A 49,796-nucleotide genomic window follows, 5' to 3' on the forward strand; every position below is an offset into this window, starting at 1 on the left:
ACGCCGCTCTGGTAGGTGCCAACCTTGGTTGGCACGTCTGTCAGGCAACGTCGGCCCAGATGGGGCGAAGGCGTTTCAGAGGTTGTGCCAACCAAGGTTGGCACCTACCGACTGCGCGGTGCGCGCCTCAGCGCAGCGGCGAGGCGAGCACCGTGATCTCTTCACGGTCGTGGTACAGCTGCTTGGCCCGTACCACCAGCGGCTTGCCTGCCTGTTCCTGGAACAGGTCCAGGCACAACCGCGTCTCGTCCCAGCGCTTCTTCATCGGCAGCTTCAGGTTGAAGATCGCGTGCCGGCACCAGCCTTCGCGGAACCAGGTGGCCATGCGTTCGGCCACGCGGCGCGGCTGTTCGACCATGTCGCAGACCATCCAGTCCAACGGCTGGTCCGGGTGCCAGTGGAAGCCGTCGGCGCGCAGGTGTTCGACCAGCCCGGTATCCAGCACGTGCTGGCGCAACGGGCCATTGTCGATGCTGAGCACATGCACGTGCTGGCGGGTCAGCACCCAGGTCCAGCCGCCGGGCGCGGCGCCCAGGTCGGCCGCGCGCATGCCCGGTTTCACCAGGGCCTCGCGCTCTTCCGGTGCCAGCAGGGTCAGCAGTGCCTCGTCCAGCTTCAGCGCCGAACGCGACGGGGCTTCCGGCAGCAGCTTCAGGCGCGGAATGCCCAACGCCCACGGCGCGCTGTCGGCCGGGTCGGCCACGCAGACGAACGCGTGGGTGCCATCGACGAAGACCACATGCAGGCGCGGCAGGCGGTTGTTCGGCTTGTCGGTCAGCTTGCCGGCCTTGCGCAGCGCCGGGCGCAACGCATTGCCGAACGCGCGGGCCAGGCCGGACAGCGGCTTGCCGGCATCCGAATCGGGGTGTTCCACCCACAGATCGCCGAAGCGCGGCGCATCGGCCAGCACCTCCAGCATCGGGGTGATGCGGTCGCTCGGGTCCAGCTGCGGCAGCTCGGCCAGTACCACCAGCTTCTGCCGCGCGAAGATCAGTTCGCGCCACGGCAGGCGCGGGGCCAGCGCGGCGGCTTCGTCGCACATGAACAGCACGTAGCCGTCATTGCGCTGGGTGCGTGCATAGCCGGCGAAACCGGCCTGGCCGGCGCGGTGCTGCAGCTCGCCGGCCAGCTCCGGCTCGAAGCCCTGCCGGCACAGGCAGAGCAGGCCGATTCCGGTCTCAGTAACGGGTGCCATCGGCTTCCCCATAGGCACGCAGCACGCTGCGCGCGGCATCGCGGTTCAGGCCCTGCACCACTTCAATGCCGCGCTTGTTCAGCTCGCCCACCCAGTCGGCCGGCAGCGGGCCTTCGTCGAACGGGGTCAGTTCTTCCACGTCGGCCGAGCTGGCACCGATCAACAGGCGGTCGATGCCGGCCCACACGGTGGCGCCGTAGCACTGGCAGCACGGCTGCGAGCTGGTGGCCAGGGTGACCGGCGACAGCACCGCGTTCAGGCGCGGGGTCTGCAGGCGCTGCTGGGCCAGCATGTAGGCCATGTTTTCGGCGTGCGCCAGCGAGGTGGCGTGCGGCACGACGCGGTTCACGCCGGCGGCGATCACCTTGTCATCGGGGCCGAACACGACGGCGCCGAACGGGCCGCCACTGGCGTGTTCGACATTCAGCCGCGACAGCTCGATCGCCAGTGCGACCTTGGCCTCGTCGCCCGGATAGCGACGATCCAGGTCGATCTGGTCGTGGATCCAGGCGGGAAGGGTCAGGTGGACTTGCGCGTACAGCATCGCGGGGGTGCCTCGTAGGGTGGAAAGGTGGGGCAGGAACAACAGCCGGCGCGCAGTGTAGCCGCAGCGGCATGCAGCGGGGGTGTCGGCGCGGGATCAGGCGTCGGTTTCGGCGTCCGTGTCGGTGCGGACCACCACGTACTGCTTGCGGAACTCCAGCCCGGCCTGCGGCCAGCGCGCAGCGTAGGCGCGCAGCAGGGGCAGGGCGGCGGGGAAATCATGGCCGTTCACCCGGCAGTCGGCCTCGCACTGGCCGTCGGCATCGCGCGAGGCGAACAGGCGGATGCCGAGGAACTGGCGGGTCTTCAGCAGATCGTTGAACGCCTCCAGGCTCTGGGTGAACAGGCAGCAGGGGCAGGAGCCGTGGTCGTCCTCGCTGCAGGCGGCGGTTTCATCGCGGGGTTCACTGCGGTAGTGGGCCAGCGGCCCCAGCACCACCGCGCGCGCCAGCGCCGTGCCGGTTTCCTCGGCCGGGTAGCGCAGGGTCAGCATCTGCAGCTCCGGCGCATCGTCGGCGCCGATGGCCGCCTGCAGGGTGGCCAGGTCGACCCGCACCCAGTTTTCGAAGCCGGACAGCACTGCATCCTGCTCGCTGTCGCCGGCGGCGTGCTGGTACTCGAACAGGCCGTCAGCGAACAGTTCCGGATGGCGTGCCTCGATCACCGTGGAGGTCTGCCAGCCGCCATTGTCGCGGGCGTTCGACGCAACGCCGTGCGCGACCAGGCGCAGGCCGCTGTCCAGCACCAGCTCGGTGCCGTCGACGGTGCAGGCAATGTCGCGGCCGTGCAGGACCTGCATCAGCAGCGGAAGAAACGGGTTGGCGGTAGCGGTCATGTCAGGCCTGTCAGTGAAAGGGGGCAGCGGTCACAGCGCTTCGCGTTCGTCGCGGTAGCGCTGCGCCTGTGACTGCTGCTGCGGGTCATCGCCATGGTCGCGCAGCCAGGTGTCCAGCTCGCGGCGGTAATCAGCGCGGAAGCGCTCGTTGCCGGGGCTGAAATGCAGCCTGCGTGCGGCCACCTCCACCCGCTCGCGTGCACGGGCGCGTGACTGGGCGATGCCATGCGGCGATTCGTTGGTGAGGATCACGATGCTGCGCGGGAAGCCCGGCGCGTACTTCACCACGAAGGGCTCGCCCTGCGCGGGAATGCGGATCGTGTTTTCCAGCGGCCACAGCGAGATCGTGTTGGTATGGAACACCACGTCCACATCCTGGCCATCGGCGGTGTGCACCACCGCCTCGTAACGCCAGATATAGCGGTCGTTGAGGGTGGAACTGGTTTCCTCGGCCTTGACGATCACCGCCTCGCCACGCTCGCCGATCCCGTTCACCCAGGCCGCGTTGACGAACGAACCCAGGAAGACATTCAGCATCGCCAGCGGAAGCATGGCGATCAGGTACAGCGGGGTGCGCCGCCACCACGACAGCAGCCCGGCCAGCGCCATCAGCACCGGCAATGCCAGCAACGGGTGCTGGGACAGGAACCAGAGCAGGGCGGAGGGGGCGGCGGTCATTGTCGCGGGCGTGCGGGCGCCGTCCTGGCGCCCGCGCGGTTCCTCAGGCCGACCAGGTGTCGCGCAGGGTCACGCTGCGGTTGAACACCGGCTTGGCTTCGGTGTGGTCGCGGCGGTCGGCGACGAAGTAGCCGGTGCGCTCGAACTGGAACGACTGTTCCGGCGTGGCGCTGGCCGCGGCCGGTTCAACATAGCCGGTGACGGTGCGGCGCGATTCCGGGTTCAGGTAATCGCGGTAGGTCTTGCCTTCCGATTCGTCGTCCGGGTTCGGCACCGAGAACAGTCGGTCGTACAGGCGGATTTCCGCAGGCACGCCATGCACGGCGCTGACCCAGTGGATGGTGCCCTTCACCTTGCGGTTGGCGCCTTCCATGCCCGGGCGCGATTCCGGATCCAGCCAGCCGCGCAGTTCGGTGATGGTGCCGTCGGCATCCTTGATCACTTCATCGCAGCGGATGATGCCGGCGCCGCGCAGGCGCACTTCGCCGCCCGGCACCAGGCGCTTCCAGCCCTTGGGCGGCACTTCGGCGAAGTCCTCGCGGTCGATCCAGATTTCGCGTGCGAACGGCACCTGGCGGCTGCCGAAGCTTTCGTCCTTTGGGTGGTTGCTGAAGGTCAGCTGCTCTTCGTGGCCTTCGGCCAGGTTGGTCAGCACCAGCTTCACCGGGTCGATCACCGCCATGCGGCGTGCCGCGGCGCTGTCCAGGTCTTCGCGCAGCGCGCCTTCCAGCACGCTGAAATCGATCATCGAATTCTGCTTGCTGATGCCCACGCGCTCGGCGAACAGGCGCATCGCGGCCGGGGTGTAGCCACGGCGGCGCAGGCCCTGCAGGGTCGGCATGCGCGGGTCTTCCCAGCCGTCCACCAGCTGTTCGGTCACCAGCGCCATCAGCTTGCGCTTGCTCATCACCGTGTAGTTGATGTTCAGGCGCGAGAACTCGATCTGGCGCGGCTTGGCTGCTTCGCGCGGCAGGCCGGCATCGACCAGCGGCTGGGTCAGCGCATCGTCATGGGCGAAATCGACGTTGTCCACGCACCAGTCGTACAGCGGGCGATGGTCTTCGAATTCCAGCGTGCACAGCGAGTGGGTGATGCCCTCGATGGAATCGCCCAGCGCATGGGCGAAGTCGTACATCGGGTAGATCGGCCACGCGTTGCCGGTGTTCTGGTGCTCGACGTGCTTGATGCGGTACAGGGCCGGATCGCGCAGGTTGATGTTGCCGCTGGCCATGTCGATCTTCGCGCGCACGGTGCGCGCGCCGTCCGGGAATTCACCGGCACGCATGCGGCGGAACAGGTCGAGGTTTTCCTCCACGCTGCGGTCGCGCCACGGCGACGGGCGGCCCGGCTCGGTCAGGGTGCCGCGGTAGGCGCGCACTTCCTCGGCCGACAGATCGCAGACATAGGCCTTGCCCTGTCCGATCAGCTTCTCGGCGGCCAGGTAATAGGTCTGGAAGTAGTCCGAGGCATGGCGCAGCTCGTTCCACTCGAAGCCCAGCCAGCGCACGTCGTCCTGGATGGCGGCCACGTACTCGGGGTCTTCCTTGGCCGGGTTGGTGTCGTCGAAGCGCAGGTTGCACACGCCGCTGAACTCACCGGCCAGGCCGAAGTTCAGGCAGATCGACTTGGCGTGGCCGATGTGCAGGTAGCCGTTCGGCTCGGGCGGGAAGCGGGTCTTGATCGCCTGGTGCTTGCCGCTGGCCAGGTCCTCGCGCACGATCTGGCGGATGAAATCGCGCTTCTCGTGGCTGTCGGCGGGGGTCTCGGGGCTGGCGGGGGTGTGCTCGGACATGAGTCTGGGGCGAAAAAGGGCAGAAAGACCAACAGTCTAGCGCGTACCGGCCAGGGCTGCCGGGGTTTGCCGCCATGCCCGGCGGGCGCAGCGGCGCGATTCAGGCCCCGGGCGTATGCTGGAACCCTGCCCCGAGGAGCTGCCCCATGCACATCGTGTACAAGGCCGACAACCTGTTCGACGCCCACCTGGTGAAGCACGCGCTGGAAGACGCAGGCATTCCCGCCTTCGTGTTCGGCGAATCGCTGCTGGGCGGCATGGGCGAGCTGCCGCTGTTCGGCGTGCTGCGGGTCGGCATTCCCGATGCGGCGCGGCCGCAGGCCGAAGACATCGTGGCCGGGCTGGACTTGGGCCAGGGCCCGGCCGACCCCATTTCCGATGCAGACGATTGGGCCGGACAACCGGCGTAGGAGCGCATCATGTTGGGAATTGGACAGGGCATCCTCGGCATCGGGGCCTTCAAGCAGCGTCTTCCGCGTGCGGAAGAGGCGCTGCCGGGGCGCGACCAGCCGTTGCCGCTGCACAGCAACCAGCACTTCGTGAACAGCCATCCGCTGAAGGACCGCTTCGCCGGCCTGCAGCAGATCCGTTTCGCGCTGGGCTGTTTCTGGGGCGCCGAGCGCAAGTTCTGGAGCGAGCCGGGCGTGTACAGCACCTCGGTGGGCTATGCCGGTGGCATCACCCCGAACCCGACCTACAAAGAGGTCTGTTCGGGCCTGACCGGCCACACCGAAGTGGTGCAGGTGGTGTTCGATCCGGCGGTGGTCAGCCTGGAGCGGCTGCTGCAGCTGTTCTGGGAAAGCCATGACCCGACCCAGGGCATGCGCCAGGGCAACGACACCGGCACCCAGTACCGTTCGGCCATCCATGCCACGAGCGAGGCGCAGTACGCGGCCGCGCTGGCCAGCCGCGAGGCCTACCAGGCACAGCTGGATGCGGCCGGTTACGGGCCGATCACCACCGAGATCGTGTACCCGGCGCCGGAGTACTACTACGCCGAGGATTACCACCAGCAGTACCTGGCGAAGAACCCGAACGGCTACTGCGGGATTGGCGGCACCGGCGTGAGCTGCCCGATCGGGCTGGATGTGGAGGCGCCGCGCTGACGCGCGGAGGTCCGCCTGTAGAGCCGACCGGTAGAGCCGACCGGTAGAGCCGACCGGTAGAGCCGACTGTTAGTCGGCTGAAAGCAAAAGCGGCTCTGGGTTGCTGAGGATCTGGCGGGACGGGGGCGGCTGGCAGGACACGCCGCAAGTACGTCCCTGTAGGCTCGTAGGCGCCATCCATGGCGCCTGCGGTCCTGCCAGCCGCCCCCGTCCCACCTTCGACAGTTTCCCGGTGACGGTGGGCAAGAGCAGTGGGCTGGTGACGAACTGATGGAAAAGAAAAAGGACGCGGCCTTCGCCGCGTCCTTTTTCTTTGATCGTGCATTGCCCCGTAGAGTCGAGCTTGCTCGACTGCGAGCAAGCGCAGCGCGCGACCCGCGTTTGCTCTTCTTTCTTTCTTCCGTGGCGGGCGGCCACCGGGAACTGTCAGAGGGCGGGCGGGTTGGGTTCGCGGGAGTGTCCGCCGCATGGGCCCGAGGCATGCCTCGGGCGGGTTGGGCAGGACGCCCAACCCCGGTCTTGCCGTGTGTGCAGGACAGCGCACACGAGCAAGCGGCGGCCAAGCCCCCAAGGTGAAATGACCCCCTGAAGTTGGACAGGTGGGGGATCAGGCGGCCAGCGCGGCCTGCTCCCGGTACTGTACGGGGCTCAAGCCCTTTAGTTTCAAGCGGATACGATTCTCGTTGTAGTACCGGATGTACTCCACCAGCCCAGCTTCCAGGCTATCGATGCTGTCAAAGGTGTTCAGGTAGAAAAATTCCGACTTCAGGGTCCCGAAGAAGCTTTCCATGGCCGCGTTGTCCAGGCACTTGCCACGCCGGGACATGCTCTGTTTCAGCGAGTGCTTTTCGAGCTTGTGGCGGTAGTTTTCGTGCTGGTAGTGCCAGCCTTGGTCGGAGTGGATCATCGGACGATCTTCCGGTGAAAGCCTCCTGATCGCTTGGTCCAGCATTTCACCCACCAGGTCAAACACGGGCCGGCGCTTCATCTGGTATGCCACGATTTCGCCGTTGTAGAGGTCCATGATCGGCGAAAGATAGAGCTTCATGCCCTGCACCTTGAACTCGGTTACATCGGTCACCCACTTGCGATTGGGCATCTCAGCCTCAAACTGGCGGCCCAGGTCGTTGGGAACCACGACATTGGCCGCTCCCTTGAACGCGCGATAGCGCTTGATGCGTACCCGCGAGCGCAGGCCCAGTTCGGTCATCAGCCGCTGCACCCGCTTGTGGTTGATGGCTTCGCCCTGATTGGCCAGCTCCAACGTTATGCGGCGGTAGCCGTAGCGCCCTTGGTGCTTGTCGTAGATCGAGCGGATGCGCTCACGCAGTTCCTCCTCGCCCCCGTCGGGATGGGCCAAGGCATTGATCTGGTAATAGAACGTGCTGCGAGAGAGCTCAGCCGCCTCGAGCAACAGCGGCAGCGCGTAGGTCTGCCTCAATCCTTGGATGGCTTGCGCTTTGCGCGCTGCGCCGCCTGCTCTTCCCGGATCAAGGCATCGAGTTTTTTTAGGTAAGCGGTCTCCGCACGCAGGTAGGCCACTTCCTTGAGGAGCTCATCGCGGCTCATGTCCTCGGCGGGCTTGGACGAGCGGGTCTTTTTCATCGGCTTTTGAGGCGGTAATGGTGGCGGTGCCAACGCTTGGGCACCCCTCTCAGCATACAGGCGCCGCCACAGCCCCACTGCGCCGGCATCGCCAATCTGGAAGAAGGTGGTCGCCTCGCGCGCGGACATGCCGTCCTGACTCATCTTCTCCAGGACGGCCAGCTTGAACTGGAGATCGTAGGACCGGGGTTTGCGGTCAAACCCCGGTCGCCCATGCAGTCGGTAGGTCGCGGCCCACCGCCTGACTGTGGAAAACTCCAGGCCATGGCGGCGGGCAACCGCCTTGACCGATGTGGAGGTGTTACAGGCCTCCTTGGCGACCTGTAATTTGAAACAAACCTCATATCTATTCATGCAAACCTCGGGGTCGGATCAGGTGTCCAACTCCCGGGGGTCACTTCAAGGATGGGTTTACGGCGTCTCCCGCGAACCCAACCCGCCCGACCCAGCGCGGCTGTTGTTCCAGCAGTCAGTCGAGCAAGCTCGACTCTACCGAACCGAGCCCCCCGCCACGAGGGGCTCAGCCGTTGGCCGCAATCACAGTTCCGAACGGATGCGCTCGCGCAGCGCCTGCAGGTCCTTGGCGAAGGCGTCGATACCGGTGGCCAGCTTCTCGGTGGCCATCGGGTCCGCTGCCAGGTCGGCCGCGAACTTCGCCGCGTCGATCGGGGTCACCGCCACGCCGTCGGCCGCACCGGCCACCAGCTTGCGCGGCAGTTCGCCGTGGTCGGCGTCCAGCTTTTCCAGCAGGTCCGGCGAAATGGTCAGGCGGTCGCAGCCGGCCAGCGCTTCGATCTGCGCGGTGGAACGGAACGAGGCGCCCATCACCACCGTCGGCGAACCACGGCGCTTGAACTCGGCATACACGCCGCGCACGAACTTCACGCCCGGGTCTTCGTCGATGTTGGCCGGGGTCTGGCCGTTGGCCACGTACCAGTCCAGGATGCGGCCCACGAACGGCGAGATCAGGAACGCGCCGGCTTCGCTGCAGGCCAGCGCCTGGGTCGGGTTGAAGATCAGGGTCAGGTTGCAGTCGATGCCTTCGGCCTGCAGGATGCGCGCCGCTTCCACGCCTTCCCAGGTGGCGGCGATCTTGATCAGGATCTTTTCGCGCGGCACGCCGGCGTCGGCGTACATCTGGATGAACTGGCGGGCCTTGGCCACCGTGGCAGCGGTGTCGTGGGCCTGGTCGGCGTCCACTTCGGTGGACACGCGGCCCGGCACCAGGGTGCTCAGCAGGGCACCCACGCCGATGGTCAGGCGGTCGGCCACGGCATGCACCACGGCTTCGCGGTCGCCGCCCTGCTGGCGGCCCCAGGCCAGTTCGCGCTCGATCAGCTCGGCATAGACCGGCAGGTCCAGTGCCTTCTTCACCAGGGTCGGGTTGGTGGTGCAATCCACCGGCTGCAGGCGCTTGATCGCGTCGTAGTCACCGGTATCGGCAACGACTACCGACAGTTCGCGCAGCTGGGACAGTTTGGACGTGTTGCTCATTACGGCTCCTGGTGCAGGGAAATCGGATCGCGCGCGGTGCGCAGCGGGTTTCAGGGGCGGTCGTTGTGGACCGCGGTCACGCGCAGCCGCAGCTTGCGGCCGCCGGGGGCGTTCCAGTCGATGCTCTGGCCAACGGCCAGGCCCAGCAGGGCGCTGCCCACCGGGGCCAGCACGGACACCTTGCCTTCATCGACATTGGCTTCGCGGGGGAAGACCAGGGTCAGGACGTGCTTCTCGCCCGAGACCTCATCTTCGCACTCCACGCGCGAATGCATCATCACGATGCCTTCGGGAATCTGATCCGGCGCCAGCACGGTGGCCCGGTTGAGTTCCTGGGAAAGCGCGAGCGCGGCAGGCGTCTGGCTCAGCGCGGGGGAATCGAGCATGGCCTCCAGGCGGTCCATGTCGAAGCTGGAAACGGTGATCGACGGCGGCAGGCCGCTGGCGGTGTTCATGGTGGTGCTCCTTGGTTGAAAGCCATGCAAAAGGCGGCGCTTCGAGCGCCGCCTGGGGCTATTGTGGGGACAAATGTGGCCGGAATCGACTCCCGGCCGTGCCGCGGCAGGTTCGACGGGGTTCAGCCGTTCAGCAGCGGCTGCGCCACCACCGGCGCTTCGCCGGCCGGCACGCCCTGGTCGTCCAGGGTGAACAGCGCCTGCGGCAGCTGTTTGAACTGTTCGGCCAGGTCCATCAGGAAGCCATGCATGGCCGAGCTGCGCCGCCAGATCATGGCGATGCGGCGGCTGGGCCGGCCTTCGCCGACGAAATCGATCAGGCGGATGTTGCTCGAGCGCGGCACCGGCGGCTGCACCGACAGGCTGGGCAGCAGGGTGATGCCCACGTCGGCGGCGACCATCTGCCGCAGGGTTTCCAGGCTGGTGGCGCGGAATTCGGATTTCTCGTTGGCGCCGAACAGGCGGCACACTTCCAGTGCCTGGTCGCGCAGGCAATGGCCGTCTTCCAGCAGCAGCAGCTTCTGCGTGGCCAGTTCCTGCACATCCATGTGTTCGCGGCGGGCCAGCGGATGGCGGCCGGAAACGGCCAGCAGGAACGGCTCTTCAAACAGGAATTCGGCATGCAGCTGGTCGTCCACCACCGGCAGTGCCAGCAGCGCCGCGTCCAGCCTGCCGTCGCGCAGGCGCTCCAGCAGCACATCGCTCTTTTCTTCCACCAGCAGCAGTTCCAGTTCCGGGAAGCGGCTGCGGATGCGCGGAATGACGTGCGGCAGCAGGTACGGCCCCAGGGTGGGGAAAATGCCCAGGCGCACGGTGCCGGCTTCCGGGTCGCGGTTGCGCCGCGCTGCTTCCTTCAACTGCTCCACTTCGGACACGATCACCCGCGCCCGCGCGGCCGCTTCCTGGCCGGCGGGGGTCAGCATCACCTTGCGCGGCGCACGTTCCACCAGCGGCAGCCCCAGCTCTTCCTCCAGCTTGCGGATCTGGGTGGACAGCGTGGGCTGGCTGACGAAACAGGAGGCGGCGGCCCGGCCGAAATGCTTGTGATCGGCCAAGGCCACCAGGTACTTCAGATCGCGTAGGTTCATCCTTCAGACCCCAGGGAAAACGGACCGGCGGTCGGCTTGGTCGACCCAGCAGGCTAACGATGTTCCCGGTGGGCTGGGAACGGTGGATCAGGCCGCTTCGGCCACCGCACCACTGCCGGTGCTCACCGACGAGCGGATCAGGTGGTCGAAGGCGCTGAGTGCCGCGGTGGAACCGGCGCCCATGGCGATGATGATCTGCTTGTAGGGTACCGTGGTGCAATCACCGGCGGCGAACACACCCGGCACGTTGGTCTGGCCACGGTCGTCGATCACGATCTCGCCGCGCGGCGACAGCGCCACGCTGTCCTTCAGCCATTCGGTGTTGGGCAGCAGGCCGATCTGCACGAAGATGCCTTCCAGCTCGACGCGGTGGGAATCGCCACCCACGCGGTCCTTGTAGACCAAGCCGGTCACCTTGCTGCCATCGCCCAGCACTTCGGTGGTCTGTGCGCTGGTCAGTACAGTCACGTTGCCCAGGCTGCGCAGCTTCTTCTGCAGCACTTCGTCGGCACGCAGGCTGGAATCGAACTCCAGCAGCGTTACATGCGACACGATGCCGGCCAGATCGATGGCCGCTTCCACGCCGGAATTGCCGCCGCCGATCACCGCCACGCGCTTGCCCTTGAACAGCGGGCCATCGCAGTGCGGGCAGTAGGCCACGCCCTTGTTGCGGTACTGGTCTTCGCCCGGCACGTTCATCTGCCGCCAGCGCGCGCCGGTGGACAGGATGACCGAGCGCGACTTCAGCACCGCGCCATTTTCCAGCTGCACCTGCACCAGGCCGTCTTCACCGGCCGGCACCAGCGCGCTGGCGCGCTGCAGGTTCATGATGTCCACTTCGTACTCGCGCACGTGCTGTTCCAGCGCCGTGGCCAGCTTCGGGCCTTCGGTTTCCTTCACCGAAATGAAGTTCTCGATGGCCATGGTGTCCAGCACCTGGCCACCGAAGCGCTCGGCGGCGATGCCGGTACGGATGCCCTTGCGCGCGGCATAGATGGCCGCTGCGGCACCGGCCGGGCCACCGCCCACCACCAGGACGTCGAAGGCGTCCTTGGCGGCGATCTTCTCGGCATCGCGCTTGCCGGCGTTGGTGTCCAGCTTGGCCACGATCTGCTCCAGGGTCATCCGGCCCTGGTCGAACACTTCGCCGTTGAGATAGACGGTGGGCACGGACATGATCTCGCGCTTTTCCACTTCCTCCTGGAACAGCGCACCGTCGATGGCCACGTGCTGGATGCGCGGGTTCAGCACCGCAGCCAGGTTCAGCGCCTGCACCACGTCCGGGCAGTTCTGGCAGGACAGCGAGAAGTAGGTTTCGAACTTGTACTCGCCTTCCAGGTTCTGCACCTGCTCGATCAGCTCGGCGGTGGCCTTTGACGGATGACCGCCCACCTGCAGCAGCGCCAGCACCAGCGAGGTGAACTCGTGGCCCATCGGCAGGCCGGCAAAGGTCAGGTGGATATCCTGGCCCGGGGTACCCAGGTCGAACGAGGGCACGCGGCCCTGGCCATCGCGCAGCACCTGCAGCGAAATCTTGTCCGACAGGCTTTCCAGGGTCTGCAGCAGTTCCAGCATTTCCTGCGACTTGGCGCCATCGTCGGCGCGCGCGGTGATCTGGATCGGGCGGGTCACGCGTTCCAGATAGGTCTTCAGCTGCGACTGCAGGTTGGCGTCCAACATGGTTCTCTCCTGGTTTCAGGCAAAGCGTGGGCGTGGCACCGCTGTAGAAGGTAGCGGACCAGCAGGGGGTAGGGGTGAACCCAAGACAGCGACCGTGGAAGGGGCTGGCTGGCCAAGGCTGGCGTGCGTTGGCTGTCTTGGGTTCACCCCCACGCCGGCGTGGGGCCGGCACGGGGATGAAGGGCGCGCACTGGCGTGGGGCCAGCGCAGGCCGGTAGCGCTTTAGATCTTGCCGACCAGGTCCAGCGACGGGGTCAGGGTCTTCTCGCCTTCCTTCCACTTGGCCGGGCAGACCTGGTTCGGGTTGGCGGCGGTGAACTGGGCGGCCTTCAGCTTGCGCAGGGTCTCGGCCACGTCACGGGCGATCTCGTTGGAGTGGATCTCCTGGGTCTTGATCACGCCTTCCGGGTTGATGATGAAGGTGCCACGCAGGGCCAGGCCTTCTTCTTCAATGTGCACGCCGAAGGCGCGGGTCAGCTTGTGGGTCGGGTCGCCCACCAGCGGGAACTGGGCCTTGCCCACGGCCGGCGAGGTTTCGTGCCAGACCTTGTGCGAGAAGTGGGTGTCGGTGGTGACGATGTAGACCTCGGCGCCGGCCTTCTTGAATTCGGCGTAATGGTCAGCGGCGTCTTCAATCTCGGTCGGGCAGTTGAAGGTGAAGGCGGCCGGCATGAAGATCAGGACGGACCACTGGCCCTTCAGGCTGTTGTCGGAAACCTTGATGAACTCGCCGTTGTGGTAGGCATTGGCTTCGAACGACTGGATCGGAGTGTTGATCAGGGACATCGTTTTTCCTCTGGGTGAAGGGGAGTGGGTGAATCGACAGGAGCTAGGTTACCGATTCCGCATCGATAAGAACAATGCATTGATTTCATCTATTCAATAGATACTGTCTATTGAAATTCAGTGGGTAGCTTGCCAATTGGACGCCAACCGTCCTGCAACTCTATGTATGGAAAGGAAAATTTCCTGGACCGGCGGCGTGGGCCTGATAGCCCGCCCTTATGCCAGTCCCGCCAACCTGAACGAACCCCGCTTTTGTAGAGTCGAGCTTGCTCGACTGCTTTTGCCTTGTAGAGTCGAGCCATGCTCGACTGCTTTTGCCTTGTAGAGTCGAGCCATGCTCGACTGCATTGCCGAAGCAGTCGAGCAAGCTCGACTCTACAATTGCAGCATGTCCTTTGAATCCGAATCCTCGCTGCGCCAGATCGTGGCCGCGGCCACCGCCCGGCTTGGCGGCCTCGACGCCCGCCACGAGGCCGAACTGCTGCTGCTACACGTGCTGGAGCGCCCGCGAAGCTGGCTGTTCGCCCACGCCACCGAACCGCTGCCGGAAGCTGAACAGGCCGCCTTCGAGGCGCTGCTGGCCCGCCGCATGGCTGGCGAGCCGGTGGCCTACCTGACCGGACGCCGTGGCTTCTGGACCCTGGATCTGGACGTCGACGCCGCTACCCTGATCCCGCGACCGGAAACCGAGCTGCTGGTGGAGCTGGCGCTGGAGCGCCTGCCGCTGGACCGCGCCCTGCAGGTGGCCGACCTCGGCACCGGCAGCGGTGCGATTGCCCTGGCCCTGGCCAGCGAGCGCCCTCAGGCGCAGGTGCTGGCCACCGACGCCAGTACTGCTGCACTGGCCGTCGCCGCGCGCAATGCCACACGCCATGAACTGCGCAACGTGCGCTTCGCCGAGGGTGGGCGTGACTGGTATGCGCCGCTGCAGGGCGCGCGTTTCGACCTGATCGCCAGCAATCCGCCCTATATCGCCAGTGACGACCCGCACCTGCAGCAGGGCGACCTGCGCTTCGAACCGGCCACGGCACTGGCGTCGGGCGTGGATGGCCTGGACGACATCCGTGCCATCGTCGAAGGCGCCTGCGCGCACCTGCAGCCCGGTGGCTGGCTGCTGGTCGAACACGGCTGGGACCAGGGCGCGGCGATCCGCGCGCTGTTCGACGCCGCGGGCCTGGCCGAGGTAAGCACCGCGCAGGACCTTGAACAGCGCGACCGGGTCACCCTGGGGCGGCGACCGGCCTAGAATGGGGGTTCTCCTGCCAGCGGCAGGGCACCACCACGGAGCTGCAAGCATGCGTACGCTGTACCCCGCCATCACCCCCTACGACGTCGGCACCCTGAAGGTCGACGACCGCCACACGCTGTACTTCGAACAGTGCGGCAACCCGGACGGCAAGCCGGTGGTGATGCTGCACGGTGGCCCGGGTGGCGGCTGCAGCGACAAGATGCGCCAGTTCCACGACCCGGCCAAGTACCGCATCATCCTGTTCGACCAGCGCGGCGCTGGCCGTTCCACCCCGCACGCGGACCTGGTCGACAACACCACCTGGGATCTGGTGGCCGATATCGAAAAGCTGCGCGAGCACCTGAAGGTGGATCGCTGGCAGGTGTTCGGCGGCAGCTGGGGTTCGACCCTGGCGCTGGCCTATGCCGAAACCCACCCGCAGCGGGTGACCGAGCTGGTGCTGCGCGGCATCTTCATGCTGCGCCGCTGGGAACTGGAATGGTTCTACCAGGAAGGCGCCAACCGCCTGTTCCCCGATGCCTGGGAGCACTACCTGAAGCCGATTCCGGCGGTCGAGCGCCATGACCTGATCTCGGCGTTCCATCGCCGCCTGACCAGCGAAGACGAAACCACCCGGCTGGAAGCGGCCAAGGCGTGGGCGGTGTGGGAAGGCGCGACCAGCTTCCTGCACGTGGACGACGACTTCATCAACAGCCACGAAGATCCGCACTTCGCCCTGGCGTTCGCCCGCATCGAGAACCACTACTTCGTCAACGGCGGCTTCTTCGAGGTGGAAGACCAGCTGCTGCGCGACGCGCACCGCATTGCCGATATTCCCGGCGTGATCGTGCACGGCCGCTACGACGTGGTCTGCCCGCTGGCCAACGCCTGGGACCTGACCAAGGTGTGGCCGAAGGCGAAGCTGGAAATCACCCCGGCGTCGGGTCATTCGGCGTTCGAAGCGGAGAACGTGGACGCGCTGGTGCGCGCAACCGACAGCTTCGCGTAATGCCGAAGGGGTCAGATCCCTTTCCCACGGAAAGGGCTCTGACCCCGTTCCGACCGTGTAGCACCGGTAGCGCCGGGCCACGCCCGGCGGCATTCCGTTCCGCCGACGCGATGCGGCTCGCCGGGCATGGCCCGGCGCTACCGCGTATCAGGGATTCATCCACGCATGGCGTGGATCTACCAATGCCCGGCCAGCAAGGCTTCGGCCAGTACCTGCAGCTTCGGTGAGTGCTGCCGCGACGGCGGGTAGATCAGCGACAGGGCGCGGCTGCGGCCTTCGAACGGCTGCAGCACGCGCTGCAGGCGGCCGTCGGCCAGGGCGTCGGCCACGGCGAAATCCATTACCTGCACGATGCCGATGCCGGCGATGGCCGCTTCCACCAGCGGGTCGCCGCTGTCGAACACCATGCGGGTGGCGGGCGCCATCTCGCACAGCTGACCGTTCTGCATGAACTGCCAGTCCACCACCCGCCCACTGCGCAGATTGCGCACCGCCAGGCAGGCGTGGGCCTGCAGATCGGCCACCTGCAGGGGTGTGCCGCAACGGGCCAGGTAGGCCGGACTGGCTACCGTGACCCAGTGCAGCGGTCGCAGCGCGCGCGCCACCATGCGCTGGTCGGCGATCGGGCCGGTGCGCAGGGCCGCATCGAAGCCTTCTTCCACCAGGTCCACCAGCCGGTCGCTGAGCACGGCCTCTACCTGCAGCTGCGGATGCCGTTCCAGCAGTGGCCCCAGCATCGGCACCAGTACCTTGCGCCCGAACATCGAGGGCGCGCTGATCTTCAGCACGCCCGAGGGCATGCAGGGGCGATCGGCCAGTTGCCGCTCGGCGTCTTCCAGCCCGCACAGCAGGGGCGTTACCTGGTCCACGAATTGGCGGCCGTCCGGGGTCAGTGCCACGTTGCGGGTGTTCCGCTGCAGCAGCTTCACCCCCAGCGCGGCCTCCAGCCGCCCAATGGCGCGCGACAGGCCCGACTGACTCAGCCCGAGCTGGCCGGCGGCCACGGTGAAACTGCGCGCTTCGGCCACCTGCACCAGCATGCGCACGGCGTTGAGATCGGTTGACGGTCCATTCATGCGAAAAATCATCGCAGATATCGACGTGGAGGGGTTTATTGATCGTGCTGCATCAATGAGACTGCGCTCCCCCCTTGCTCCAGGCCGCCGATGCCTCCCCTCAAGTACCCCCGCTGGGCGCTGACCCTGCTTGCCACCGCGCAGCTGATCATCGCCCTGGATGCCACCATCATCTTCGTTGCCCTGCATGACATGGGCCGCGCGCTGCAGATCAACGCGCAGCAGCTGCAGTGGGTGGTCAGCGCCTACACCGTGGCGTTCGGCGGCAGCCTGCTGCTGGGTGGGCGCGCGGCCGACCTGATCGGGCGCCGCCGCTTCTACCGGCTGGGCATGCTGCTGTTCGCACTGGCTTCGTTGCTGGGCGCGCTGGCACCCAATGCCACGCTGCTGATCATCGCGCGTGCGGCCCAGGGCATCGGCGCCGCGCTGTTGTTCCCGGCCACGCTGGCGCTGATCAACACGCTGTATGCCGAAGGCCCGGTGCGCAACCGCGCGCTGGCGATCTGGAGCATGGCCAGCGCGGTCGGCCTGGCGCTGGGCACCCTGCTGGGCGGGGTGTTGACCCAGGCCTTCGGCTGGCCGGCGGTGCTGGCGGTGATCGTGCCGCTGGCCACCGCTTGTGCCATCGCCGCCGGTGCGTGGCTGCCGGCCGATGGCCCGCGCGCGCAGGGCCGTTCATTCGACCTGGCTGGCTGCATCACCGTCACCCTGGGCGGCAGCCTGCTGGTGACCACCCTGGTGCAGGGGCCGGAATGGGGCTGGACCGCGCCGGCCACGCTGGGCTGCCTGGTGCTGTCGGCGCTGCTGCTGGTGGCCTTCGTGCAGATCGAGCAGCGCAGCCGCGATCCGCTGATGCAGTTCGCGCTGCTGCGCCTGCCGGGCCTGCGCGCGGCGCTCGGCCTCACCTTCGCCTTCATGAGCAGCTACGGCGTGCAGTACTACTTCATGGCGCTGTATTTCCAGGATGGTTACGGCTGGAGCCCGCTGCAGGCCGGCTTGGCGTTCCTGCCAGCCACGGCGGTGTGCACGCTGGGCATCCAGTTGGCCGAGTGGGCCTTGCAGCGCTGGAGCGCACGCAAGGTGCTGGTGCTGGGCCAACTGGCCGGTGCCCTGGGCATCGCCTGGGTGGCGGCCACCCTGCCGCACGGATCGAACTTCTGGCCGCTACTGCCGGGCGTGGTGGTGTTGAGCATCGGCCAGGGCATGACCTGGACCTCGATGTGGATCGTGGCCGGGCAGGGCGTGCCGGCCGCGCAGCAGGGGGTGGCCTCGGGCATGGCCGCCACGGCGCAGCAGATCGGCGGCGCGCTGGGCCTGGCGGTGCTGGTGATGGTGGCCAATGCCGGTGCCGGCGCAGCGGGGTCGGCGACCGCGCTCGATGGCCTGGTGCGTGCCGAATACGGTGCCGCGTTGTTCGCCCTGTTCGGTGTGCTGATCGCGCTGGGCCTGCGCCCGGCAGCGGTAGACTCGAACGCCCCTGCCTGCCTGGCCAATGACGCATGATCGAACTGCTGGACCTGGAACAGACGCTGCAGGCCTTCGCGGCCTGCAGCGATGACCACGATGTGTACGCATCCTTCGGCTGGGTGCATGCCAGCGAAGGCGATCTGCTACAGGCCCGCTTCTGGCTGCCGCCCGACGAAGACACCGCCTTCGACGATGACAGCGAGGTGCCGGCCGAGGCGCGTGCGCTGGGGCTGACCCCCTACCTGGAGCCGGCCACGTTTGCCGACGTGCTGGACGTGCAGAAGCGCCAGCATCCGTTGTCCGGCCTGGCCGACTACGCAGCGGCGCTGGCCTACTACCACGAGTACGACGCGTTCCAGCAGGTCGAGGGCATTGACGAGGCGCTGGGCGAAGCCACGGCCGACGCGCAGGCGGCGGCGCGCGCAGCCGGTGTGGGCGCGGGCATCTTCGCCGCGTTCGATCTGCAGATGGTGGCCTGTCCGGACGCTCGGTTGAAGTCCGCTGCACAGCGCGTGGCCCGTCTGCACGAGGTGCCGGTGGGCGAGGCGCTGGCACGTTGCCGTGCACTGCCGCTGCTGGTGGGCGAAGCGCTGGACCGCAACCGCGCGCAGGCCATCAAGCACGACTTCGAGGCCATCGGCGCGACCGTGCAGGTGCACGGGTTCAAGCCGTTCCCGTGGATGGACGCGCCCCGCCTGCCGTAGCGCCGGGCCATGCCCGGCGAGGCGCAACGCGACGGTGGATTCCAATGCCGCCGGGCATGGCCCGGCGCTACCGTCCTTTGATTACGTGGATGGCGCTCATGCCGCCGCCAGCAACGCCGGCTGCAATGCACTGAAAATCCGCGCCAACCGCTGCGCCCATGCCTGCTGGCCGGCGGCATCGGCAATCAGGTCCTGGCGGATCTCCAGTTCCACATGCACCAGCCCACGGTCTTCGCCGTGCACCGGCACCGCGTAGTCGCTGCTGCGGTTCACCGAATACGGTTCGTTGTCGCCCACCACCAGATCGCCCTCGTTGCGCAGGGCCTGCAGCAGCGCCTGCGCGAAGCGGGTGTCCTGGTGGTACAGCACGCCGGCATGCCACGGTCGCTGCACGCCGTTCATTGCCGGGGTGAAGCTGTGCATCATCACCAGCAGGGTCGGCCGGCCCGCATCGCGGCGCGCGTCCAGTTCGGCATCGATGCGCGCGTGGTAGGGCGCGTGGATCGCGTCGATGCGCTGCTGGCGCTGCGCTGCCGACAGCCCGGCGTTGCCCGGCACCACCGTGTGGTCGCTCACTTCCGGAATCAGCGTGGGCGATGCCAACGGGCGGTTGCAGTCGATCAGCAGGCGCGAATAGGTCTGTTCGATCGCCCAGGCATCAAGCAGCCCGGCCAGTGCACGGGTGGTGCCGGCAATGCCGATGTCCCAGCCGATGTGGCGATCCAGTTCGTGCTGCGGCAGGCCCAGCTGTGCCAGGCCGCGCGGTACCTGCTGGCCGGCGTGGTCGGCCAGCAGCAGGTAGGGCGACGCCCCCTGTGCGCGGTGGACGGTGTAGATGGCCGGGTCGTCGGCACCCAGCAGGGCCGGCAGCCCGTGCAGGTCGGCGTCAGCCACGCGGGCGCCCATCCAGGTGGTGTTCGATCATCCACAGCCCGGCCCACAGCTTGGCGTCCAGCTCGTAGCCTTCGCCCATCTTCTGCACCAGCCAGGCTGCCGCGTCGCTGCGCGAAATCTCGTGCACGGTGATGTTCTCGCTGTCATCGCCGCCGCCGCTGCCCACCCGGCGCAGGCCGGTGGCGCGCACGAAGGCGATCTTTTCGCTGCTGGCGCCGGACGAGGTCGGGCCGATCATCAGCACTTCGGCATGGTCGGCGGTCCAGCCGGTTTCTTCCTCCAGCTCGCGCACCGCCGATGCTTCAATCGATTCGCCCGCATCCACGTCGCCGACCAGGCCAGCCGGCATTTCGATGGTCGGGGCCTGCAACGGCACGCGGAACTGTTCGACGAACAGCACCTTGTCCTCGGGGGTGACCGCAATGATGATCGCGGCCAGGCCGCCGGCGTGGGTGCGTTCGCTGTACTCCCAGGTGCCGCGCACCACCATGCGCTGGTACTTGCCTTCGTAGACGACACGCGGTGCTTCAGTGTTGCGCTGGCTCATGCGGGCTCGCTGGGTGTGGGAAGAGGGTCGGCCATGCCGGTGGCGGCGAACAGGCGGCGGCGGGTCAGCGGCCCGAAACGCAGGGTCTGGCACAGGCCATCCAGCAGCTCCGGGTCGGCGGGCTGGCGCAGCAGGCCCGGTGCGCTGCCGTCCAGCGGCGCGTCCAGGGCAATGGTGGTCAGCTGCCGCCACAGCAGGGCGTGCTCGCGCTGTTCGCGCAGGCGCACGGCCATCTGTGCCGCACCGCGCAGGCGCAGGAACGGCACTTCATCGATACGTTCAAACAGCGCATCCATGCTGCCGAAGTGGGCCAGCAGCACCGCCGCCGATTTGGCGCCCACGCCGCTGACGCCGGGAATGTTGTCCACCGCATCGCCGCACAGCGCCAGATAGTCGGCAATCTGGTGCGCATGCACGCCGTGGCGGGCCTTCACCCCGGCCACGTCCCAGCGCTGGTTGCGCGCGTAGTCCCACTGCTCGTCGTGGTCCAGCAGCAGCTGCGACAGATCCTTGTCGGCGGAAATGATCACCCCGCGGTGGCTGCCGCGGTGGCGGTGCAGGGCGCTGCCGATCAGGTCGTCGGCCTCGAAATCATGATGGGCCAGCACCGCCAGCCCCAGCGCGGCGCACAGCGCCTTGCAGTGCACGAACTGGCGCTTCAGCGCTTCCGGTGCCGGGTCGCGGTTGGCCTTGTAGGCCGGGTACAGGCGGTGGCGGAAGCCGCTGTCCAGGGCTTCGTCGAAGGCGATGGCGATGTGCCGGGGGCGCTCGCGTTCCAGCAGGTCCAGCAGGAAGCGGGCAAAGCCATGCACGGCATTGGTCGGCCAGCCCTGGCTGTCCTGGAACTCGTCCGGCAGCGAGTGCCAGGCGCGGAACACGTAGATGCTGGCGTCGACCAGGTACAGCGGCGGTGCGGGCTGGGCGCTCACGGCGCTCACGGTGCGGTCCAGTTTTGCAGCAGGGCCGCCGCATCCGGGCGTTCGCGCTCGGGCACGGCCGCCTTCGGCGTGCCGATATGGATGAAGCCGGCAATCCGCTCGCCGTCGGCCAGGCCCAGGTGTGCGTGCACGGCCGGGTCGAAGGCCATCCACGCGGTCAGCCACTGGGCGCCGAAGCCCAGCGCCTGCGCGGCCTGCAGCAGGGCGAAGCAGACGCAACCGGCGGTCATCAGCTGTTCCTGCTCGGGCACCTTGGCGTCCGGGCGCGGGCTGGCCACCACCACGATCACCAGCGGGGCGTGGCTGAAGCGCTGCCGGTCCTTCTCGAATACGGCATCGCCGGCGTGCGGATCGCGCTCGCGGCTGCGTTGGGCCAGAAAGTCGCCCAGAGTGTGACGCGCATCGCCGGCGATCTTCAGGAAGCGGAACGGCACCCGCTTGCCGTGGTCGGGCACGCGCACCGCCGAGGTCAGCATGCGCAGCAGGGTGGCCGGGTCCGGTCCGGGTTCGCCCAGCTGCCGCGAGGGCACCGAGCGGCGGGCATCCAGGGCGAGCAGGGCAGCGGGGTCGGGCATGGAGTCTGAACCGGTCATCACGGGCACATGATTATAGTCGGGGTGGTTGATGACGCCCGTCGTGTCGCGTCTGCCATTCAAATAACAAACTGTGATGAACGTCATGCCACTGGCGCGGCGCCTGACGCCGCTTCCCCTCGCCTCGCAGGCCCCGCACGGCTTACGATACCCGTCTTGCCGGGCCGCCGGTCGTGAGGTTTGAAGTGAGGACTGTTTCACTGTCCGTGACAGGCTGGCCGGCCTACCATCGGCGTACCGGTGCATGGGGTGCACCGGCCGTCGCGATGTCCATGATGTCAGTCGCAATAGAGAAGGTGGGGAGCCTTCCCGAATGATGAGCGCGCCCACTCCGATGGGATCGCCGGGTCGTGACCCGGCCCAGCTTCAGCTTGCCCGGGACATGGTCCTGCCGGCGCTGTGCCAGGCATTTGCCGCGGCACTGGCCCGCTTCGACGATGCCCTGTTCGACCGTGCCGGCAATGCCGGCGCGTCGCAGCTGCTGTTCCTGGATGCCATGCGTGAACTGCGCCGCCGTCGCGCCGAGATCGAGGCCGCCTATGCCGGCCACCTGCAGCGGGCCTGGGCCGCCCTGGCCACGGGCGAACCGCTGTCGGCCGAGGCCACCCTGTCCGGGCCGGCCGAAGAAGGCCTGAGCCTGATTCCCGAACATGTACTGGAATCGCGGCTGGCCGTGCGCAACTTCGCCACGGTGCTGCTGCGCGATTTCAAGCCGGTGCTGGCGCGCCTGGACCGCCGGCTGGGCTGGCTGGTCGGCGCCGGCGAACTGGATGCCGACCGCAATCCGATCAGCCCCGAGCACCTGGGCGTGGCCATCCACGAGGCGTTCGCGCACTGCGAGCTGGCCCCGGAAGTGCACTTGGTGCTGATCAAGCTGTGCGAGCGCGACCTGCGCGTGCCGGTGGGGCGCATCTACGAAAAGCTGGACGAACAACTGGCCGCCGCCGGGGTGATGCCGCAGATGGGCGCGCCGCGTCGTGCCCCGTCCGCCGCGACGTCACGGCCGCCGCCGGGCCTGGATGACCTGGTCGAACAGCGCGCCGCGCCCGGCTTCGACACTGATTTCAGCGACGAAGAACAGGCCGCGCCGGCTTGGGCGCAGCGCTTTGCCGCGCGCTGGTCCGAGCGCCGCGGGCACATGCAGCAGCACCTGGGCGTGGAAGAAGGCCCGGCCGGTGAAGGCTACGGCGGCCAGCAGGGCATGCTGCTGGAAGCCCTGCATGAGCTGCTGCAGCAGACGCGCCACGTGCGCGAAGACGCAACGTCGGCCGCGCAGGTGGCCGTGGGCCAGCATCGCCCGCTCAGCCAGCGCGAAATGATGTCGGTGCTGTCGCTGCTGCAGGCCACGCCCAGCGCCACGCTGCGGGCGGCCATTGGCGAAGACGGCGAATCGCTGGCGCAGCGCCTGAAGAGTGAAGTGCTGTCCAGCGCGACCCGGCTCGGCGCCGATCCCGGCCAGACCCGCCTGGACCCGCAGGACGAGGATGCGATCGATCTGGTCGGCATGCTGTTCGACGTGATGCTGGACGAGCGCGAGCTGGAAGGCCGTTCGCGCGAGCTGATCGGCCGCCTGGTGGTGCCGTTCGTGAAGGTGGCCATGCTCGACCGCCGCATGTTCGTGCAGAAGACCCACCCGGCACGCAAGCTGCTCAATTCGCTGGCCGAGGCCTGCGAGGGCAACACCGGCGAAAGCCAGGCCGAGCGCATGCTGATGGCCAAGGTGGAAGAAATCATCGAACGCCTGGTGGCCGAGTTCAACGAGAACCTGGCCATCTTCCTGACCCTGGAAGAAGAGTTCCGCGAGTTCCTGGTGCAGCACCGCCGCCGCGTGGAAATTGCCGAGCGCCGTGCCGCCGAGACCCAGCGCGGCCAGGAAAAGCTGGAAATGGCCCGCAGCCGCGCCGGTGCCGAACTGGACCGGCGCATCGGCGATGCCACGCTGCCCTCGGCCATTGCCGAATTCCTGCGCCAGCCGTGGCAGCACCACCTGACCCTGGCGCTGCTGCGCGAGGGTGAAGAGGGCAGTTCGGTAGCCGAGGCCCTCAGCCTGGGCGATGGCCTGCTGGAAGAAGTGGCCGAAGCGCGCCGCCAGATCGTCGGCAAGCCGTGGCTGCAGGCCTGGCAGCCGGCGCTGGCCAAGGTGTTTGCCAGCGTGGGCGTGCACGGCGATGCCGCCAGCGCGGCGATCGATGCACTGCACGACACGCTGCAGGGCATTGCCGAATCGCGCCCGGAACTGCAGCGCGCGCTGCCGGAGCTGCCGCAGGTGGCGCTGCCGACACCGCCGGCGCCGGAAACGGCGGCCGTCGAACTGGGCGGGCAGGTGGATACCGACGATTTCGACAACGCCGACGCCGATCGCTTCCGCCGCATGGAAATCGGTAACTGGCTCGACTTCGTCGACAAGGACGGCAAGGTGCAGGCCGGCAAGCTGTCCTGGGTCAGCCCGATCTCCTCGCGCCTTCTGTTCGTCAACCGCCGCGGCGTGCGCTTCTGCGTGGCCTCGCCGGAAGAACTGGCGGTGATGGTGCGCCTGGGCCGCCTGCGCGCCCACGTGGACGATGGCGCCTTCGACAGCGCCATGCAGGGCGTGATCGACCGCCTGGACCCGGGCAGCGCCACCCTGCACTGAGCCGGGCACCCCTGCTAGGATCGGGAAAACTCACCGATCAGCGGGGACCTGCATGGCCGTGGCGTTGCTGGGGATGAAGGAGACCGCGCCGGGCGAACGGCGCGTGGCGCTGACGCCGGAAACGGCGAAGAAGCTGGGCGCACTGGGCATCACCGTCTGGTACCAAGCCGGCGCCGGCCTGGCCGCCGGCTTCCCTGATGCCGCCTATGACGATGCCGGTGCACGCGCGTTCGACGCGGCGCGCTGGCCCGAGATCGACATCCTGCTGTGCGTGCAGAATCCGCCCGCGGCGCAGTTGAACCTGCTCAAGCCCGGTGCCAGCGTGGTCGGCCTGCTCGCGCCGGCGGCCGATCCCGCCCTGGCTGCGCTGGTGGCCGACGACCGCCTGCGGCTGTTCCCGCTGCAGCAACTGCCGCGCACCACCCGTGCGCAGGCCATGGACGTACTCAGTTCGCAGGCCGGCATGGCCGGCTACAAGGCGGCGTTGATCGCCGCCGATCGCGCGCCACGCTTCTTCCCGATGCTGACCACCGCCGCCGGCACGGTGCGGCCGGCCAAGGTGCTGGTGATCGGCGCCGGCGTGGCCGGGCTGCAGGCCATTGCCACCGTGCGCCGTCTCGGTGCACAGGTGGAAGGCTTCGATGTGCGGCCGGAAACCCGCGAGCAGATCCAGTCGCTGGGCGCGCGTTTCCTTGACCTGGGCGTGAGCGCGGTGGGCGAGGGCGGTTATGCGCGCGCGCTGACCGACGAGGAGCGCGCCGAACAGCAGCGGCGGCTGGGCGAGCACCTGCGCAGCGTGGACGTGGTGATCTGTACCGCCGCGGTGCCGGGGCGACCGGCGCCGACGATCGTCACTGCGGCCATGGCCGAAGGCATGGCGGCGGGCAGCGTGATTGTCGACCTGGCCGCCGAAAGTGGCGGCAACTGTGCACTGACCCAGCCTGGCCAATGCATCGAACACCACGGCGTGGTGATCGACGGGCCGCTGCACCTGGCCAGTCGCGGCGCCACCCAGGCCAGCGAGATGTATGCGCGCAACCTGCTGAACTTCGTGGCGCTGTTCGTGCGCGAAGGACAGGTCGCGTTCGATTGGGACGACGAACTGCTGGCGAAAACGCGCTGGCAGCCGTGAACCGCGCGGGGTCAGGGGTCGGATCCCTTTGCGCCAGCTAAGGGCTCTGACCCCGTTCCCGGCGTCTTACCGCGGCCTGGCCGGCGGCGTGTTGTCGCGCACCCAGTCGCTGCGCTGCTCGGGCGTCATCTGCGACCAGCGCTCGCGCAGCGCATCGCGCTGGGCCGGGCTCAGCTGGCGCATCTGCCCGAACAGGGCGCGGGCCTGCTCGCGCTGTTCCGGGCTCATGTGTTCGAAGCGGCGCAACCCGCGCCGCGCCTTGTCGCGTTCTTCCGGGCTCATCGACTGCCAGCGCTGGCCGTGCGACAGCATGCGCTGGCGCTGCGCGGCGTCGGCGCCGTTCCAGCGGTCGCGCAGTGGCGCCAGCAGGGCCTCACGCTGGGCCGGACTCAGCTGTTCCCACGCCGGCAGTGGCGCAGCGGGTGCCAGCCGCGCGGGCGCGGCCGGTGCGGGGGACTGGGCCAACGCCGGCGCCGCCGGCAGCACGGCCAGGGCGATCAGGATCGGCAGGGTTGAAACTCGCAGCATGGTTCACTCCATCGCCAGGTCGGTGTCGCCCAGCCACAGGTACAGATCGGGATTCTCGTCGTACAGCGCGCCGTTGTCGTCCACCGCGGCCACGGCAGGCGGCGCCACCGGCGCAGTATGCGGGGCGGTACCGGTGAACTGCACGCCGATGCCCAGCGCAACCACCAGCGAACACGCGGTGGCCAGCCACCAGCGGCCACGGTCGCGGCGCGCCCCTGCAGCACCGTGCCGGGCCTGGCGCAGCCGCGCCAGGGTGGCCGGGGAAAGCGACTGCAGCGCGTGCCCGTGCAGGCTGCGCAGGGCGTCGTCGGAAGGCAGGGAGCGGTTCACGGGTCGATCTCCAGATGGTCCTGCAGCGCCTGTCGGGCGCGTGCCAGATGGGTTTTGACGGCACCTTCGCTGCAGCCCATGGCGCGCGCGGTGGTGGCGCCGTCCAGGTCCTGCAGCACGCGCAGGGTGAAGGCTTCGCGCTGGCGGGCGGGCAGGGTGCGCAGTGCCTGCACCAGCTGCTGGTACTGCTGGCGCTGCTCGTGCGCCTGCGCCGGGTCCGGGCCGGGGTCGGCCCAGTCGATCTCGCCGCCGTCGGCGTCCTGGTTGTCGCGCCAGAACGGCAGGCGGAAGCGGCGTCGCCGCTGCATGTCGATCACCCGCCGGCGCAGGATGCTCCAGAACAGCGGCGCCCACTCGGCGGCCGGCTTGTCGGCGTAGTCCAGCATGCGCATCAGCGCATCCTGCACGGCATCCAGCGCATCGTCGCGCTGGCGCAGGCCGGCTTCGGCGAAGCGGAACGCGCGCGGGCCGACGCCGGCCAGGAACGCCTCCAGCGACGCCGGCAAGGCCTCGCTGTCAGCGGTCGGGGGAAGAGGGCTGCTCACCAGCACAGGGTACGGTTCCTCGCTCACGGTCACCATCGACAACGCGTGAGCGCGCCCGTGGTTGACCGGGCCGCGCACCGGGTTCAGCCCGTGGTTATGATGGGGCGACGAAGACAGAGCGGGAGGCGTTGCCGATGAGTGACGGGTTCGTGGCGCTGTACATCTTCATGCTGGCCGCCATTGCCGGCCACGTGATCATTTCGCGGGTGCCGGTCATCCTGCATACCCCGCTGATGTCGGGTTCCAACTTCATCCACGGCATCGTGCTGATCGGCGCCATGGTGGTGCTGGGCCACGCACAGACACCGCTGGAAAAGGCGCTGGGCTTCCTGGCCGTGGTGCTGGGGGCGGGCAATGCCGCCGGTGGCTACGTGGTGACCGCGCGCATGCTGGAAATGTTCAAGCCCAGCGCGCCCAAGGCCGGCAAGGATGCAGCCAAGGAGCCGCAGGCGTGAACATCAGCACGGTTGAACTGCTCGATTGGCTGGTCAAGGCCAGTTACCTGGTGGCCGCCACCCTGTTCCTGCTCGGCCTGCAGCGCATGGCCTCGCCGCTCACCGCGCGCAGCGGCATCCGCTGGGCCGGGCTGGGCATGCTGCTGGCCACCGCGGCCACCTTCTTCCTGCCCGAACTGCACAACGTGCCGCTGATCCTGGTGGCGCTGCTGCTGGGCGCGGGCCTGGCGTGGTGGTCGGCCGGCAAGGTGGCCGTGACCGACATGCCGCAGATGGTGGCGCTGTACAACGGCATGGGCGGCGGTTCGGCGGCGGCCATCGGCGCGGTGGAATTGCTGCGCTACGCCTTCCTGGCCCACCGCGATACCCGCCACTGGAGCGCGCAGGCGCTGGCCGACCTGGCTGCGCGCCAGCCTTCGGCCACCGTGCTGCTGCTGGCGGTGGTCGGCGCGGCCATCGGTGCGGTGTCGCTGTCCGGTTCGGTCATCGCCTGGGCCAAGCTGGATGGCCGCCTGGACAAGCGGGTGACCTGGCCCGGCCAGCAGGTGCTGAACCTGCTGGTGGCGCTGGCCGTGGTGGTGCTGGGCATCATCGCCGCCAGCACGCTCAGCACCTGGGCCATCGTCGGCTTCTTCGTGCTGGCACTGGCCCTGGGCGTGCTGATGACGCTGCCAATCGGTGGCGCAGACATGCCGGTGGTCATCTCGCTGTACAACGCCTTCACCGGCCTGGCGGTGTCCTTCGAGGGCTACGTGCTGGGCAACGAGGCGCTGATCATCGCCGGCATGATGGTCGGCGCGGCCGGCATCCTGCTGACCCGGCTGATGGCCAAGGCGATGAACCGGCCGATCCGCAACGTGCTGTTCTCCAACTTCGGCGGCGGTGCGGCGGGCGAAGCGCAGGCGATCAGCGGGTCGCAGAAGCCGATCGATGCGGCCGACGTGGCCGCGATGATGGCGTTCGCCGAACGCGTGGTGATCGTGCCCGGCTACGGCATGGCCGTGGCCCAGGCCCAGCACAAGATCTGGGAACTGGCGCAGCGGCTGGGACAGCGCGGGGTGAAGGTGAAGTTCGCCATCCACCCGGTGGCCGGGCGTATGCCCGGGCACATGAACGTGCTGCTGGCCGAAGCCGGCGTGCCCTACGACCTGATCGCCGACATGGACGACATCAATCCCGAATTCGCCACCACCGACGTGGTGCTGGTGATCGGCGCCAACGATGTGGTCAATCCGGTGGCGCGCACCGACCCGGCCAGCCCGATCTACGGCATGCCGGTGCTGGACGTGGTGAACGCGCGCAACGTGGTGGTGATCAAGCGTGGCAAGGGCACCGGCTTTGCCGGCATTGAAAACGCGCTGTTCTATGCCGACAACACGCGCATGCTGTACGGCGATGGCGCCGAAGCCGCCGCCGCCTTGGTCAGCGAATTGAAGGCCCTCGACGGCGGCCATTGAGCGGAGGTTGCACCCGGTAGGTGCGGACCTTGGTCCGCACGCGCCTGGCGGGCAGCAGCCGGCACCCCCGCATCCACGCATGGCGTGGATCTACCCGGGTGTTCCCGGTAGGTGCGGACCTTGGTCCGCACGCTCCTGCCGCGCAGCCATCGGCGCGCTCAGCGCGCCAGCCAGGCGCCGACCACCACGCCCACTGCCAGCCAGATCCATTCCATCGCCCCGTTGGCCAGGTTGGTCAGGGTCCAGGCCAGGTGCGGGCCCATCCGCAGCGAGGCATCCATCGGGTTCAGCCCGATCGAGCCACCCATCCACGCACTGGCAATGCTCCAGTACGCCACTGCGCTCACCAGCAGCGTGCCCAGCACCACCAGGGCAATGCGCAGCCGGCCCGGGCCCAGCGTGCCCAGGCGCAGCATGAACACCAGTTCCAGCGCGGTCACCACCGCCATCCAGCCGACCTGGCGGCCGGTCATCAGGGCCAGCAGCACCCAGGCCATGGGAGCAACAAGCAGGCCCAGCAGCAGCATGAAGGGCCAAAGCCAGGTCACGGTCCTGGCACGTGTGGCATTGGAGGACATCGAAGCTTCCTGAAGGTCAGCCACAGGATACTGTGGTTTGCCGCAGCGCACCGGCGTCGGTGGGGCGGGCGGGGTAGAATGCAGGCTTGCGCGGCCCGGTCCGCGGCCCCATATCGATCCCCATGTATTCCCGTAGCAGCGAACCTGTCCACTTCGAACGCGACTGCGAGGCCGTGATGGTCCCGCAGGGCGACACCGTCACCCTGCCTGCCGGCAGCTATGGGTACATCACCCAGGCACTGGGCGGCAGTTATTCGGTGTTTGTCGAAGGCAATCTGTTCCGCATCGCCGGCAAGGACGGCGACGCCATCGGCAAAGAGGCGCCGGCGCCGCTGGAGCTGCCCGACGACGCCACCGACGAGCAGGTCGAACAGCTGGTGTGGCAGCAGCTGCGCACCTGCTTCGACCCGGAAATTCCGGTCAACATCGTCGAACTGGGCCTGGTCTACGAAGTGGAGATCAAGCACCTGGACGAAGGCCAGCGCGAGATCGACGTGAAGATGACGCTGACCGCGCCGGCCTGCGGCATGGGCGACATCCTGGTGGACGATGTGCGCAGCAAGCTCGAAATGATCCCGACGGTGGCCCAGGCCGACGTCGAGCTGGTGTTCGACCCGCCGTGGAACCAGCACATGATGTCCGAGGCTGCGCGGCTCGAAACCGGCATGCTTTGACCCACGGTCCCGCAACTGGCGGGGCCGGCACTACCCGCAACCAGAACAGGAATCCTCCGGTGTCCCAGTCCATCCCCAGCTTCGCCGTCACCCGTTCGGACCACCCGCGCAGCGCTGAAGAGCGCGCCCAGATCCTGGAGAAGCCGGGCTTCGGCCTGCACTTCACCGACCACATGGTGGAAGTGCGCTGGGACAAGGATGCCGGCTGGCACAACGCCAACGTGCGTGCCTACGGCCCGCTGCAGCTGGACCCGGCCGCCGCCGTGCTGCACTACGGCCAGGAAATCTTCGAAGGCATCAAGGCCTACCGCCATGCCGACGGTTCCATCTGGACCTTCCGCCCGGATGCCAACGGCCGTCGCCTGCAGCGCTCGGCCCAGCGCCTGGCGCTGCCGGAACTGCCGGTGGAGATCTTCGTTGAATCGCTGAAGCAGCTGATCGCGCTGGACAAGGACTGGGTGCCGTCGGCCGACGAATCCAGCCTGTACTTCCGTCCGTTCATGATCGGCGACGAAGCCTTCCTCGGCGTGCGCGGCGCGCACAAGGCCGGCTACTACGTCATCGCCAGCCCGGCCGGCCCGTACTTCGCCAAGGGCGTTGCCCCGGTCTCGATCTGGCTGTCCACCGAATACGCGCGTGCGGCCAAGGGCGGCACCGGTGCGGCCAAGTGCGGCGGCAACTACGCCGCTTCGCTGCTGCCGCAGCAGAAGGCGCAGGCGCAGGGCTGTTCGCAGGTGCTGTTCCTGGACCCGGTGGAAGGCAAGTACCTGGAAGAACTGGGCGGCATGAATGTCTTCCTGGTCTACAAGGACGGCACCCTGGTCACCCCGGAACTGTCCGGCAGCATCCTGGAAGGCATCACCCGCGAAAGCATCCTGCAGCTGGCGCGCGACCGTGGCATGAAGGTCGAAGAGCGCAAGGTCACCATCGATGAGTGGAAGCAGGGCGTGGCCTCGGGCGAGATCGCCGAAGTGTTCGCCTGCGGCACCGCCGCGGTGGTCACCCCGATCGGCCAGCTGAAGGGCGAAGGCTTCTCGGTGGGCGACATCAACGCACCGGCCGGCGAAGTGACCATGTCGCTGCGCAAGGAACTGACCGACATCCAGTACGGCCGCCTGCCGGACCGCCACAACTGGCTGGTCAAACTGGGCTGATCGCCCTCCACGCGTTTGTAGAGTCGAGCCATGCTCGACTGCTCTGTTGCCTGGTTTCCCAGCAAAGCCCGTCCTCGCGACGGGCTTTCTGCATTGTGGCGACCCATCCCGGCACCACAGGTGCCGATGTCGGCAAAGACATCCCGGGACAGCGAAAGTCCCAGTCATGTCCGTGCACGTGACGTGAAAGTTCCTTCACCTTCACAAACCTTCCACACGGGAAGTCTCAGAACAGACATTTCATGTTGCTGAAAAGACACTGAAAATCTTGTGGTGTCCGGATCGAGCCTTTAGCGTCATCTGACAGCGGATCGACAGGGGAATCCGCTGACTCACCGGACGCCGAGCCGCGCCCTCGTTCCTTGCCAAGCGCTCGCGCCGGTGCTTCTGCCGATTCCGGCATTCACACCACTAGAAAGGGAAATTCCGATGTCCCAGGTTTCGCATCTGCGTGCGCGCAAGTCGTGGGTGGTTCTCAGTGCGTCTGTTGTCACCTCCCTGCTGCTGGCCGCCCCGGCGTTCGCCGGTGACGTCCAGCTCAGCGGCCTGCAGTCCGCCCCGACGCACCAGCGTTTCATCGTGAAGTACCGTGAAGGCAGTGCCCCGGTGGCCAACACCACCGCACTGGCCTCGTCCCTGAAGACCGCCGCGGCCGGCCTGTCCAGCAGCCAGGGCCGCGCCCTGGGCCTGCAGGAAGTCCGCAAGCTGGCCATCGGCCCGACCGTGGTCAAGACCGACCGCGCGCTGGACCAGGCCGAATCCGAGCTGCTGATGCGCAAGCTCGCCGCCGACCCGAACGTGGAATACGTGGAAGTCGACCAGATCATGCGGCCGACTCTGGTGCCCAACGACGCCCGCCTGAGCGAACAGTGGGGCTTCGGCACCTCCAACGCCTCGATCAATGTCCGCCCGGCCTGGGACAAGGCCACCGGCACCGGCGTGGTCGTGGCGGTGATCGACACCGGCATCACCAACCATCCGGATCTGAACGCCAACATCCTGCCCGGCTATGACTTCATCAGCGATGCCGCCATGGCCCGCGATGGCGGTGGCCGTGACAGCAACCCGAACGACGAAGGCGACTGGTACGCCGCCAACGAATGTGGCACCGGCTACCCGGCCTCCAACTCCAGCTGGCACGGTACCCACGTGGCCGGCACCATCGCTGCGGTGACCAACAACAGCACCGGCGTGGCCGGTACCGCCTTCAACGCCAAGGTCGTGCCGGTGCGCGTGCTGGGCAAGTGCGGCGGCTACACCTCCGACATCGCCGACGCGATCGTCTGGGCCTCCGGTGGCACCGTCAGCGGCGTGCCCGCCAACGCCAATCCGGCCGAAGTCATCAACATGTCGCTGGGTGGCAGCGGCAGCTGCTCCACCACCTACCAGAATGCGATCAACGGCGCCGTTGGCCGTGGCACCACCGTGGTGGTCGCCGCCGGCAACAGCAACACCAACGTGTCCTCGGCCGTGCCGGCCAACTGCCCGAACGTGATCGCGGTGGCCGCCACCACCTCGGCCGGCGCCCGCGCCAGCTTCTCCAACTACGGCACCGGCATCGACGTGTCGGCACCGGGTGCCAACATCCTGTCCACCCTCAACACCGGCACCACCGTGCCGGCCAGCGCCAGCTATGCCTCGTACAACGGCACCTCGATGGCGGCACCGCACGTGGCCGGCGTGGTCGCGCTGATGCAGTCGGTGGCACCGAGCCCGCTCAGCCCGGCGCAGGTGGAAAGCATCCTGAAGAGCACCGCGCGTGCGCTTCCGGGCGCCTGCTCCGGCGGTTGCGGTGCGGGCATCGTCGACGCCGATGCAGCGGTCACGGCCGCCATCAACGGCGGTGGTGGCACCACCCCGGAACCGGGTGGCACCGTGCTGCAGAACAACGTGCCGGTGACCGGCCTGGGCGCGTCCAGCGGCGCCTCGCTCAGTTACACCGTGCAGGTGCCGGCCGGCAGCAGCCAGCTGCGCGTGGCCATCAGCGGTGGCAGCGGTGATGCCGATCTGTACATCCGCCAGGGCAGCGCCCCGACCGATACCACCTACACCTGCCGCCCGTACCTGAGCGGCAACAACGAGACCTGCACCGTGAACAGCCCGGCCGCTGGCACCTGGCACGTGCGGGTGAAGGCCTACAGCACCTTCTCGGGCCTGACCCTCAACGCCCAGTACTGAGCCCAAGTCCCTCTCCAAGGGCACGCCCCGGCTTCGGCCGGGGTGTTTTTTTCATGGGCGGCGGCTGCATCAAAGCGTCGCCGTGCAAGGTACTTGCTCCTGCTGGCCGCACGCGGCGATCTGTCAGGAGGGGATCATCCCCTCAACCCAGCAGCAACCGAAACGCCGAATCCATCCGCGCGACAGCGCGCCGTGGAACCTCAGACCGATTCGAAGCGGTTGGCGGCCACGTTCTTGCGCACGTGCTGCGGATCGAAGATGCGCCCGTTCATGGCGATGTACACGCCCGACGGCAGCGACTGCACCGCGCCGATGGCACAGCCGATGTTGAATTCGGCATCCGAACCGCGGAAGCGCGCCGGGCTGAGCGCACCGGTCATCACGATGGTCTTGTCGGCGATGGTCGACAGCACCTTGCCGGTCTGCACCATCGAATCGGTGCCGTGGGTGACCAGCACGTGGCGGGTCGGCTGCGCGGCGATGGTGGCCCGGATCAGCTCACGGTCCTCATCGTTGATGTGCAGCGAATCCTTGCGCAGGATCGGAATCACATTGAAACGGAAGGTCACCCCCAGCTCGCGCAGGATCATGCCGATCTGCGGGTCGCCGATCTGGTAGTCCGACTTGTCGTCGAAGTAGATCTTGTCGATCGTGCCACCGGTGGTGACGACCAGGAGTTCTTCCATCATGTGCATGCGCGAAACCAGGACAGGTACAGCGGCGCGGGGCCGGGAACACAGATGATACGGCCCGGCGGGCGCAGCGTCAGCGCCGCTTGCTGAAGCGGGCCCGCAGGCCGGGCAGGCTGGCGGAGAAGATCACCAGCAGCGCCAGCGCCACTTCGATCAGGGCCAGCGCGCGGGTCTGCGGGTGGCTCCAGGCGCTCATCACGCCGTGGCTGAACCAGCCCAGCGCCAGCACCGAGGCCCAGAAGCCGGCCTTGCGCCAGCCCAGGCGCAGGGCGATGGCCAACGCCAGCGGTGGTGCGGTGAACACCAGCTGGGTCGCCAGCCAGTGCTTGTCATTGATGAACCAGCCCACGAACAGCGCGGCCAGGCCCAGCAGCGCCAGCAGCAGCACGGTATGGGGCGCGCGGTTCATCGGGCCAGGCGCTGCGCGATATCGGCCACGCGCCGGCCCAGCGCCCGCGCCAGCAGGGCTTCATCTTCGCTGGGCTGCGGGTCATCGGCGGCGCCGGCCACGTGGCTGGCACCGTAGGGCGTACCGCCACTGGTGGTGTGGCTCAGCGCCGGCTCGGTGAAGGGGATGCCCACGATCAGGCAGCCGTGGTGCAGCAGCGGCAGTTGCATCGACAGCAGGGTCGATTCCTGGCCGCCGTGCATCGACGCGGTGGAGGTAAACACCCCCGCCGGCTTGCCGGCCAGCGTGCCGTTCACCCATTCGGCGCCCAGCCCATCCAGGAAATGCTTGACCGGCGCGGCCATGTTGCCGAAGCGGGTGGGGCTGCCCAGCAGCACGCCCTGGCATTCGGCCAGGTCCTGCACGCTGACATACGGGGCGCCTTCATCGGGCACCGGGGGCTGCGCGGTCTGGGTCACGGCGGCCACCGGCGGCACCGTGCGCAGGCGCGCGCTCATGCCCGGCACTTCGCCGATACCGCGCGCGATCTGGCGCGCCAGCCGTGCCACCGAACCGCCGCGGCTGTAGTACAGCACCAGGATTTCGCCCATCGTGCCCAGGTCTCCTCATCGTGTGGACGCCAGTATGGCTATCCTGCACGCATTCCGCATCGGGTACCCTTGCGCCGATGGAACCTCTGGATACGCTCAACCTGTGGATGGAGCGCGCGCGGGATCGCGCACGGACCGCCAGCTTCGGCCGCTTCCTGTGGCGGCGCTTTCTCGACGACCGCCTGTTCCAGGCCGCCGCCGCGCTGGCCTACACCACCGTGTTCGCGCTGGTGCCGCTGGCAATTGTCGTATTCGGCGTGCTGTCGGCCTTCCCGGTCTTCGACCGCTGGAGCGACCAGCTCAGCGACTACGTGTTCTCCAACTTCGTGCCCAGCGCCGCGCGTGCGGCCGAAGGCTATCTGCGGCAGTTCTCGGCCAGTGCCGGCCAGCTTACCGCCGCCGGCTTCATCGCCCTGGTGGTGTCGCTGCTGATCACGCTCAACAGCGTGGAAGAAACCTTCAACCAGATCTGGCGGGTCGGCTCGACCCGGCCCAAGCTCACCCGCTTCCTGGTGTACTGGACCGTGCTGACCCTGGGCGCGATGCTGGCGGCCGCGTCGCTGGCGGTGTCGGCGCGGGTGCTGGCGCTGCCGCTGTTCGGCACCCAGGAAGGGCGCTGGCTGGCCGATCTGGGCCTCCGGCTGGCGCCGGTACTGATCGAATTCATCTGCATCATGCTGGTCTACCGCGTGGTGCCGCACCACACGGTGAAGTGGCGCCACGCGATTCCCGGCGCCGTGCTGGCCGCGGTGATGCTGGAGCTGGTGAAGTGGGGCATCGGTGCCTACCTGGGCAGTTTCCAGTCGTACCAGAAGCTGTATGGCACCGTGGCCTTCGTGCCGATCCTGCTGCTGTGGATCTACCTGTGCTGGGTGGCCGTGCTGCTGGGCGCGTCGCTGGCCTCGTCCATGGCCGCCTTCCGCTACCAGCCGGTGGAACTGCGGTTGCCGCAGGGCTACGAGTTCTATGGCCTGCTGCGCCTGCTCGGCCGCTTCCATTACGCGCGCGCCGCCGGCAAGGGGCTGGATGACGATGAAATCCTGCGCATGGAGCCGATGCTGACCGACTCGCTGCTGCAGGACCTGGTCTGCAACCTGCAGGACATCGGCCTGCTGCGCCGCGATGAGCGTGGCGAGTGGCTGCTGGCGCGTGACCTGGAACAGGTCAGCCTGGCCGATCTGTACGAATGCACCCAACTGCGCATTCCGGTGGCCGAGCAGCACCTGCCTTACCGCGACGACAGTCTGGGCCAGGCCGCGCTGGCGGCGCTGGACGAACTTCGCCTGCCGCTGCGCGAGCGCTTGAAGCGGCGCGTCAGCGATATCTATTCCGCTCCCGGAGACACCCCATGATGCACAAGACCCCGTTGCTGCTGGCCCTGCTGCTGGCCCTGGCGGCCTGCAAGCCGGCACAGGAACCGGCGCCCGCCAGCAGCGCGCCGCCAGCGCAGGCGCCCACCCCGGCCGCACCGGCGCCGGTCGAAGAGACCCCGGCCGAGCGCACCACGGCCGAATTTCCCACCCTGAAGATGAAGGCGGTGGACGGCAGCGACTACGACCTGGCCGCCCATCGCGGCAAGTGGGTGGTGGTGAACTTCTGGGCGACCTGGTGTGCGCCCTGCCGCAAGGAAATGCCGGAGCTGTCAGCGCTGCACGCCATGCGCAACAACATCGAAGTGGTGGGCCTGGCCTACGAAGAAATCGAAGTGCCGGAGATGCAGGCGTTCCTGGGCAAGCATCCGGTGACCTATCCGATTGTGGTGGTCGATCCCTTCGACCCGCCCGCCGATTTCGCCATTCCGCGCGGGCTGCCGCTCACCCACCTGATCGCCCCCGATGGCAAGCTCGCGCACACCTTCCTGGGCCCGGTCACCGCCGCCGACATCGAACAGCAGATCGCCGCAGCCCGGTAGAGTCGACCGTTGGTCGACTGAAGATACGGCGGGGTCGGATCATCCACGCACGGCGTGGATCTACCGATCCTCAACCGGGAACTCTTCGATCGGCTTCAGCACGTCGTAGTGCTCGCGGTGCAGCTTGCCTTTCAGCGCCGGCAGTTCCGGCAGTGGTGCATCCACCCGCGTGTCCGGCAGCCGGTCCAGCAGGTTGCGCACCAGGGTCAACCGCCCCAGCCGCTGGTCGTTGAAATCCACCAGGGTCCACGGCGCCTGCTCGCGGTGCGTCGCCCGCAGCATCGCCTCGCGCGCCTCGGTATACGCGCTGTACTTGCTGCGCGATTTCAGATCCACCGGTGACAGCTTCCAGCCCTTCAGCGGATCCACGTGCCGCTCGGCGAAGCGCTTTTCCTGCTGGGCCTGGTCCACGCACAGCCAGTACTTGAACAGCAGGATGCCTTCATCCACCAGCAACTGTTCGAACACCGGTGCCTGGCGCAGGAAGCGCTGGTACTCGCTCTCGCTGCAGTAGCCCATCACCCGTTCCACGCCGGCACGGTTGTACCAGCTGCGGTCCATCAGCACGATCTCGCCCGCGGCGGGAAGATGGCTGGCGTAACGCTGGAAATACCACTGGGTGGCTTCGCGGTCGGTTGGCTTGGGCAGGGCCACCACCCGGCACTGGCGGGGGTTCAGGTGCTGGCTGATCGCCTGGATCGCGCCCCCCTTGCCGGCGGTATCGCGGCCCTCGAACAGCACCAGCAGGCGCTGCCCCGTGTGCTGTACCCAGCGCGCCATCGCCGTCAGTTCCAGCTGCAGCGGCTGCAGCAGTGCGTCGTAGTCCTTGCGTTTCAGCTTGCCCATGGGTGCACCACGCGGGAAGGAAACCCGAGCCTAGCGCAGCACTTGCCCAGGCGATGTCGACGCCGGGGTAGAGTCGACCGTTGGTCGACCATCGTGCGCAGCGCGGGCTGTTCCTGGGCCCCTGCGAAGGGCAGTCGACCAACGGTCGACTCTACCCAGCTACGCCCACCCAGCCGTGCTCACGCGCCAGCGCCTGCAGCAACGCGGACAGATCCAGCGCAAACCCGGCCATGTCGAACACGCCGCTGCGCTCGCGCGCCTGCGCCAGCTGCGCGCGCAGTGCCGTCAGGGCTGCCGGGTCGTTGCCCAGCGCGCTGGCGGTCGCCACGAAGGCGGCATCGTCGGCCACGTTCATGGCCTGCAGACCCAGGTGATGGTTCAGGCTGCCGGCCACGCGTGCGGCGAAGGTGTCGCCCGGACAGGTCAGCACCGGACAGCCGGCCCACAACGCATCTGATGCAGTGGTGTGTGCGTTGTAGGGATGGGTGTCCAGGAACAGGTCGGCCAGGGCGTAGCGCGCCAGGTACTGGGGATGGGCGAGCTTGGCCATGAACACCAGTCGCGACGGGTCCACGCCCGCGGCACGTGCGGCATCGCGCAGGCGCGCATCGGCCTTGCCTGGCCCGGACAGCAGCCACAGCACGCTGCCCGGTACCGCCTGCAACACGGCAAAGGCGCGCGCCATGCTGCGCGGATTAAGCTTGTAACTGTTGTTGAAGCAGCAGAACACCACGCCCTGTGCGGGCAGGCCGCAGTCGGCGCGGCTGGGCGCCGGTTCCACAACGCGGGTGTTGTCCGAGGGCTGGAACGCGCGCGGCAGGCGCAGCACGCGTTCGCTGTAATGCGGTTCCAGCGCAGCTGGCAGGGCGAAGCCATCGGCCACCACGGCATCCAGCCACGCTGCACCGGACGTGCCTGGATACGCCAGCCAGTTCAGCTGCAGTGGGGCAGGGCGCATGGCCAGCACTTCCGGCGTGCCGCCGCCGCCCCAGCCGCGCAGGTCGAACAGCAGGTCGATGCCCTGCGCGCGGATGCGTGCGGCGGTCTCGGCGTGGCGCAGCCCGGCCACGTCATGCAGCGTGGTGGCCGCCTGCAGGCGTTGGCGGATGCGGCTGCCATCGTCGCGGTTCAGGGCAAACAGATGCAGCTGCAGCGCCGGATCGGCCCGCAGCTGCTCGAACAGCGCCACCGTCAACAGACCGGTCGGATGGGCGCCGAAGCCGTTGGACAGGAATCCCACCCGCAACGGCCCACGCGCGCGCACCTGCGCCGGCGGCAAGGGGCGCACCGAGGCAGCCACGGCCGTTGCCCGGCTGCGCGCGCAGGCCAGCTGTTCGGCCGCGCTGGCGTCTTCGCTCAGGAAAGCAAACGGTTCAACCACGCCCTGGCCAGAGGCCACCGCACGGCGGACCTGCGCGGCCAGCGCATCCAGATCGCGCCAATCGCACAGGCGGCGCTGCCAAGCCAGGCGCTGGGCGGCAATGTAAGGCTCGCCCGGCATCAGGGTGTGCGCGCGCCGATAGGCCTCGGCGGCGCCTTCGGCATCATTGGCATCTTCCAGCGCATGGCCCAGCCACAGGGCAATGCCGGGATGCTGCGGCGCCAGCGTGGATGCCTGGCGCAGCAGGGTGGCTGCATCGGCATGGGCGCCGGCCATCCAGGCCACGCGGCCCAGCCGTGCCAGCGCTTCGGGGTGGTCGGGGCGCAGCTGCAGTGCGCGCCGCGCGGCGTGTTCGCCGGCAGCGATGTCGCCCGCTTCCAGTTCCACGTCGGCCAACATCACCCAGGCAACGAAATCGCCCGGCTGGCGGGCCAGCGCCTGCTGCAGTTGCTGCCGTTGCTGCCAGGCCGACACCGTGCTCAGCCCGCCGAAAGCTGGGCCAGCGCGTCCACCTGGTGCTCGTGGCTCAGGCGCTGCAGCAGCGGGTCCAGATCGCCCGCCAGCACATTGGGCAGGTCGTACAGGGTCAGCCCTTCCACGCGATGGTCGGTGATCCGGCCCTGCGGGAAGTTGTAGGTGCGGATGCGCTGGCTGCGATCGCCGCTGCCCACCTGCAAGCGGCGTGATTCGGCCTGCGCGGCATCCTGGCGCTGGCGTTCGGCATCCAGCAGCTGTGCCTTCAGGCGCTTCATCGCCTTGTCCCGGTTGGCGTGCTGGCTGCGCTCGGTCTGGCATTCCACCACCACGCCGGTCGGCACGTGGGTGATGCGGATGGCCGATTCGGTCTTGTTCACGTGCTGGCCGCCGGCACCGGACGAACGGAACGTATCGACCTTCAGGTCGGCGGGGTTGATGACGATCTCATCCACCTCGTCCGCTTCGGGAATGATCGCCACCGTGGCCGCGGAGGTATGGATGCGGCCCTGCGATTCGGTGGCCGGCACGCGCTGCACGCGGTGCGTGCCCGATTCGAACTTCAGGCGCGAGAACGCACCGCGGCCGACCACACGGGCCACCACTTCCTTATAGCCGCCATGTTCGCCGGGGCTGTCCGATTCGATCTCGACCTTCCAGCCCTGGCGCTCTGCATAGCGGGCGTACATGCGGAACAGGTCGCCGGCGAAGATTGCCGCTTCGTCGCCGCCGGTGCCAGCGCGCACTTCCAGGAACAGGTTGCCGTCGTCGCGCGGGTCGCGCGGCACCAGCAGCAGCGCCAGTTCCTGCTCCAGTTCCTGCAGGCGGGCCTGGGCAGCGGCGATCTCTTCGTCGGCCAGCTCGCGCAGGTCCGGATCGGCGCGCATGCCCTCGGCGGCCGTCAGGTCGGCCTTGGCGCGGGCTTCTTCGGCCAGCGCGGTGGCGATCGGTTCCAGTTGGGCGAATTCGCGCGAAAGATCGCGGAAACGGGCATTGTCGGCGACCACGTCGGGTTCGGCGAGCAGGCGTTCCAGTTCTTCGCGGCGCTCGGCCAGCGCTTCCAGCTTACGGCGCAGGGTCGGCGTCATCGGGTCTCACGGGGGGATGGTGGTAGCCCGGCGTTGCCGGGAACAGGCGCTGCGCGGCGCGGGTCAGCTCGGCATCGCCGCTGAGTGCGGCCGCGCGCAGGGCCGCAGTGGGCGGGTGCAGCAGGCGGTTGGTCAGGCCATGGGCCAGCAGTTCCAGGACTTCGTCGGCCGACTTGCCGTTGGCCAGCTGCTGGCGCGCACGCTCCAGTAGTTCGGCGCGGGTGGCTTCGCCGAACGCGCGCAGCTGCCGCAGCGGCGCCTGGTGGGCGCTGGCCTGCAGGGTTTCCACATAGCGCGATACCTGCAGGTCGATGATCGCCTCGGCCTCGGCGGCGGCCTCGCGGCGCCCGCGGCGGTTGTCTTCCACCGCACGCTCAAGATCGTCCACCGTGTACAGGAAGGCGTCGTTCAGCGTGGCGACATCGGCTTCGATGTCGCGTGGCACGGCCAGGTCGAACAGCAGCATCGGCTTGTGCCGGCGCGCGCGCAGGGCATTGGCCACGGCAGCGCGGTGGATCACCGGCTCACGCGCGGCGGTGGCCGAGAACACCACGTCGGCCTCGGCCAGGTGGCGCTCCAGCTCGGTCAGCGGCAGGGCCACACCGCCGTGGCGGCTGGCCAGTTCCTGGGCATGGGCCAGGGTGCGGTTGGCAATCAGCAGGCGCCTCACCTTGCCTTCGCTCAGGTGGCGGGCGGCCAGTTCGATGGTTTCGCCCGCGCCGACCAGCAGCACGGTGGATTCATCCAGGCGCGCGAACGCGTTCTGCGCCAGGCGTACCGCCGCCGAGGCCACCGACACCGGGTTGGCGCCGACCTGGGTATCGGTACGGGCGCGCTTGGCCACCGAGAAGGTCTGCTGGAACAACCGGTCCAGGCGTTGGCCCAGCAGGCCGTGATCGCGGGCGGTGGACCAGGCGTCCTTCACCTGGCCCAGGATCTGTGGTTCACCCAGCACCATGGAATCCAGCCCGGTGGCGACCCGGAACAGATGGCGCACGGCATCGGCGTCGGCATGCTGGTACAGGTAGCCCTGCAGATCGCCGGCCTGCTGCTGCAGCCAGTGGTCCAGCGCCTGCGCCGAATCGGCTACCGCGTACAGTTCAGTGCGGTTGCAGGTGGACAGCAGCACCGCCTCGGCGATCTGCGGGGTATCGCGCAGCGAACCGAGCGCGCGCGGCAGCGCCTCACCGGCGAAGGCTGCGCGTTCGCGCAGTTCCACCGGTGCGGTCTGGTGATTCAGTCCGAGCACCCACAGGGTCATTGTTCAGTTGCTTGCGATAAGCTGCTGGCCATTGGACGACATTTTAAGGCCCCGATGCCGACGATGCCCGCATTGATTCGCATCCCCAGTGTTCTGCTGCTGTCCCTGGCCTGTGCCCAGGCGGTGTCGGCAGCGCCGGCCAAGGCCCCCACACGGGCCCCGGCCGCCGAAGCACTGGCCCTGGAACCGGTGATCGCCGGCGAATTCGCCCTGCAGGCCGGCAAGCTGGCCGAGGCCGCGCGCTGGTACCTGCAGGCGGCCCAGCAGACCGACGGCGACGCTGGCCTGGCCGAGCGTGCCACCCGTATTGCCATGCTGGCCAACGAGGATGCCAATGCCGCAAAGGCGCTGGCCCTGTGGCAGCAGCGTGCCCCGGCCTCCCTGCCGATGCGCAGCGCCGCGGCCGCCCTGGCCATGCGCCAGGGCAACGTGAAGACGGCCCGCAGCGAACTGCAGTCACTGCTGCAGGACAGCGACGAGCAGGGCTGGAAGTTCGCCCTGGCCGCCCTGATCGGCGGCGGGCGCGATCCGGCGGTACCGGCGCAGGTGCTGGGCGAACTGGTCGATGCCAATGCCATTCCGGCCAGGATCGAGGCCTGGCAGGAGTTCGGGCGGCTGGCCCTGCGCATGGAAAAGCCGGAGCTGGCGCAGCGCATGATTGACGAAGTTGTGCGCCGCTTCCCGCAGGAACCGCGGGTGGCGCTGCTGCGCGCCAGCCAGTTGCAGCAGGCCGGGCAGACCGGGCAGGCGCTGACGCTGCTGCAGGGCGTGGAGCCGCAGACCCGCCGGGATCCAGACCTGCGCAACGCCGTGGCCATTGCCTATGACAGCCTGGGCCAGCCGGCCGCGGCCGAACGCGTGCTGGCATACGGCCCGCAGGACGTGCAGACCTGGGGCATGCGCGCATCGCTGCTGGCCAAGCAGGGCGACAAGGCGGCGCTGGGCAATCTGTACAACGAATTGTCGCGCCAGGCGGCCAAGCCCGATCCGGCGCAGCGCCTGCTGCTGGGCAAGATCGCCGAGTACCTGCAGCGTTATGCCGAGGCGGTGAACTGGTACCACAGCGTGCCCGGCGGTGAAGAACTGAGCGAGGCGCGCCTGCGTGCGGCCAACGCGCAGGGCCTGGCCGGTCGCCAGGACCTGGCCCTGCAGGAAGTGCACGCCATCCAGTCCGATGCGACGGTGGACGATGACGTGCGCCGCGATGCCTATCTGCTGGAAGCCGAACTGCGCCAGCGCGCCGACGATCTGCCCGGTGAACTGGATGCCCTGGCGCGTGGCCTGGCCGCCTATCCGGATGAGAACGCGCTGCTGTACGCGCGCGCCCTGGCCTGGGAACGCCGCGACGATATCGCCCGTGCCGAGGCCGACCTGCGCAAGATCCTGGTGACCGAGCCGGAAAACGTGCCGGCGCTGAATGCACTGGGCTACACCCTGGCCGACCGTACCGGGCGTTACCAGGAGGCCTTGGAGTTGATCGACCGTGCGCGCGTGGCCGAACCGGACAACGCCGCCATCGTCGACAGCTACGGCTGGGTGCTCTATCGGCTGGGGCGCAACGAAGAGGCGCTGGTGCAGCTGCGCCGCGCCTGGACCCTGGCCAAGGACCCGGAAATCGCCGCCCACGTGGGCGAAGTGCTGTGGGTGCTCGGCAAGCATGACGAGGCCCGCCACTTCTTCGACGAAGCGGCCAAGCTGGACCCCGAGAACCGCGCGCTGCTGCGCGCCCGCGAGAAATTCAATCCATGAGTGTTTCCACGTTCCGCCCGCTGCTGCTGGCGGCGGTGACCCTGGCGGTCAGTGCCTGCACCAGCGTCGGCACCCAGAAGACCCCGGCGCCGGAAGTCGTCTACACCGTTTCGCCGGCCGCCGAGCGCGCCGAAGAGGCGCGCGTGCAGGCGCTGCGTGCGCAGCCGGACTACGCCTTCCAGGGGCGGGTTGCGGTCAGCAAGGGCAAGAACGGCGGCAGTGGCCGCATCGACTGGGTGCAGCAGGGCAGCGAGTACCGCGTGCAGCTGAGCGCGCCGGTCACCCGCCAGAGCTGGACCCTGCAGGGCGACGCAGTGCAGGGTGGGGCGCGGCTGGAAGGGCTGGGCGACGGCCCGCGCACAGGCGACGACGCGCGCCTGTTGCTGCTCGATGCCACCGGCTGGGACATCCCGGTCAGTGAGCTTTCCGACTGGACCCGTGGCCTGGTGCTGCGCGGTTCCGGCGAAAGTGCCGTGGAGCGTGATGCCGAGGGCCGCCCGCGGCGCATGCAGCAGGCCGGCTGGCTGATCCAGTACCTGGACTGGTACCCGGCGCAGGACGGACGCCCGGCGCTGCCGCGGCGGATCGAGGCCAGCCGCGAGGACGCCAAGGTACGCCTGCTGGTGGACCAGTGGGGCGCCGACGCCCCATGACTGCGCAGATTGACGCCGACGGCTGGTCCTGGTGGCCGGCCCCGGCCAAGCTGAACCTGTTCCTGCATATCACCGGCCGCCGCGCCGACGGCTACCACGAACTGCAGACGGTGTTCCGGCTGCTGGACTGGGGCGACCGCATCGGCCTGCGCCTGCGTGAAGACGGTCAGGTGCGCCGCGAGGGTGACGGCCTGGCCGGCGTGGCGGAAGACCAGGATCTGGCCGTGCGCGCCGCGCGGCTGCTGAAGAGTGTGGCGAATATCGCCCAAGGTGCGGACATCATCGTCGAAAAGCATGTGCCTGCGGGTGGCGGCTTCGGCGGTGGCTCGTCCGATGCAGCCACCGTGCTGGTGGTGCTGAACCGGCTCTGGCAGGCCGGCCTGGACGAAGATGCGCTGGCTGAACTGGGCCTGCATCTGGGGGCCGACGTGCCGGTGTTCGTGCGCGGCCGCAATGCCTGGGCCGAAGGGGTGGGCGAGCGCCTGCAGCCGATCGCGCTGCCCGCGGCCTGGTATGTGATCGCCGAACCGGGCGTTCATGTTCCGACCCCGGCCCTGTTTGCTGACCCGGATTTGACGCGCGACACCCCAGTTGCGAAAATAGAGGACTTCGCTTCCGGCGCTCTGGTCGGAAACGTGTTCGAGCCGGTGCTGCGCCGTCGCGAGCCTGCCGTCGAGGCGGTGCTTGCCGCGTTGAGCCGCATAGGCCGGGCACGTTTGACCGGGTCAGGAAGTGGTTGTTTCGTCGAGTTCGATTCGCAGGCTGCCGCAGAGCAGGGACGAGCGAAATTGCCGAAGGAGTTGCGGGCAAGGGTGGCAGCGGGCGTCATGCGTTCGCCACTGCTGGAAGCACTCGAGCAACACTGATTCATCACTGCAGGGGCGTCGCCAAGAGGCCCAAGGCACCAGGTTTTGATCCTGGCATTCGTAGGTTCGAATCCTACCGCCCCTGCCAATTGCGGCTGTGTCCGCGCCTTCCAGCGCATCGACCGCGCGGGACGTGGAAACAGCCGCGGTGTTGTCAGCAGCAAGGGCCCAACGGTCCTTGCCGCTACCGGATCCCCGCCACTCGTCCCCGCCCGAGACAATCATGATGCAAGAGTCCCCGAACCTGCTGGTATTTTCCGGCAACGCCAACAAACGTCTGGCGCAGAACATCTGCAAGGAACTGGGGGTTCGCCCGGGCAAGGCACTGGTCTCGCACTTCTCCGATGGTGAAGTGCAGGTGGAAATCGAAGAGAACGTGCGCAAGCAGGACGTCTTCGTGATCCAGCCGACCAGCGCGCCTAGCGCGGAAAACCTGATGGAACTGCTGGTGCTGATCGACGCGCTCAAGCGCGCATCGGTGAACAGCGTGACCGCCGTGGTGCCGTACTTCGGTTACTCGCGCCAGGATCGCCGCATGCGCTCCTCGCGCGTGCCGATCACCGCCAAGCTGGCGGCGAAGATGTTCAGCACCGCTGGCGCTGATCGCGTGCTGACCGTCGACCTGCACGCCGACCAGATCCAGGGCTTCTTCGATATCCCGGTGGACAACGTGTATGCGTCCCCGCTGCTGCTGGCCGACATCTGGCGCGCCTACGGCACCGAGAACCTGATCGTCGTTTCGCCGGACGTGGGTGGCGTGGTCCGCGCCCGCGCCGTGGCCAAGCGCTTGGATGATGCCGACCTGGCCATCATCGACAAGCGCCGCCCGCGCGCCAACGTCTCCACCGTGATGAACATCATCGGTGACGTCGAAGGCAAGACCTGCGTGATGGTCGATGACATCGTCGATACCGCCGGCACCCTGTGCGCTGCTGCCGCTGCCCTGAAGGCGCGCGGTGCGCTGAAGGTCGCCGCGTACTGCACCCACGCGGTGCTGTCGGGCCCGGCAGTGGACAACATCACCAACTCGCAGCTGGACGAACTGGTGGTGACCGACACCATCCCGCTGAAGGACGCCGCGCGCGTGTGCAGCAAGATCCGCCAGCTCAGCGTGGCGGAAATGCTGGCCGAAACGATGCGCCGCATCGCCTTCGGCGAGTCGGTCAGCTCGCTGTACGTCGATTGAGAATCCGCCCCTGTCGGCAACGGCGGGGGCATGCCCCGGATGCTTCTGGTCGCGGAAGCATCTTCAAACCGCCTCGCCGCACGGCAAGGCAACAACCTGAGTAGTCGAAAATGTCGAAGACCCATGAAATCAAGGTCACCAAGCGTGAACTGCAGCGTAAGGGTGCGAGCCGCCGCCTGCGTCACGCTGGTGTGATCCCGGCCATCGTGTACGGCGGCAACGCCGAGCCGGTCGCCATCAGCCTGGACCACAACGAAATCTGGCTGGCCCAGCAGAACGAGTGGTTCTATGCCTCCATCCTGGACCTGAACCTGGACGGCCAGGTGCAGAAGGTGCTGCTGCGTGACATGCAGCGCCACCCGTACAAGCAGCTGATCATGCACCTGGACTTCCAGCGCGTGAACGAGAACGAAGCCCTGACCGCTTCGGTGCCGCTGCACTTCATCAACGAAGACACCTCGCCGGCTGGCAAGGCTGCCGACGTCGTGGTCACCCACGAACTGAAGGAAGTGACCATCACCTGCCTGCCGAAGGACCTGCCGGAGTCGATCGAAGTCGACCTGGGCGGCCTGAACGCCGGTGACGTGGTGTACCTGTCCAACATCAAGCTGCCGAAGGGCGTGGAAATCCCGGCGCTGGCGCTGGGCAAGGACCACGACGACGCCATCGTCACCGCCAAGACCGGTAAGGTCGACGCGGCCGACGAAGAAGCTCCGGCTGCCGAGTAATACCCAAGCGGTGCCTGCCTTCGGGCAGGCACCGTGCTGGAAGGAACCATGGCAGGATTGCGACTGATCGTCGGTCTGGGCAACCCCGGATCGGAACACGCCCGGACCCGGCACAATGCCGGGTTTCATTTCGTTGAGGCCCTGGCTGAAAAAGCCGGTGCGCGCTGGAACGTGGACAGCAAGCTGTTTGGCGAGACCGCCAAGGTCGAGATCGCCGGGCAGACGGTCTGGCTGCTGAAGCCGGCCACCTTCATGAACCTCAGCGGCAAGTCGGTGACCGCCGCACAGCGGTTCTGGAAGATCGAACCGGAAGAAACCCTGCTGGCCCACGATGAGCTGGACCTGCCGCCGGGTGCGGTACGGCTGAAGTTCGACGGCGGCCACGGCGGCCAGAACGGCCTGCGCGACACCATGCGCCTGCTCGGCCACGGCAAGTTCCACCGCCTGCGCGTGGGCATCGGCCACCCCGGCCACAAGGATCGCGTGGTGGGCTGGGTGCTCGGTCGCCCGAGCAAAGACGACGACGTCCTGATTGCCCGTGCCATCGACGATGCCATCGACGTGCTGCCGCTGGCGGTACAAGGCGATTTCAACGAAGCGATGAAGCGCCTGCACACCCCGAAATAGCGCTTCTGGTAGGTGCCAACCTTGGTTGGCACACAATCAACCAGACCGGTAGGTGCCAACCTTGGTTGGCACACAATGATCGACACCGAGATGGATTGGCCAAGCAGCGCGCGCGCTGTTTCACCAATCACTTTCACCCCAGAGAGCTGTCACCCATGGGTATCAAATGCGGCATCGTCGGCCTGCCCAACGTCGGCAAGTCGACCCTGTTCAACGCGCTGACCAAGGCGGGCATCGCCGCGGCGAACTTCCCGTTCTGCACCATCGAACCGAACGTCGGCATCGTGCCGGTGCCGGACCCGCGCCTGGGCGAACTGGCCGGCATCATCAATCCGCAGAAGGTCATTCCGACCGCCGTGGAATTCGTCGACATCGCCGGCCTGGTCGCCGGTGCCGCCAGCGGTGAAGGCCTGGGCAACAAGTTCCTGGCCCACATCCGCGAAGTTGATGCGATCACCCACGTGGTGCGCTGCTTCGAGAACGCCGACGTCATCCACGTCAACAACAAGGTCGACCCGATCTCGGACATCGAAACCATCGATACCGAACTGGCGCTGGCCGACCTGGACAGCGTCGAGAAGGCCCTGAACCGCGCCGAGCGCGCCGCCAAGGGTGGCGACAAGGAAGCGGCCGCGCGCAAGCCGGTGCTGGCCAAGCTGCAGGCTGCCCTGTCCGACGGCAAGTCCGGCCGTTCGGTCGGCCTGGACGAGGAAGAGAAGGCGCTGGTCCGTGACCTGTTCCTGCTGACCCTCAAGCCGGTGATGTACATCGCCAACGTGCTGGAAGACGGTTTCGAGAACAACCCGCACCTGGACGCCGTGCGCGCCCACGCCGCCGCCGAAGGCGCGCAGGTGGTGCCGGTGTCGGCCGCGATCGAAGAAGAGCTGTCCCAGCTCGACGACGAAGACCGCGACACCTTCCTGGCCGACCTGGGCCTGAGCGAGCCGGGCCTGAACCGCGTGATCAACGCGGCCTACAGCCTGCTGGGCCTGCAGACCTACTTCACCGCTGGCGTGAAGGAAGTCCGCGCATGGACCGTGCGCAAGGGCGCCACCGCCCCGCAGGCTGCCGCCGTCATCCACACCGACTTCGAGAAGGGCTTCATCCGCGCCGAAACCATCGCGTATGACGACTTCATCAAGTACAAGGGCGAAGCCGGCGCCAAGGAAGCCGGTCGCCTGCGCCTGGAAGGCAAGGAATACCGCGTGCAGGAAGGCGACGTGCTGCACTTCCGCTTCAACGTCTGATCCTGCCGCAACGGATCGACCCCGAACGCCCCGCCCTGTGCGGGGCGTTCGCGTTTCTGGCGCCGCGGCGATGGCTGGTGAAAAAACAACCACGCACTGAAACGCTTGCCGTGCGTGGCTCTCAGCCACTTGTCCACACCAAACCCCCACCACTTTCCACGCGCGGTGTGGAAAACCATGGGGTGCCCGCCAGGTAGGTGCCAACCTTGGTTGGCACAGCGCGTGGTGGATAAATTTTCACCACGCCCCGAAGCGCCTGCGCCGCAACGCTCGCACCCACTTGTCCACACCAAGTTCCCATCGCTCTCCACGTGCCGTGTGGAAAACAATCCTGGATGTGGACAAAAAACAGCCACCCCTGAAAACGCTTGTACGGCAATGCTCGCACCCACTTGTCCACACCAAGTTCCCATCGCTTTCCACGCGTGGTGTGGAAAACCCTGGCGGCGCGCCCTGGTAGTCGCCCACCTTGGTGGGCGCGCGGCAGGTCCATGCCCACCAAGGTGGGCATCTACCAGAGCCCGGTTCCCCTCGCATCCTGTGCTCTGGTAGTCGCCCACCTTGGTGGGCGCGCGGCAGGCCCATGCCCACCAAGGTGGGCATCTACCAAAGCCCGGTTCCCCTCGCATCCTGTGCTCTGGTAGTCGCCCACCTTGGTGGGCGCGCGGCAGGTCCATGCCCACCAAGGTGGGCATCTACCAAAGCCCGGTT

General features: G+C 67.8%; 49 protein-coding genes and 1 tRNA gene. 23 read left to right on the forward strand and 27 right to left on the reverse strand.

Annotation, left to right across the window (positions count from 1 at the left end):
* Positions 1 to 127 precede the first annotated feature (127 nt).
* From rlmM to G4G00_RS01760, 5 genes are all read right to left on the reverse strand, one after another.
* The gene (gene rlmM, locus G4G00_RS01740) at positions 128 to 1,195 is read right to left on the reverse strand and encodes a 23S rRNA (cytidine(2498)-2'-O)-methyltransferase RlmM (protein WP_164270925.1); all 1,068 of its coding nucleotides are present in this window, start codon (positions 1,193 to 1,195) and stop codon (positions 128 to 130) included.
* Positions 1,179 to 1,739 carry a nucleoside deaminase gene (locus tag G4G00_RS01745; protein ID WP_108755466.1) on the reverse strand — a complete coding sequence of 187 codons (561 nt, stop codon included), beginning with the start codon at positions 1,737 to 1,739 and terminating at the stop codon, positions 1,179 to 1,181. Before G4G00_RS01745 ends, rlmM begins: the two co-directional genes overlap by 17 nt.
* Positions 1,740 to 1,835: 96 nt before the next feature.
* Positions 1,836 to 2,573 (reverse strand): DUF6348 family protein, encoded by a 738-nt coding sequence (locus tag G4G00_RS01750; protein ID WP_108752232.1) that lies wholly within the window; start codon positions 2,571 to 2,573, stop codon positions 1,836 to 1,838.
* 30 nt (positions 2,574 to 2,603) lie between these two features.
* Entirely contained in the window at positions 2,604 to 3,251 is a 648-nt protein-coding gene (locus G4G00_RS01755) for a hypothetical protein (protein WP_164270927.1), read from the reverse strand.
* A 43-nt stretch (positions 3,252 to 3,294) separates the two neighbouring features.
* Complete coding sequence (locus G4G00_RS01760) at positions 3,295 to 5,043, reverse strand: glutamine--tRNA ligase/YqeY domain fusion protein (protein WP_164270929.1); 1,749 nt, start codon at positions 5,041 to 5,043, stop codon at positions 3,295 to 3,297.
* Positions 5,044 to 5,189: 146 nt separating this feature from the next.
* On the opposite strand from G4G00_RS01760, the gene G4G00_RS01765 reads away from it, so the two are divergent.
* Together G4G00_RS01765 and msrA are read left to right on the forward strand one after the other, a co-directional pair.
* Entirely contained in the window at positions 5,190 to 5,453 is a 264-nt protein-coding gene (locus tag G4G00_RS01765; RefSeq protein WP_108748601.1) for a DUF2007 domain-containing protein, read from the forward strand.
* A 30-nt stretch (positions 5,454 to 5,483) separates the two neighbouring features.
* Positions 5,484 to 6,149: a peptide-methionine (S)-S-oxide reductase MsrA gene (gene msrA, locus G4G00_RS01770; protein WP_205515513.1), complete on the forward strand. Its 666-nt coding sequence runs from the start codon at positions 5,484 to 5,486 to the stop codon at positions 6,147 to 6,149.
* A 607-nt stretch (positions 6,150 to 6,756) separates the two neighbouring features.
* On the opposite strand, the gene G4G00_RS01775 is transcribed toward msrA, so the two are convergent.
* The 6 genes from G4G00_RS01775 to ahpC form a co-directional block, all read right to left on the reverse strand.
* Positions 6,757 to 8,108, reverse strand: a protein-coding gene (locus tag G4G00_RS01775; RefSeq protein ID WP_164270933.1) for an IS3 family transposase whose coding sequence is annotated in 2 segments (ribosomal slippage) — positions 6,757 to 7,661 and positions 7,661 to 8,108 — 1,353 coding nt in all. Because the reading frame shifts where the segments join, the coding sequence is not laid out codon by codon here.
* A gap of 183 nt (positions 8,109 to 8,291) precedes the next feature.
* Entirely contained in the window at positions 8,292 to 9,248 is a 957-nt protein-coding gene (locus G4G00_RS01780) for a transaldolase (RefSeq protein WP_108752237.1), read from the reverse strand.
* Between the two features lie 50 nt (positions 9,249 to 9,298).
* Positions 9,299 to 9,703: a nucleoside diphosphate kinase regulator gene (gene rnk / locus G4G00_RS01785; protein ID WP_108752238.1), complete on the reverse strand. Its 405-nt coding sequence runs from the start codon at positions 9,701 to 9,703 to the stop codon at positions 9,299 to 9,301.
* 122 nt (positions 9,704 to 9,825) lie between these two features.
* Positions 9,826 to 10,791 carry a LysR substrate-binding domain-containing protein gene (locus G4G00_RS01790; protein WP_108752239.1) on the reverse strand — a complete coding sequence of 322 codons (966 nt, stop codon included), beginning with the start codon at positions 10,789 to 10,791 and terminating at the stop codon, positions 9,826 to 9,828.
* Between the two features lie 87 nt (positions 10,792 to 10,878).
* Positions 10,879 to 12,471: an alkyl hydroperoxide reductase subunit F gene (ahpF, locus tag G4G00_RS01795; RefSeq protein WP_108752240.1), complete on the reverse strand. Its 1,593-nt coding sequence runs from the start codon at positions 12,469 to 12,471 to the stop codon at positions 10,879 to 10,881.
* 222 nt (positions 12,472 to 12,693) lie between these two features.
* Positions 12,694 to 13,257 (reverse strand): alkyl hydroperoxide reductase subunit C, encoded by a 564-nt coding sequence (gene ahpC / locus G4G00_RS01800; protein WP_107229920.1) that lies wholly within the window; start codon positions 13,255 to 13,257, stop codon positions 12,694 to 12,696.
* 388 nt (positions 13,258 to 13,645) lie between these two features.
* Here ahpC and prmC point away from each other — a divergent pair, with 388 nt between their 5' ends.
* Together prmC and pip are read left to right on the forward strand one after the other, a co-directional pair.
* Positions 13,646 to 14,503 (forward strand): peptide chain release factor N(5)-glutamine methyltransferase, encoded by an 858-nt coding sequence (prmC, locus tag G4G00_RS01805; protein ID WP_164270935.1) that lies wholly within the window; start codon positions 13,646 to 13,648, stop codon positions 14,501 to 14,503.
* 49 nt (positions 14,504 to 14,552) lie between these two features.
* On the forward strand, positions 14,553 to 15,494 hold the full coding sequence (gene pip / locus G4G00_RS01810; RefSeq protein ID WP_108748607.1) for a prolyl aminopeptidase: 942 nt from the start codon (positions 14,553 to 14,555) through the stop codon (positions 15,492 to 15,494).
* A gap of 176 nt (positions 15,495 to 15,670) precedes the next feature.
* Here pip and G4G00_RS01815 read toward each other — a convergent pair whose 3' ends face one another.
* The gene (locus G4G00_RS01815; protein WP_164270937.1) at positions 15,671 to 16,570 is read right to left on the reverse strand and encodes a LysR family transcriptional regulator; all 900 of its coding nucleotides are present in this window, start codon (positions 16,568 to 16,570) and stop codon (positions 15,671 to 15,673) included.
* 90 nt (positions 16,571 to 16,660) lie between these two features.
* On the opposite strand from G4G00_RS01815, the gene G4G00_RS01820 reads away from it, so the two are divergent.
* Both G4G00_RS01820 and G4G00_RS01825 read left to right on the forward strand, forming a co-directional pair.
* A complete protein-coding gene (locus tag G4G00_RS01820; RefSeq protein WP_108755475.1) occupies positions 16,661 to 18,073 on the forward strand; it encodes an MFS transporter in 1,413 nt (470 codons plus the stop codon).
* Complete coding sequence (locus G4G00_RS01825) at positions 18,070 to 18,741, forward strand: hypothetical protein (protein WP_164270939.1); 672 nt, start codon at positions 18,070 to 18,072, stop codon at positions 18,739 to 18,741. Before G4G00_RS01820 ends, G4G00_RS01825 begins: the two co-directional genes overlap by 4 nt.
* A gap of 96 nt (positions 18,742 to 18,837) precedes the next feature.
* On the opposite strand, the gene G4G00_RS01830 is transcribed toward G4G00_RS01825, so the two are convergent.
* Genes G4G00_RS01830 through G4G00_RS01845 form a run of 4 tightly spaced genes read right to left on the reverse strand, consistent with a single transcriptional unit; the run spans position 18,838 to position 21,695 of the window.
* Positions 18,838 to 19,635 (reverse strand): N-formylglutamate amidohydrolase, encoded by a 798-nt coding sequence (locus G4G00_RS01830; protein ID WP_164270941.1) that lies wholly within the window; start codon positions 19,633 to 19,635, stop codon positions 18,838 to 18,840.
* Positions 19,628 to 20,182, reverse strand: coding sequence for an NUDIX hydrolase (locus tag G4G00_RS01835; protein WP_108752244.1), 555 nt, complete (start codon positions 20,180 to 20,182; stop codon positions 19,628 to 19,630). The genes G4G00_RS01830 and G4G00_RS01835 overlap by 8 nt, the downstream gene beginning before the upstream one ends.
* Entirely contained in the window at positions 20,179 to 21,111 is a 933-nt protein-coding gene (locus G4G00_RS01840; RefSeq protein WP_164270957.1) for a 5'-3' exonuclease H3TH domain-containing protein, read from the reverse strand. The genes G4G00_RS01835 and G4G00_RS01840 overlap by 4 nt, the downstream gene beginning before the upstream one ends.
* 5 nt (positions 21,112 to 21,116) lie before the next feature.
* Entirely contained in the window at positions 21,117 to 21,695 is a 579-nt protein-coding gene (locus G4G00_RS01845) for a nitroreductase (RefSeq protein ID WP_164270943.1), read from the reverse strand.
* A gap of 331 nt (positions 21,696 to 22,026) precedes the next feature.
* Between G4G00_RS01845 and G4G00_RS01850 the strand changes: the two genes are divergently transcribed.
* Positions 22,027 to 24,345 carry a DUF1631 domain-containing protein gene (locus G4G00_RS01850; RefSeq protein ID WP_164270945.1) on the forward strand — a complete coding sequence of 773 codons (2,319 nt, stop codon included), beginning with the start codon at positions 22,027 to 22,029 and terminating at the stop codon, positions 24,343 to 24,345.
* Positions 24,346 to 24,397: 52 nt separating this feature from the next.
* On the forward strand, positions 24,398 to 25,477 hold the full coding sequence (locus tag G4G00_RS01855) for an NAD(P) transhydrogenase subunit alpha (RefSeq protein ID WP_164270947.1): 1,080 nt from the start codon (positions 24,398 to 24,400) through the stop codon (positions 25,475 to 25,477).
* A 66-nt stretch (positions 25,478 to 25,543) separates the two neighbouring features.
* On the opposite strand, the gene G4G00_RS01860 is transcribed toward G4G00_RS01855, so the two are convergent.
* Genes G4G00_RS01860 through G4G00_RS01870 form a run of 3 tightly spaced genes read right to left on the reverse strand, consistent with a single transcriptional unit; the run spans position 25,544 to position 26,916 of the window.
* Positions 25,544 to 26,005, reverse strand: a complete 462-nt coding sequence (locus tag G4G00_RS01860; protein ID WP_164270949.1) for a DUF3106 domain-containing protein — start codon at positions 26,003 to 26,005, stop codon at positions 25,544 to 25,546.
* Positions 26,006 to 26,008: 3 nt separating this feature from the next.
* Positions 26,009 to 26,335 (reverse strand): hypothetical protein, encoded by a 327-nt coding sequence (locus G4G00_RS01865; protein ID WP_108748615.1) that lies wholly within the window; start codon positions 26,333 to 26,335, stop codon positions 26,009 to 26,011.
* On the reverse strand, positions 26,332 to 26,916 hold the full coding sequence (locus G4G00_RS01870) for an RNA polymerase sigma factor (RefSeq protein ID WP_108752249.1): 585 nt from the start codon (positions 26,914 to 26,916) through the stop codon (positions 26,332 to 26,334). Before G4G00_RS01870 ends, G4G00_RS01865 begins: the two co-directional genes overlap by 4 nt.
* A gap of 98 nt (positions 26,917 to 27,014) precedes the next feature.
* Between G4G00_RS01870 and G4G00_RS01875 the strand changes: the two genes are divergently transcribed.
* Together G4G00_RS01875 and G4G00_RS01880 are read left to right on the forward strand one after the other, a co-directional pair.
* Complete coding sequence (locus G4G00_RS01875) at positions 27,015 to 27,335, forward strand: NAD(P) transhydrogenase subunit alpha (RefSeq protein WP_108752250.1); 321 nt, start codon at positions 27,015 to 27,017, stop codon at positions 27,333 to 27,335.
* On the forward strand, positions 27,332 to 28,792 hold the full coding sequence (locus G4G00_RS01880) for an NAD(P)(+) transhydrogenase (Re/Si-specific) subunit beta (RefSeq protein ID WP_164270951.1): 1,461 nt from the start codon (positions 27,332 to 27,334) through the stop codon (positions 28,790 to 28,792). The genes G4G00_RS01875 and G4G00_RS01880 overlap by 4 nt, the downstream gene beginning before the upstream one ends.
* 158 nt (positions 28,793 to 28,950) lie before the next feature.
* Here the strand turns inward: G4G00_RS01880 and G4G00_RS01885 are convergent, their stop codons facing one another.
* Positions 28,951 to 29,370, reverse strand: a complete 420-nt coding sequence (locus tag G4G00_RS01885; protein WP_108752252.1) for a hypothetical protein — start codon at positions 29,368 to 29,370, stop codon at positions 28,951 to 28,953.
* Between the two features lie 122 nt (positions 29,371 to 29,492).
* On the opposite strand from G4G00_RS01885, the gene sufT reads away from it, so the two are divergent.
* The 3 genes from sufT to G4G00_RS01900 all read left to right on the forward strand — a co-directional run bounded on the left by sufT (position 29,493) and on the right by G4G00_RS01900 (position 33,376).
* Entirely contained in the window at positions 29,493 to 30,044 is a 552-nt protein-coding gene (gene sufT, locus G4G00_RS01890) for a putative Fe-S cluster assembly protein SufT (RefSeq protein WP_108748620.1), read from the forward strand.
* A 59-nt stretch (positions 30,045 to 30,103) separates the two neighbouring features.
* On the forward strand, positions 30,104 to 31,198 hold the full coding sequence (locus G4G00_RS01895; protein ID WP_108748621.1) for a branched-chain amino acid aminotransferase: 1,095 nt from the start codon (positions 30,104 to 30,106) through the stop codon (positions 31,196 to 31,198).
* A 429-nt stretch (positions 31,199 to 31,627) separates the two neighbouring features.
* Positions 31,628 to 33,376 (forward strand): S8 family peptidase, encoded by a 1,749-nt coding sequence (locus G4G00_RS01900; protein ID WP_108752254.1) that lies wholly within the window; start codon positions 31,628 to 31,630, stop codon positions 33,374 to 33,376.
* A 200-nt stretch (positions 33,377 to 33,576) separates the two neighbouring features.
* Here the strand turns inward: G4G00_RS01900 and G4G00_RS01905 are convergent, their stop codons facing one another.
* From G4G00_RS01905 to wrbA, 3 genes are all read right to left on the reverse strand, one after another.
* Positions 33,577 to 34,062, reverse strand: a complete 486-nt coding sequence (locus G4G00_RS01905; RefSeq protein ID WP_108748623.1) for an asparaginase domain-containing protein — start codon at positions 34,060 to 34,062, stop codon at positions 33,577 to 33,579.
* 79 nt (positions 34,063 to 34,141) lie between these two features.
* Complete coding sequence (locus G4G00_RS01910) at positions 34,142 to 34,477, reverse strand: DUF2069 domain-containing protein (RefSeq protein WP_108752255.1); 336 nt, start codon at positions 34,475 to 34,477, stop codon at positions 34,142 to 34,144.
* Positions 34,474 to 35,067 carry an NAD(P)H:quinone oxidoreductase gene (gene wrbA, locus G4G00_RS01915; protein WP_108752256.1) on the reverse strand — a complete coding sequence of 198 codons (594 nt, stop codon included), beginning with the start codon at positions 35,065 to 35,067 and terminating at the stop codon, positions 34,474 to 34,476. The genes G4G00_RS01910 and wrbA overlap by 4 nt, the downstream gene beginning before the upstream one ends.
* A 77-nt stretch (positions 35,068 to 35,144) precedes the next feature.
* On the opposite strand from wrbA, the gene G4G00_RS01920 reads away from it, so the two are divergent.
* Both G4G00_RS01920 and G4G00_RS01925 read left to right on the forward strand, forming a co-directional pair.
* Positions 35,145 to 36,419, forward strand: a complete 1,275-nt coding sequence (locus G4G00_RS01920; RefSeq protein ID WP_108752257.1) for a YihY family inner membrane protein — start codon at positions 35,145 to 35,147, stop codon at positions 36,417 to 36,419.
* Positions 36,416 to 36,979, forward strand: a complete 564-nt coding sequence (locus tag G4G00_RS01925) for a TlpA disulfide reductase family protein (protein ID WP_164270953.1) — start codon at positions 36,416 to 36,418, stop codon at positions 36,977 to 36,979. The genes G4G00_RS01920 and G4G00_RS01925 overlap by 4 nt, the downstream gene beginning before the upstream one ends.
* 60 nt (positions 36,980 to 37,039) lie before the next feature.
* On the opposite strand, the gene ppk2 is transcribed toward G4G00_RS01925, so the two are convergent.
* From ppk2 to hemA, 4 genes are all read right to left on the reverse strand, one after another.
* Positions 37,040 to 37,825, reverse strand: coding sequence for a polyphosphate kinase 2 (ppk2, locus tag G4G00_RS01930; RefSeq protein WP_108752259.1), 786 nt, complete (start codon positions 37,823 to 37,825; stop codon positions 37,040 to 37,042).
* Positions 37,826 to 37,976: 151 nt separating this feature from the next.
* Positions 37,977 to 39,680, reverse strand: a complete 1,704-nt coding sequence (locus G4G00_RS01935; protein ID WP_164270954.1) for a tetratricopeptide repeat protein — start codon at positions 39,678 to 39,680, stop codon at positions 37,977 to 37,979.
* 5 nt (positions 39,681 to 39,685) lie between these two features.
* Positions 39,686 to 40,768: a peptide chain release factor 1 gene (gene prfA / locus G4G00_RS01940; protein WP_108752261.1), complete on the reverse strand. Its 1,083-nt coding sequence runs from the start codon at positions 40,766 to 40,768 to the stop codon at positions 39,686 to 39,688.
* Complete coding sequence (gene hemA / locus G4G00_RS01945) at positions 40,746 to 42,029, reverse strand: glutamyl-tRNA reductase (protein WP_108748631.1); 1,284 nt, start codon at positions 42,027 to 42,029, stop codon at positions 40,746 to 40,748. The genes prfA and hemA overlap by 23 nt, the downstream gene beginning before the upstream one ends.
* 63 nt (positions 42,030 to 42,092) lie before the next feature.
* Here hemA and G4G00_RS01950 point away from each other — a divergent pair, with 63 nt between their 5' ends.
* The 8 genes from G4G00_RS01950 to ychF all read left to right on the forward strand — a co-directional run bounded on the left by G4G00_RS01950 (position 42,093) and on the right by ychF (position 49,085).
* Positions 42,093 to 43,778: a tetratricopeptide repeat protein gene (locus tag G4G00_RS01950; RefSeq protein ID WP_199911411.1), complete on the forward strand. Its 1,686-nt coding sequence runs from the start codon at positions 42,093 to 42,095 to the stop codon at positions 43,776 to 43,778.
* Positions 43,775 to 44,431 carry a lipoprotein insertase outer membrane protein LolB gene (gene lolB / locus G4G00_RS01955; RefSeq protein WP_164270955.1) on the forward strand — a complete coding sequence of 219 codons (657 nt, stop codon included), beginning with the start codon at positions 43,775 to 43,777 and terminating at the stop codon, positions 44,429 to 44,431. The genes G4G00_RS01950 and lolB overlap by 4 nt, the downstream gene beginning before the upstream one ends.
* On the forward strand, positions 44,428 to 45,297 hold the full coding sequence (gene ispE, locus G4G00_RS01960) for a 4-(cytidine 5'-diphospho)-2-C-methyl-D-erythritol kinase (protein ID WP_164270956.1): 870 nt from the start codon (positions 44,428 to 44,430) through the stop codon (positions 45,295 to 45,297). Before lolB ends, ispE begins: the two co-directional genes overlap by 4 nt.
* 11 nt (positions 45,298 to 45,308) lie before the next feature.
* Positions 45,309 to 45,385, forward strand: a tRNA-Gln gene (locus G4G00_RS01965).
* 138 nt (positions 45,386 to 45,523) lie between these two features.
* Entirely contained in the window at positions 45,524 to 46,483 is a 960-nt protein-coding gene (locus G4G00_RS01970) for a ribose-phosphate diphosphokinase (protein WP_108751479.1), read from the forward strand.
* A 110-nt stretch (positions 46,484 to 46,593) separates the two neighbouring features.
* Positions 46,594 to 47,211, forward strand: a complete 618-nt coding sequence (locus G4G00_RS01975; RefSeq protein ID WP_108752265.1) for a 50S ribosomal protein L25/general stress protein Ctc — start codon at positions 46,594 to 46,596, stop codon at positions 47,209 to 47,211.
* 48 nt (positions 47,212 to 47,259) lie between these two features.
* The gene (pth, locus tag G4G00_RS01980; protein ID WP_079220740.1) at positions 47,260 to 47,838 is read left to right on the forward strand and encodes an aminoacyl-tRNA hydrolase; all 579 of its coding nucleotides are present in this window, start codon (positions 47,260 to 47,262) and stop codon (positions 47,836 to 47,838) included.
* Between the two features lie 155 nt (positions 47,839 to 47,993).
* Positions 47,994 to 49,085, forward strand: a complete 1,092-nt coding sequence (gene ychF, locus G4G00_RS01985; protein ID WP_108752266.1) for a redox-regulated ATPase YchF — start codon at positions 47,994 to 47,996, stop codon at positions 49,083 to 49,085.
* Positions 49,086 to 49,796 lie beyond the last annotated feature (711 nt).

The sequence above is a fragment of the Stenotrophomonas sp. B1-1 genome (genome assembly GCF_010894375.1).
In the GTDB taxonomy this organism is placed as follows: Bacteria; Pseudomonadota; Gammaproteobacteria; order Xanthomonadales; family Xanthomonadaceae; genus Stenotrophomonas.

Excerpts from the sequence above, each read along its gene's own strand:
- rlmM (WP_164270925.1), bottom strand. The coding sequence starts at position 1,195 with ATGGCACCCGTTACTGAGACCGGAATCGGCCTGCTCTGCCTGTGCCGG.
- G4G00_RS01745 (WP_108755466.1), bottom strand. The coding sequence starts at position 1,739 with ATGCTGTACGCGCAAGTCCACCTGACCCTTCCCGCCTGGATCCACGAC.
- G4G00_RS01750 (WP_108752232.1), bottom strand. The coding sequence starts at position 2,573 with ATGACCGCTACCGCCAACCCGTTTCTTCCGCTGCTGATGCAGGTCCTG.
- G4G00_RS01755 (WP_164270927.1), bottom strand. The coding sequence starts at position 3,251 with ATGACCGCCGCCCCCTCCGCCCTGCTCTGGTTCCTGTCCCAGCACCCG.
- G4G00_RS01760 (WP_164270929.1), bottom strand. The coding sequence starts at position 5,043 with ATGTCCGAGCACACCCCCGCCAGCCCCGAGACCCCCGCCGACAGCCAC.
- G4G00_RS01765 (WP_108748601.1), top strand. The coding sequence starts at position 5,190 with ATGCACATCGTGTACAAGGCCGACAACCTGTTCGACGCCCACCTGGTG.
- G4G00_RS01780 (WP_108752237.1), bottom strand. The coding sequence starts at position 9,248 with ATGAGCAACACGTCCAAACTGTCCCAGCTGCGCGAACTGTCGGTAGTC.
- rnk (WP_108752238.1), bottom strand. The coding sequence starts at position 9,703 with ATGAACACCGCCAGCGGCCTGCCGCCGTCGATCACCGTTTCCAGCTTC.
- G4G00_RS01790 (WP_108752239.1), bottom strand. The coding sequence starts at position 10,791 with ATGAACCTACGCGATCTGAAGTACCTGGTGGCCTTGGCCGATCACAAG.
- ahpF (WP_108752240.1), bottom strand. The coding sequence starts at position 12,471 with ATGTTGGACGCCAACCTGCAGTCGCAGCTGAAGACCTATCTGGAACGC.
- ahpC (WP_107229920.1), bottom strand. The coding sequence starts at position 13,257 with ATGTCCCTGATCAACACTCCGATCCAGTCGTTCGAAGCCAATGCCTAC.
- prmC (WP_164270935.1), top strand. The coding sequence starts at position 13,646 with ATGTCCTTTGAATCCGAATCCTCGCTGCGCCAGATCGTGGCCGCGGCC.
- pip (WP_108748607.1), top strand. The coding sequence starts at position 14,553 with ATGCGTACGCTGTACCCCGCCATCACCCCCTACGACGTCGGCACCCTG.
- G4G00_RS01815 (WP_164270937.1), bottom strand. The coding sequence starts at position 16,570 with ATGAATGGACCGTCAACCGATCTCAACGCCGTGCGCATGCTGGTGCAG.
- G4G00_RS01820 (WP_108755475.1), top strand. The coding sequence starts at position 16,661 with ATGCCTCCCCTCAAGTACCCCCGCTGGGCGCTGACCCTGCTTGCCACC.
- G4G00_RS01825 (WP_164270939.1), top strand. The coding sequence starts at position 18,070 with ATGATCGAACTGCTGGACCTGGAACAGACGCTGCAGGCCTTCGCGGCC.
- G4G00_RS01835 (WP_108752244.1), bottom strand. The coding sequence starts at position 20,182 with ATGAGCCAGCGCAACACTGAAGCACCGCGTGTCGTCTACGAAGGCAAG.
- G4G00_RS01845 (WP_164270943.1), bottom strand. The coding sequence starts at position 21,695 with ATGCCCGACCCCGCTGCCCTGCTCGCCCTGGATGCCCGCCGCTCGGTG.
- G4G00_RS01850 (WP_164270945.1), top strand. The coding sequence starts at position 22,027 with ATGATGAGCGCGCCCACTCCGATGGGATCGCCGGGTCGTGACCCGGCC.
- G4G00_RS01855 (WP_164270947.1), top strand. The coding sequence starts at position 24,398 with ATGGCCGTGGCGTTGCTGGGGATGAAGGAGACCGCGCCGGGCGAACGG.
- G4G00_RS01860 (WP_164270949.1), bottom strand. The coding sequence starts at position 26,005 with ATGCTGCGAGTTTCAACCCTGCCGATCCTGATCGCCCTGGCCGTGCTG.
- G4G00_RS01870 (WP_108752249.1), bottom strand. The coding sequence starts at position 26,916 with ATGGTGACCGTGAGCGAGGAACCGTACCCTGTGCTGGTGAGCAGCCCT.
- G4G00_RS01875 (WP_108752250.1), top strand. The coding sequence starts at position 27,015 with ATGAGTGACGGGTTCGTGGCGCTGTACATCTTCATGCTGGCCGCCATT.
- G4G00_RS01885 (WP_108752252.1), bottom strand. The coding sequence starts at position 29,370 with ATGTCCTCCAATGCCACACGTGCCAGGACCGTGACCTGGCTTTGGCCC.
- sufT (WP_108748620.1), top strand. The coding sequence starts at position 29,493 with ATGTATTCCCGTAGCAGCGAACCTGTCCACTTCGAACGCGACTGCGAG.
- G4G00_RS01900 (WP_108752254.1), top strand. The coding sequence starts at position 31,628 with ATGTCCCAGGTTTCGCATCTGCGTGCGCGCAAGTCGTGGGTGGTTCTC.
- G4G00_RS01905 (WP_108748623.1), bottom strand. The coding sequence starts at position 34,062 with ATGGAAGAACTCCTGGTCGTCACCACCGGTGGCACGATCGACAAGATC.
- G4G00_RS01910 (WP_108752255.1), bottom strand. The coding sequence starts at position 34,477 with ATGAACCGCGCGCCCCATACCGTGCTGCTGCTGGCGCTGCTGGGCCTG.
- wrbA (WP_108752256.1), bottom strand. The coding sequence starts at position 35,067 with ATGGGCGAAATCCTGGTGCTGTACTACAGCCGCGGCGGTTCGGTGGCA.
- G4G00_RS01920 (WP_108752257.1), top strand. The coding sequence starts at position 35,145 with ATGGAACCTCTGGATACGCTCAACCTGTGGATGGAGCGCGCGCGGGAT.
- G4G00_RS01925 (WP_164270953.1), top strand. The coding sequence starts at position 36,416 with ATGATGCACAAGACCCCGTTGCTGCTGGCCCTGCTGCTGGCCCTGGCG.
- ppk2 (WP_108752259.1), bottom strand. The coding sequence starts at position 37,825 with ATGGGCAAGCTGAAACGCAAGGACTACGACGCACTGCTGCAGCCGCTG.
- prfA (WP_108752261.1), bottom strand. The coding sequence starts at position 40,768 with ATGACGCCGACCCTGCGCCGTAAGCTGGAAGCGCTGGCCGAGCGCCGC.
- hemA (WP_108748631.1), bottom strand. The coding sequence starts at position 42,029 with ATGACCCTGTGGGTGCTCGGACTGAATCACCAGACCGCACCGGTGGAA.
- G4G00_RS01950 (WP_199911411.1), top strand. The coding sequence starts at position 42,093 with ATGCCCGCATTGATTCGCATCCCCAGTGTTCTGCTGCTGTCCCTGGCC.
- lolB (WP_164270955.1), top strand. The coding sequence starts at position 43,775 with ATGAGTGTTTCCACGTTCCGCCCGCTGCTGCTGGCGGCGGTGACCCTG.
- ispE (WP_164270956.1), top strand. The coding sequence starts at position 44,428 with ATGACTGCGCAGATTGACGCCGACGGCTGGTCCTGGTGGCCGGCCCCG.
- G4G00_RS01970 (WP_108751479.1), top strand. The coding sequence starts at position 45,524 with ATGCAAGAGTCCCCGAACCTGCTGGTATTTTCCGGCAACGCCAACAAA.
- G4G00_RS01975 (WP_108752265.1), top strand. The coding sequence starts at position 46,594 with ATGTCGAAGACCCATGAAATCAAGGTCACCAAGCGTGAACTGCAGCGT.
- pth (WP_079220740.1), top strand. The coding sequence starts at position 47,260 with ATGGCAGGATTGCGACTGATCGTCGGTCTGGGCAACCCCGGATCGGAA.
- ychF (WP_108752266.1), top strand. The coding sequence starts at position 47,994 with ATGGGTATCAAATGCGGCATCGTCGGCCTGCCCAACGTCGGCAAGTCG.